Here is a 57,671-nt window from a genome sequence, read left to right as displayed (position 1 = left end):
GTTGGCAGGGTTGCCGACGACGTTGGACGGGTCGCCGTCGCCGCCCTCGACCGCCGGGAAGTTCAGGAAGCCGAGCTTCCCGTCGGCCACGAAGTCGGGCGCGTCCTGCTTGAAGGTCCCGTAGACCCAGCTGCCCTGCAGGAGCATCGCGGCCTGGCCGGTGTGCACCAGGGCCGCATCGGCGCCCGCATCCGCGGCGACCGATCCGAAGCTCGAGCCGAAGGCGCCGGCGTCCACCAGCTCCACGATCGACTCCAGCGCGGAGGTGATGGCCGGGTCGGACCAGGCATCGGCCTCGCCGCTCAGAACCTTCTCGAAGACCCCTTCGCCGCCGATGCGGTCGGTGAGGTACTGGATGTACATGAGCTCGGGCCACACGCTCTGCCCGGCCAGGGCGATCGGGATGATGTCCGCCTCGACGAAGGTCTCCACCGCGGTCATGAGCTCTGCCCAGGTGGTGGGCGGGGTGACGCCGTGCTCCTCGAAGAGCTCGGTGCTGTAGTAGAGGACCACCGGCTGGGTGTCGTTGTTCGGGACGCCGTACTGCTTCCCGTCGACCTCGCCGACCTTGGCGATCGACTCGATCGTGCGCGAGAGGACGTCGTCCACCTTGCCGGAGAGGCCCACGACCGACTCGTTGGAGACGTAGTCCTCCAGCGTGCCGCCGGCCCAGTTGAACACCAGGGTCGGAGCGTTGCCGGAGCCGATTGAGGTGCGGATCTTCTCCTTGTAGGAGTCATTGGCGAAGAACTCGACGGCGAAGGGGGAGTCCGGGTTCGCGTCGTCCCAGGCATCGAAGGACTGCTGGTAGGTGTCCTCCTTGGCCCCGGTCAGCGCCCAGACGGACAGGCTCGACGACGAGCCGGCGCCGCCGGCGGGCTGCTTGCCTCCGCCGCAGGCGCTGAGGGTGACGAGGGCGGGCACGGAGATCCCGAGGCCGGCGAGAGTCGCACGGCGAGTGACAGGCTTCATTGCTGCTCCAGTTCGCAAGTTCGGCGTCCATGCCGAAAAGATTTCGGAAACTTCTGTCGATATCGACACGGTATGCCCAGGCCTACCCTCAGGTCAAGCGGTGGCCAGAGGTGGATTAACGTCCGAAATACAGCAGAAAACACGTCGGGATGTCGGTCATGGGACTGGGGTGCGATGGCGTCCCAGGTCACGCCCCTCCACGTGGGCGCGCGATGGGCGCGCGGTGGCGGTGGAGGAGGCGCTGGGGCGAGGGGCAGAGCGGGTCGGGACGGTGGGGAGGGCCTCACGACGCCGACGGCCGCCGTCCCCGAGGGGACAGCGGCCGTTGCAGGAGAGGCGTGCGTCCCGCGGGGCGCGGAGGGTCAGGCGCCCGGAGCCTGCAGCACCCGCGCCTGCTCCTGGGCCTTCAGCGCCAGCTCCACGGCCTTGAAGGCGTGGGCCTGCGTCATGGCGTTCTCGGTGCGGTGCAGGACGTCGAGGATGAGGTCCCCGAAGAACGGGTAGCCCACCTTGCCGGTGGCGTCGATGCGATGCTCGCCCTCGCCGTCGACCAGGATCACCTGGCCGCCGCCGTTGTCGGTGGTGACGTCGACGTACTTGCGCAGCTCCATGTAGCCCTCGGTGCCGACGATGAACGTGCGCCCGTCGCCCCAGGTGCGCAGACCGTCGGGCGTGAACCAGTCCACGCGCACCGAGCCGGAGGCGCCGGAGGAGAGGGCGATGTGCGCCTCGCCGAAGTCGTCGAGCTCAGGGTGGTCGGGGTGGGCGAAGTTGCCGATCGCGCTCGAGAGGATCTCGGCGTCGTCGGAGCCGGTGAAGGTGAGCATCTGCTCGAAGTTGTGGCTGCCGATGTCTGTGAGGATGCCGCCGTAGCGGGCGCGCTCGTAGAACCAGTCAGGGCGGGTGGCCGGATCGCCCAGGCGGTGCGGGCCCATGCCCTGGACCTGGATGACCTGACCGATCGCGCCGCGCTCGATGTACTGGCCGGCGAGCACCGCGGCCTCGACATGCAGGCGCTCGGAGTAGTAGACCATGTACTTCCGGCCGGTGCGCTCCACGGCGGCCTTCGCCTCGGCGAGCTGGTCGAGGGTGGTCAGCGGGGTCTTGTCGGTGAAGTAGTCCTTGCCGGCCTCCATCACCCGGATGCCCAGCGCGGCGCGGTCGGAGGGGATGGCCGCGGCGGCGACCAGCAGCACGTCGTCGTCCGCGAGGATCTCCTCCTCGCTGCTGGCGATCTTCACCTCCGGGAACTTCTCCTGGAAGGCGGCGGCGCGCTCGGCGTCGGTGTCGTAGACCCACTTCGGGGTGCCGCCGGCACCGATCAGGCCCTGGGTCATGCCGAAGATGTGGCCATGATCGAGGTGCATGACGGCGAAGACGAACTCGCCGGGCTCGACGACCGGCTTCGGCATCGCGGCGGGGGCGTAGTTGGCTCCTTCGGAGACTGCCATGGGGATCCTTTCAACGGGGTGGTCAGGGCGGGAGGGAGAAGGCCGGGGAGGGGAGGTGAGGCGGGGGCGTCATGGACCGCGGGACGGGGCCCTTCGACCGCTAGGAGTCTCCGCCGACGGTGATGTCGCCGTCCAGCGCGCCCACCGAGGCCGTCTTCTCGAAGAAATGCGGCGCCCGCTCCACCAGCGTGCCGGAGCGGTAGTAGGGGTTCTCCGGCGCGAGCGGCAGGTCGACCGTGCGGCGCTCGATGGCCGAGGCGTAGATCGCGGTGACCAGCTCGACCGCTCGTCGGCCGTCCTCGCCGTCGATGAACGGCGCACGGCCCTCGCCGATCGCGCCGATCACGTCGCGCAGCTGGGCGGCGTGCCCGGTGTGCGGCAGCGGGGGCAGATCGGCCACCAGGCTCTCGAGCTCGTCGGTCAGCGAGGGGTTGCCGTCCGGGGTGGGGAAGCCGTTGGGCATCGCCGTCTCGGCGATCGCCTCCCACGGCTGGGAGATGCGCGCCTGCTCGCCCTGGATCACGATCTCCTGCCGCTCCCCGTGGTGCACGACGGAACTGGTCAGCTCGGCCAGGCCCCGCTCGTACTGCAGGATCGCGACGGAGAGGTCCTCCACCTCGGCGTTGTCGTGCGCGGCGTTGGTCATCATCGCGACCACGGCCTGCGGGGACCCCAGCAGCCACAGCGCGAGGTCGATGTGGTGGATGGCGTGGTTCAGGGTGCAGCCGCCGCCCTCGGACGCCCACGTGCCGCGCCACCACAGGTCGTAGTACGAGGTGCCGCGCCACCACTCCGAGGAGATCCGGGCATGCGCGACGGGTCCGATCTTCCCGCTGTCCAGCACGGCCTTCAGGCGCATCATCTCCGGGCGGAACCGGTTCTGCGCGATCACCGAGAGCAGCTTCCCGCTGCGGCGCTGCGCCTGGAGCATCGCGTCGCAGTCCTCGAGCGAGGGCGCCATCGGCTTCTCGACGATCACATGCGCCCCGGCGTCGAGCGCCTGCACGCTCACACTGCGATGGGCCGACGGGGGCGTGGTCACGGAGACCAGGTCGAGATCCTCGGCCGCCAGCAGCTCGCCGGCATCGCCATAGGTGCGGGCGTCCTCCAGCCCGAATGCCTGGCGCTTCTCCTCGGCCTTCTCGACGGTCAGATCGCCCAGGGCGACGATGCGCACCAGGTCAGGGGCGGCCAGGTAGGCGCGCAGGTGTGCATCGGAGATGGAACCGGTGCCGATGATCGCGACGTTGAGCATGGGGCGCCTTTCCGGCGAGGCTGACGGAGTGCGGGACTGCCCGGGCGGACCGATGCTGCACGGCGACGTCGACGGACCGCGTCGTCGCGGACAGGCGCACCTGGTCCGGTGGGCACTGCCCTGAAGTGTCCTGCACCACGCCGCAGGCGGCAGGCAGGTGCCGGATGTTGCCATGGGCTGGGCTGGCGCGCTCTGGCCTGAGCTGAGCTGGGGGCGCCCTGGGGCGAGCTGAGCTGGCGCGCCCTGGGGTGGGTGGGCCCGCTCTGGACTGCGCTGGGCCGGCTCGGACCGCACTGGACCGGCGTGGATCGCGCCGGGTCGCTGTGGGGCTGCTTGCTAGCGTGCCCCCGTGGACCTCTTCTCGCTGACCTGGTCGGCCCTGCGCTCGGCGGTGGCCGCCCTTCCGGACGACGCCTTCGCGGAACCGTCCGGCTGCCGGGGCTGGCTCGTGCGGGATCTGGTCACCCATCTGGTGATCGACGCCCAGGACGTGCTGATCACGCTCGCCACTCCCGCAGAGACCGCCCCCACCCACGACCTGCTCAGCTACTGGACCCCGTCGCCGGATATGCCGGACGGCCAGGACCCCCACGACGCGCTCGTCGTGCGCCTGGCCCACGCCTACGAGGATCCTGGCCTGCTGCGGCATCATCTCGAGGACCTCGGTGCAGCGGCCGGTCGCGCCGCGCTGATCGCCCACCCCGACCTCCCGGTGAGCACCCAGGGCAAGACCCTCACGGTGCGGGACTACCTCGGCGCCCACGTGCTCGAGTGGACGCTGCATCATCTGGACCTGGTCGCGCATCTTCCGACGGCCGACGGACCGGCCGCCGAGAGACCGGCCGCCGAGAGTCGTCTGGCCTCCCACGCACCCGCCGCCGGACCGCCCGCAGACGGGCTGGCTGCCGCCCGGGACATGGTCGAACGCCGCCTGCGGCTGCGGCTCCCCGAGACCTGGACCGACCCCGATGCCCTGCGCGTCGCCACCGGCCGGCGCCCCGCGACCGAGGCGGAACAGGTCGAACTCGACGCTCTGGGCGAGCGCGGTCAGATGCTGCCGCTCGCCTTCGGCTGAGCAGCCCCGGCCGTCGGCCGAGCAGCCGCAGATCGCTGCAGCAGAGCATCCACGGGACCCTGCGCCCAGGCGTCCGCGTCACCTGCCGTCACGGACGTCGTGACCTCGGACAACTCCCCTCCCGGTGCGCGTCGGCCGCGACTATCGTGGAAGGCCACTCCACACCGCGGTGCCCGCGCTCGATGCGCACCTGCCGGTGCGCGGTCGCGGGCTCTGGAAAGGTTCCACGTGATCGACGTCCTCGAGGGGAGCCCGCTCCTCACGCTGTTCCTGGTCGTCGCGACGGGGGCCGTGCTGGGAGCCATCCCGTTCGGCCGCGTGCGCTTCGGTGCGGCGGGGGCCTTGTTCACCGGCCTCGCCCTCTCCGCGGCAGCTCCCCATCTCGGCGCAGGCATGGACTTCGTGCAGTCCCTGGGCCTCGCCCTGTTCGTCTACACGGTGGGCATCTCCGCCGGTGCCGCCTTCTTCAGCACGCTGAACCGTCAGCTGCCGCTGCTGCTCGCCGCCACCGCCAGCACCGTGATCGCGGCGATCGCCACGATCGTGCTCGGCCACACGCTGGGCCTGGCCCGCGACCTCTCGCTGGGACTGTTCACCGGTGCGCTCACCGCTGCCCCTGCCTTGGACGCCGCCGACCGTCTGACCTCGACGTCCGCGCCGTCGGTGGGCTATGCCTTCGGCTATCCGATCGGCGTGATCGTCGGGATCGTGCTGGTCTCGACCGTCGTCACCCGCAACTGGCCCGGCCGCAAGGACACCCCCGCGCTCGCCGGCACCAGCCTCGACTCGGCCACCGTGCACGTGCTGCGCCCGGCGAACCTGCGGGACATCCCCCAGTGGCAGGAGCAGCAGGTGCGCTTCTCCTACCTGCGCCGCGCAGGCACGGTGCGGGTGATCGTGCCCGGGGAGGACCTGCTGGTCGGGGACGAAGTCGTCGCCGTCGGGATGCCGGACGCGGTCGAGGCGGTGACCGAGGAGCTCGGGGAGCGCAGCGCCCGGCACATCGCCCATGACCGCTCGCTGGTCGAGTTCACCCGCCTCACCGTCTCCAACCCGGACCTCGCCTCGCGGTCCATCGCCGAGCTGAACCTCCCGGTGCGCTTCGGGGCGGTGCCCACCCGGGTGCGCCGCGGCGACCTCGAGCTCCTGGCTCGCGATGACCTCGTGCTCGAACCGGGCGACCGCATGGCCGTGGCCGTGGACCGCTCGAAGCTGGAAGCCGTCCACGCCCTGCTCGGCGACTCGGACCGCAAGGCCAGCGAGCTCGACGTGCTCTCGCTCGGGCTGGGCCTCGTGCTCGGCTTCGCGCTGGGCCTGGTCACCGTGCCGATGCCCGGCGGTGGCAGCTTCTCGCTCGGCCCGGCGGCCGGCCCTCTGCTGGTGGGCATGGTACTGGGCGCCCTGCGCCGCACCGGACCGGTGGTCTGGGCCCTCCCGGGCAGCGCCAACATCACGCTGCGCCAGCTGGGCCTGCTGCTCTTCCTCGCGGGGCTCGGCCTCACCGCGGGGCCCGACGTCGCCTCCGTGCTCTCCTCGCCCACGGCCTGGCGGGCGGCGGTGCTCTCCGTGGTCGTCGCGGCGCTCAGCTGCGTGGCGCTGCTGCTCGCGGGTCGCTGGGTTCTCGACCTCTCCGCCCCGCGCGTCGCCGGAGCCATGGCCGGTTTCCTCGGCCAGCCCGCCGTGCTCGACGCCGCGAACTCCAAGCGGGCCGACGAGCGCATCGAGACCGCCTACGCCACGCTCTTCGCCTTCTCCATCGTGGTGAAGATCGTGCTGGTCCCGGTCATCTGGAACCTCTGAGTCCGGCGGTCGGCACCAGGAAACTCGGCGGTCGGCGGCAGGCGGTCGGCACCAGCAACTGCTGACGACGGCGGTTGGCGGTCGGCACTGGGCACCTCTGAGTCCGGCAGTCGACAGCTGGCGCGGTCGGCGCAGTCGGCGCAGTCGGCGCAGTCGGCGGACGAGCGGGACCCGTCGAGGTCTAGTTCGTAAGTATGGAGTAGCGTACTATCGCGCCATGGATGAGAGCGATGACGAGATGAGGCGGGCTCTGGAGGCGCTGACCGAGCGGGTCAGCCGCTTGGAGAGCGCCACGGAATGCCGCGTCCGGGAGGAGCAGCCCGGGCACCAGGGCGGCCAGCACCGATCAGCGCACCCGGAGCGGTCCGAGGCGTCGGCGGTGGACGAGGAGCAGTACTGGGCGCTGACGGGCCTGCGCTCGCGCCTGGGCGATCATCCTGCGACGGCCGAGGGTGCGGTGATGCTGATCGGGTCGATGACCCTGCCCGGCGGTGCCCCGGTCGCGTGGCAGCAGAGCGCCGGCACCACGGGGATGCTGGAGACGGACTGGTCCGACCGGGCTGCGGAGTTCGCTGCGCTCGGCCATCCCGTTCGGCTGGAGCTGCTGCGTCATCTGCTCTCGGGCGTGCACGCGACCGCCGAGCTGGCAGAGGTCGCGGCGCTCGGCACCACCGGGCAGCTGCACCACCATCTGCGCCAGCTCGTCGCGGCGGGATGGGTCCGTCAGAGCGGACGGGGGAGCTACGAGGTGCCCGCGGCGCGCGTCGTGCCCCTGTTGGCCAGCCTGGCCGGAGCGCAACGATGACGGGCATGGTGCTGTCGCTCTACCGGGTGCGCGGCCCGTTCTTCTACGCCGCCATGCTGGTCATCTTCGCGGCGATCCTCAGCGATCTGCTCGGCGATGTCGTCACGATGGGCCGGGCCCTGCAGGACGGGATCCGGGAGGTCCAGGCGACCCTCGTGCCCCTCGCCTTCGCCGTCGCACTGGCGTGCGTGGTGCTGACCTTCGTGGCACCGCGGTGGCTGCCGGTCCCCGAAGCGCGAGTGGTCGGGTCGCCGGTGCGAGGTCGCTGGATGGGTATCAACAGTCCGGCCTCGGTCGTGCCGAGCCACGGCGTGCGCGCCTATGGCCAGGCCTACGCGATCGACCTCGTGCACGATCCGCTGGATGTGCCGCGGCCGGAGTTCGGCGGCCCCGCGATGCGGGCTGCGGAGGAGTACCCCGCCTTCGGCCGGCCCGTGCACGCGATGCTCGACGGAACGGTGGTGCGCGTCTCGGACCGGCATCGGGACCACCGCGCCCGCTCGAACCGGTGGGGCGTGGCCTGGATGATGCTCGAGAGCGTGATCCGCGAGATCGGAGGGCCGGGTTTCGTCGTCGGGAATCACGTCACGATCCGTGGCGACGACGGCGTCTGCGCGATGGTCGCTCACCTCCAACGCGGTTCGGTCCTCGTGCAGGTCGGCGAGCGCGTGAGAGCAGGCGAGCAGATCGGCAGCTGCGGGAACACCGGGAACTCCAGCGAACCCCACGTGCACGCGCAGCTGATGGATCGCGCCTCCTGCTGGACCGGGCAGGGGCTGCCCATGGCGTTCGCCGACGTCGAGCTCGGTGCCCCGCCCGAGCTCGACATGGCCCCCGGGTCCGACGACGCCTCCGAGGTCGGCGATGCCTCTGGGTCCGACGTCGCGTCCGGGTCCGGCGTCGTCCCCAGGGAGGGCGTTGGGGCCGAGTGCGTCGACGGGCTGCCCGAGAACGGCCAGCACATGACGGTCCCGATCGAGAACGCGGCGGAGCCGAGGTGAGATCGGCAGCGGGCGGGAGGGGTGCCCCTTCCGTCCACTGCCGCGCTCCCGACCGAGCCGCTGCTCGGGGTGACGCCCGACGGCAGCCGCGAGCCCCCGTGTCCGGCCGTCAGGCGGTGACGCGGGCGTCCTGCTGCTCGACGGCCTCGGGCCGGGCCACCGTGCTGGCCACCCCCACGCGCGCACCGCTGGTGGCCGACTCGAGCACCGCGTTCATCACCTCGAGCACGTGCTGGCCGAGGTCGCCGCTGGCCCGGAGGTCCGCACCGCGCACGGCCATGTCCTGCAGGCCGATGCCGCGCGAGGCGTCGGCGTAGCCGCCGGCCACGGGCACGGTCTCCCAGCCCTCGCCGCCCAGACGCTTGATCTCCACGTCCCCGTCGAAGCGATTGGGGTCCGGCACGGCGAGCGTGCCGCCGGTGCCGTGGACCTCGATCGGATGAGCCGACGTGCCCACCGCGTCGAAGCTCATCACGAGAGTGGAGAGCACCCCGGATTCATGGATCAGCACGCCGGTGACATGGGTGTCCGTGGAGACCGGGATGACCTCTCCCTCGCGGGGGCCGGAGCCGATCGTGCGCTCGGTGCGCAGGCGGCTGCCGGCGCCGATCACCTCGGCCACCGGTCCCAGCAGCGTGACCAGCGAGTGGATGTAATACGGGCCCATGTCCAGCAGAGGACCGCCGCCGGGCACGTAGTAGAAGTCCGGCTGCGGATGCCAGCGCTCATGGCCGGGGGTGACCATGGTGGCCACCGCGGCGATCGGGGTGCCGATCTCGCCGTCGTCGATCGCGACCCGCGCCGTCTGGGTGCCGGTGCCCAGCACGGTGTCCGGGGCGCTGCCCACGAGCACGCCCGCCTCCCGCGCCGCCTCGAGCACCTGCGCGCCCTCCTGCGTGGTGACCGCGAAGGGCTTCTCGGAGTACACGTTCTTGCCCGCGGCGATCGCGCGCAGATCCACGTCGGCGTGCGCCGCGGGGATGGTCAGGTTCAGCACCGTGTCCACCTCGGGGTCCGCGATGAGCTCGTCCACGCTCAGCACCCGCACCCCGTCACGGCCCTCGACGGCGGCCTCGGCGCGGGCGCGGTCGAGGTCCGCCACGGCCACGAGCTGCACGTCCGGCAGCTGGTCGAAGCTGGCCAAGTACTGCTTGGAGATGACGCCGCAGCCGATCATGCCGATGCGCATCGGGGAGCGTTCCGTCGTGGCGGGGATGCCCTGCGCGTTCATCGGGTGGCCTCCTTCGCGCTGCGCCCGCCGTGCTCGCCGTAGGGCTGCTCGCTGCCGCGCGCCGCCCACAGCATGCCCCGCTCGATCACGGTGCGGACGTTCGGGTCCTCGAGCACCTCGACGCGGTGGCCGGGGGTGGAGACGAAGATCCGGCCCTCGCCCCACTGGCGGGTCCAGATCGCCGGCGAGGTGATGGGACGGTGCCACGGATCCCATGCGCGCACCTTCTGCGTGGTCGTCGCGAGCACGTCGATGTAGTCGTCCGAGAGCACCCAGTACTGCTCGGTGACCAGGTCGAAGTCGCCGATGCCGCGGGTGATCGGGTGCTCCGCGGCCGCCGGCAGCATGTCCACGGTGTAGGGCACGTAGTTGTCGGACTGCTCGCCCGTGCGCTCGTCGGGGTGCTTGCCGGGATGGCAGCCGAACTGACCGCCGATCAGCGTGAGGTAGTCGGAGTTGTTGCGGTAGCTGTCGGCGATGCCGCCGTGCCAGCCGGCCAGACCGGTGCCCGCCTCGACGGCGTCGCGCAGCCCCTCGAACTCCTCCTTCTCGATCGTGGACATGGTGTTGCACTGGACGATGAGATCCACCGTGGCCATGTACTCGGCATCGGCGTAGACCGCGGGGGACTCCTCGATCCGCACCGAGAAGCCGTTCTCCTCGAGGAACGGGATGAAGAGGTCGGTCGCCTCGATCGGCTGGTGCCCGTCCCAGCCGCCCCGCACGACGAGCGCCGTGCGGGTGGTCGGGGAGCCCTGGTCGGAGGCACCTGCCTGCGGGGCGGCCTGCGGGGTGGTCTGGGGGTCGGTCATCGGGTGCGCTCCTGCGAGGTGGAGGTGGAGGTGGAGGTGGAGGTGGAGATGGAGTTCTTGGCGGCGGCCGACGGCGCGACGCCCTGCCAGCTGGAGCCGTCGGCCGAGCTGGCCTCGACGGCGGCGAGGACGCGCTGCACCTGCAGGGCCTCCTCGAAGGAGGGGGAGGGGTCGGTGCCCTCCCCGATGGCACGCACCAGGTCGGCGATCTGATGCGTGAAGGTGTGCTCGTAGCCCAGGCCGTGGCCGGTGGGCCACCAGGCGGCGGCGTAGGGGTGCTCGGGCTCGGTGGTCAGCACCCTGGTGAATCCCTGTCGGCCGGCGGGCGCCGTGGCGTCGTAGACCTCCAGCTCGTTCATCCGCTCGAAGTCGAAGGCGATCGAGCCCTTCGAGCCGTTGATCTCCACGCGCATCGCGTTCTTGCGGCCCTGCGCCATGCGCGTGGCCTCGAAGGAGCCCAGCACGCCATCGGCGAAGCGCGCGGTGAACAGGGCGAGGTCATCGACCGTGACCTGCTGGCGCTCGCCGGAGAGATCGCCGGTCCCGCCGAGTCCCTGCATGTCCCCGGCCGCGGGGCGCGTGGGCACGACGGTCTCGAGGGTGCCCGAGACGGCGGAGATGTCCTGCCCGGTGATCCACTGGGCGAGGTCGATGATGTGCGCACCGATGTCCCCGAGCGCGCCGGATCCGGCCTTGTCCTTGTCCAGGCGCCAGGTCATCGGGGCGTCGGTGTCGGAGAGCCAGTCCTGCAGGTACTGCGCACGCACCTGACGGATCTCGCCCACGGCGCCCTCGGCCACCAGCTGGCGCGCATAGGCGAGCGCGGGCGTGCGGCGGTAGGAGAAGCCGCAGAGGCTGCGCACGCCCTGGGCGCGCGCGTCCGCCGCGGCCGCGGTCATCCGCTCGGACTCCTCCACGGAGTTCGCGAGCGGCTTCTCGCACAGCACGTGCTTGCCCGACGCGAGAGCGGCCAGCGCGATCTCGACGTGGGTGTCACCGGGCGTGCAGATGTCGATGACGTCGATCTCGGGATCCTCGAGGAGGTCCTGCCACCGGGTGGTGGTGCGCGCGAAGCCGTACCGCTCGGCGGCCGCGACCAGCGAGCTCTCGGTGCGCCCGGCGAGTGTGTGCAGCACGGGCGTCGCCGGCAGGTCGAAGAAGCGGTGGGCGGTGCGCCAGGCATGGGAATGGGCGGCTCCCATGAAGCCGTAGCCGACCATGCCGATGTTCAGCGGGCGGGCGGTGGGGGATGGGGTGGTCACTGCGGGTGTCACGACTCCTCGGTGAGTGGATGGTGCGGTGATGCGGTGATGCGGTGATGCGGTGATGCGGTCGGGCGGTGATGCGGTGATGGGGTCGGGCGGTGTTGCGGTCGTGCGGTCGTTCGGCCCTGCGGTCGGGGGATTGGGGATCGGGGGTCGTGGATCGGCCGACGGGCGTGGGCCGGGAGGGTGCACCGTCGCTCGCCGATCACGTACCGGGGTGCTCGTCCTCGCATGCTGTGCCCGGCGACGGTCCTGACAGTTCTGACGGTGCAGACGATGCTGCGGAGCGGTCGGTCGGACCCGGAGAAGCGGACGGTCGGGCCCGGACGCCCAGGAGAGAGGGGCCGCAGACGTGCCGGGCGGAACCAGGGGCGGAACCTGCCTTTAGTGTCTTCAACTTACGAAGTGGGAGCGGGCGGGTCAAGCACGGACCGACCGCGCGATCCAGTCGCCGGGGTGGTCCAGGAGCGGTGAGATCGCCGCGCGCGCCGCGCCCCACAGGGCCGGAGCCGCGAGGTCGTCCGAGCGCTCGATGACGATCTCGTCGACCTCGGCGGCCAGGGCGTGGCGGTCCACCGTCTCGCGGATGAAGGGCGCGATCTCTTCGGCGATCGGCCCCAGGTATCCCGAGAGCACCACGGTGGACAGGTCCAGGATGTTCAGCGCGTTGGCGATCGCCAGGCCCAGCGAGCGGCCGATCGTGCCGATCACCTCCGCCCGATCGCTGCTGCGGGAGAGCTCCTCGACCAGCTCGTCGATGAGCACGTCCCGCCGCAGGCCGGCCCGCTCCCGCAGCGCGTGGTACGACACGTAGGCCTCGAGGCAGCCGCGTCGGCCGCAGCGACAGAGCGCGCCGTCCGGCTCGACCACGGTGTGCCCGAACTCGCCGGCCCAGCCGTGAACCCCCTCGAGCACCTTGCCCTCGAGCACGATCGCCCCACCGACGCCGGTGCTGCCCCGCACGTACATGAACGATTCGTCCGGCCGACGGGCGATCTCCGTGAGCACCGACAGCCGGATGTCGTTCTGCACCAGGACCGGGACGGCGGCCAGAGCGGGGATCCTCTGGAGCTCACGCATGAGGGGGACGTCGGCCCAGTCGAGGTTGGGGGCCGACAGCACGCTCTCGCCGTCGGGCGAGATGCGCCCGGGGACGGCGACGCAGACCCCCACCAGCGTCGCGGGCCCCGCCTCGGCGCGGACCTGATCCAGCAGTCGGGCGCACGCCTGGACCGCCTCGGGGACGTTGTCCGCCGTGACCTCGAGGTACTCGGTGCGGGTGCTGAGCATGCCACCGGCCAAGTCGATGCCGAGGCACGAGATGTGCTCGGCGGCGATCTCGAGGCCGATGCCGAGCACTGTGTGCTGAGCAGGATGCAGGGGCACCATCGGTCGGCCGCTGCCCTGGGAGACCGGGGCGTGCTCCTCCACCAGCCCGGCGGTGATCAGCTCCTCGACGAGCTTGGAGACGGTGGGCTTGGTGAGCTGGGTGGAGCGGGCGAGCGTGGCCCGTGAGACCGGGACGGTCGCGTTCACGACGGCGCGCATGACGAGCGAGAGGTTGTGCTCGCGCAGGTGCGTCGATTGCATGGGACTGACCCTTCCGTCGTGCGATTTCGTGGTGCCGTCTTGTGGTCGGGCGACCATTCGTCGTATGTTAGTAACTCAAACATACTAAGCGGCCCGGCGATGCCCGTCCTGGGAACTGGTCCTGGGAACTGCTGGATCGGTTCCAGGAGCGTCGTCTGGATCGGTTCAGAGCATCGTAGTGCGACGCTTCGGGCCGCGAGGGACCAGAGACTGCTGTTCGTACAGAGGAGTTCGACCATGACTGCACCCACCCCCACCCGTGACGACAAGTTCTCCTTCGGCCTGTGGACCACCGGCTGGGAGGCGCGCGACCAGTTCGGTCTCGCCACCCGCCCGCCGCTCGAGCTGAGCGCCCACATCCGCAAGCTCTCCGAGCTCGGCGCCTGGGGCTTCACGTTCCACGACAACGACGTGGTGCCCTTCGATGCGACCCCGGCCGAGCGTCAGAAGATCATCGACCAGCTCAAGTCCGTCACCGACGAGACCGGCCTCGTGATCGAGATGGTCACCACCGACACCTTCGCCCACCCGGTCTTCAAGGACGGCGCGTTCACCTCCAACGACCGCGACGTGCGCCGCTTCGGCCTGCGCAAGGTGCTCGCGAACGTGGATCTCGCCGCCGAGCTCGGCGCGACCACCTTCGTCATGTGGGGCGGCCGCGAGGGCTCGGAGTACGACGGCTCCAAGGACCTCTTCGCCGCGCTCGAGCGCTACCGCGAGGGTCTGGACACGGTGGCCGGCTACATCAAGGACAAGGGCTACGACATGCGCATCGGCCTCGAGCCGAAGCCCAACGAGCCGCGCGGCAACATCTTCCTGCCCACGGTCGGCCATGCCCTGGCCTTCATCGAGCAGCTCGAGCACGGCGACATCGTGGGCATCAACCCCGAGACCGGCCACGAGCAGATGGCGACCCTGAACTACACGCACGGCCTCGCCCAGGCGCTGTGGTCCGAGAAGCTGTTCCACATCGACCTCAACGGCCAGCACGGCCCGATGTACGACCAGGACCTCGTGTTCGGTCACGGCGACCTCATCAGCGCGTTCTTCACCGTGGACCTGCTCGAGAACGGCTTCCCGTCCAAGCCCGGCGCTTACGAGGGTGCCCGTCACTTCGACTTCAAGCCCTCGCGCACCGAGCACGAGCAGGGCCAGTACGAGTCCGCCGCGGCCAACATGGAGATGTACCTGATGCTCAAGGAGCGCGCCCTCGCGTTCCGCCAGGACTCCGAGGTCCAGGAGGCGCTGTCCTACTCCGGCATCGACGAGCTCGCCCAGCCGACCCTCGCCGAGGGCGAGTCCCTCGCTGACCTGCTCGCGGATCGCTCCACCTTCGAGGAGTTCGACGCGGACAAGGCCGGCGAGCGCAACTTCGGCTTCGTGCGCCTGCAGCAGCTGGCCATGCAGCACCTGCTCGGCTTCCGCGCCTGATCCGACGCTGACCAGCCCGGCGCTGACCCGCCCGGCGCCGGGTCGGGCGGTGTCGGGCCGGGCGGTGTCGGACCGGGCCAGGGTCGTCGGGCTCGCCAGGATTGTCGAGCTCGCCAGCGTCGTCGGCCTCGTCGAGCTCGCCAGGCCTCGTCGGCCTCGTCGGGTTTGCCAACAAATGTGAGCTGGGGACCCATGTGAAGCATCCACATAGGTCCCCAGCTCACAATTGCGTGGCCTGGCCTGGCCTGGCCTGGCCTGGCCTGGCCCGGCCATGCCGTGCTCGACCACTTCCAGCTCGGTGCCGACGCCGATACTGCCCCGTACTCTGGGGACTTGCGGCAACCTCCGCGCCCCGTTCCTCGGAAAGGACCTCCTGATGGCCCCCACGGTTCTCGGAATCGACTCGTCCACCCAGGCCACGAAGGCTCTCCTCGTCGACGCCGAGACCGGTGCCGTGCTCGAGGAGCGTCGAGCGGCGAATCCCGAGGGCACCGAGGTGGACCCTCGTGCCTGGCTCGACGCGGTCGACGAGGCCGCCGGCCCCCTGCTCGAGCGGGCCGAGGCGATCTCCGTGGGCGGTCAGCAGCACGGCATGGTGCTGCTGGACGAGCAGGGCGAGGTGGTGCGCGATGCGCTGCTGTGGAACGACACCCGCTCAGCCCCGCAGGCCGAGGCGCTCATCGAGGAGATGGGCGGCGCCGAGGCGTCCGTCGAGGAGATCGGCAGTCTGATGGTCGCCTCCTTCACCGCGTCCAAGCTGCGCTGGGTGCGCGACGAGGAGCCGGACAGCGCGCGCCGCGCGGCGAGCGTGCTGCTGCCCCACGACTACGTCTCCCGCCACCTGGCCGGCGGGGGAGAGGCGTTCACGGATCGCGGGGACGCCTCGGGCACCGCCTACTACTCCACCCGCACCGAGGAGTGGAAGCCCGAGCTGGTCGAGCTGGCGCTGGGCAAGGGCCTCGAGCTGCCCCGTCTGCCCGGATCGCCGCAGGAGATCATGGCCCGCACCTCCTCCGGCGCCGCGATCGCCGCCGGCACCGGGGACAACATGGGTGCGGCCCTCGGCCTGTCCCAGGGCGAAGGCGACGTGTCCGTCTCGATCGGCACGTCCGGGGTGTGTGCGATGGTCAGCCCCACCCGACCGAACGACGCCTCCGGCGCGGTCACCGGCTTCGCCGACGCCACCGGCCGCTTCCTGCCCATGGCCACCACGATCAACGCCGCCCGGATCCTCGAGGCCGGTCGCGCCCTGCTGAGCGTCTCCCATGAGGAGATGGCCCAGCTGGCCCTGGCCAGCGTGCCCGGCGCGCGCGGCGTCACCCTGCTGCCGTACTTCGACGGGGAGCGCACCCCGAACCGGCCTGATGCCCGCGCCACCCTCACGGGGATGAGCACCGCGACCACCCGGGAGGACATCGCTCGGGCTTATGTCGAGGGCCTGCTGTGCTCCCTGGCCGACGGCATCACGGCGCTCGAGGACCGCACGGGCACGTCGGCCGCCACCATCACGCTGATCGGCGGCGCCGCGCGCAGCGAGGCCGTGCAGCAGCTGGCACCCGCCATCTTCGGGCGCGCGGTGACCATCGCCCCGGCCGCCGAGTACGTCGCGCTCGGAGCTGCTCGCCAGGCGGCCTGGGCCCTCTCGGGCGATCAGGAGCCGCCGGCCTGGACGCTCACCGACAGCCGGACCGTCGAGGCCGAGGCCACCCCCGAGGTGCTCGGTGCCTATCGCGAGCTCAAGGACCGCACTGCGGAGTGGGCCTCGAAGGGCTGACCCTGACTCCGCAGCACCGCAGCACCGCAGCACCGCAGCACCGCAGCACCGCAGCACCGCAGCACCGCAGCACGGCAGCACGGCAGCACGGCAGAAGGGCAGCACGGCAGCGCCGCAGCAGGGCGCTGCCCCGTGATGCCCTGCGATGCCGCGCGTCATCTCCCGATGCCCCGTGACGTCCGTGGTGCCGCACGTTCGCCGCACGACGTCCGTGGTGCCGCACGATCGCCGCACGACGCCCGTGGTGCCCCATGATCGCCCCACGACTCCCCGATGCAGCCCCCTCAGACGGAGCGCCTCCCCAGAAAGTTTCAGGGGAGGCGCTCCGTCTTGCGTCCAGGCGTCGCTGGTGACCCGGCATTGACCACGGCCCGTCGACTGCTCTAGCCTGACCACGACCGAAAGTCGACAGAAAGCTTTCAAAAAGCGCCTGAAACAGTCGGGGTGTGCGGCGCCGCCGCCACCTCGAGGGCCGTGCGAAGGAGCACCTCATGACCGTTGCCCCGTGGAGAGACCCCTCTGTGAGCGTCGAGCAGCGCGTGGAGTCGCTGTTGGCGGATCTCAGCCCTGAGGAGAAGATCGCCCAGCTCGGCAGCTACTGGAAGCGGCCCGAGATCGGGGACGCCGAGGGCTTCGCGCCCATGCAGTCCACCTTCGACGAGGGGCGCGATCCCTTCGAGGAGGCGGTCCGCAACGGCCTGGGGCACATCACCCGCGCCTACGGCAGCGCGCCGCTGACCTCCGAGGAGGGGGTGGAGAATCTGCGTCGCCTGCAGAGTGCCGTCGTCGCCGGCTCCCCGCACGGCATCCCGGCCATTGCGCACGAGGAGTGCCTGACGGGGATCATGGCTCACGAGGCCACCACCTACCCGGCCGCGATCGCCTGGGGGGCGTCTTTCGCTCCCGAGCTGATCGGCGAGATGGCCGGCCGGATCGGGGCGGACATGCGCGCGCTGGGCACCCACGTCGGCCTCTCGCCCGTGCTCGACATCGTACGCGACTACCGGTGGGGGCGCATCGAGGAGACCATGGGCGAGGATCCGTACCTCACGGGCATCCTGGCCACCGAGTACGTGAAGGGCCTGCAGGGGGCCGGGGTCATCGCGACCCTCAAGCACTTCGCCGGCCACGCCGCCTCGCGGGCGGGCCGCAACCACGCCCCCGTCTCCATCGGCCTCCGCGAGCTGCACGAGATCGACCTGGTCCCCTTCGAGATGGTCGTGCGGCACGGGAAGGTCGACGCGGTGATGAACTCCTACGCCGACATCGACGGCATCGCCCCGGCGGCCAGCCGCTGGCTGATGACCGAGCTCCTGCGCGACACCTGGGGCTTCGAGGGGACCGTGGTCTCCGACTACTGGGCCGTGAACTTCCTGCAGTCCATGCATCGCGTCGTGGAGACCACTCGCGACGCCGCCGTGACGACGCTGCGCGCGGGCATGGACGTCGAGCTGCCCGAGACCAACACCTTCCCCGAGCTGCTGGACGCCATCGACGCCGGTGAGCTCGAGGTCGAGGTGCTCGACACCGCGGTGCGGCGCGTGCTGCGCCAGAAGGTCGAGCTGGGCCTGCTGGATCCCGAGTTCGATGCCGCCACCACCGGCGACGCGATCGATCTGGACCCGGTGGAGAACCGTGAGCTCGCCCGGCGCCTGGCCGAGGAGTCGATCGTGCTGCTGCGCAACGAGGCCGAGGTCCTCCCGTTGGCCGCTCCCGGCCGCATCGCCCTCGTCGGCCCCAGCGCCGTCGAGCCGCGCAGCTTCCTGGGCTGCTACAGCTTCACCAACCACGTGCTCTCCCGCCTGGAGGACAACGGCACGTCGGTCGCCGTGCCCTCGCTCCGCGAGAGCCTGACCGCCGAGTTCCCGGACTCGATGGTCACGACCGTCGCGGGGACCGATTTCACCGGCACCTCGACCGACGGCATCGCTGAGGCCGTCACCGCCGCAGAGGCGGCGGACGTCGCCGTGCTCGCCGTCGGCGACATCGCCGGCCTGTTCGGGGCGGGCACCTCCGGGGAGGGCTGCGATGTGGCCGACCTGCAGCTGCCCGGCGCTCAGCACGAGCTCGTCGAGGCGGTGCTCGCCACCGGCACCCCGGTGGTGCTGGTGCTGGTCACCGGACGCCCCTACGCGCTCGGCGCGTACGTCGACCGCTGCGCCGCCATCGTGCAGGCGTTCATGCCCGGCGAGGAGGGCGGCAGCGCGATCGCCGGAGTGCTCTCGGGCCGCGTGAACCCCTCCGGGCGCCTGCCGATCGGCATCCCCGGCGGCATGGGCGGCCAGCCCGGCACCTACCTCGCTCCCGTGCTCGCCTGGGTCAGCGACGGGATCTCGAACATCGACCCCAAGCCGCTGTTCCCCTTCGGATTCGGGATCGGCTACACCCGCTTCGAGTACTCCGACCTGCAGTTCTCGGCCGACGAGATCCCTGCCGACGGCACCGTCGAGATCGCGGCGACCGTCACCAACGTCGGCGATCGCGACGGCAAGGAGGTCGCCCAGCTCTATCTCAGCGACCCCGTCGCCTCCGTGGTGCGCCCGCTCAAGCGGCTGGTCGGCTTCACGAAGATCGTGCTGGAGGCGGGGGAGAGCAAGCGAGTGACCTTCCGCCTGCACGCCGACCGCACCTCCTTCCTGGGCGAGGACCATCAGCGGATCGTCGAGCCGGGCGAGTTCCGCGTGCGTGTGGGCTCCTCGAGCGAGGACATGCGGCTCGAGGGCTCGTTCCGGGTCTCCGGTGCGGTGCGCGTGGTCGGCGATGGCGACAGGGTGCTCGACACCCCCATCGAGGTGGCGCCGGTGCTGGATGGTCCGGTGCCGGAAGCGGTCGGCGCCGCAGCGGGCGACGTCACGGCGAGCGTCCCCGAGGGGAACTGATGGCGGCGGCATCCTCGGCGGCACGGAGGGCTTCGGCCCCTGCAGGCCGGCTCGAACCCCTCGAGCTGCACGTCGTGGACGCCGCCGGGGCCCCGCGCCCGGGTGCACTCGTCACGGTGGAGCAGACGCGGCACGCCTTCGGCTTCGGCTGCACGGCCTTCACGCTGGCGCAGTCCGGCGACCCCGAGGCCGCCGAACTCGAGAGGCTGTGGCTGGGCCTCTTCGACACGGCCACCCTGCCCTTCTATTGGCGCTGGTACGAGCAGACCCCCGGGACGACCGACGCGGACCGGCTGCGAGCCCTCGCGCTGCACCTCCGCGACCGAGGCGTGAGGATCAAGGGGCACCCGCTCCTGTGGCACACCCTGGCCCCGACCTGGTTGCTGGAGAAGGACGACCAGGGCGTCGAGGAGGCGATCCGGGCGCGCATCACCCGTGAGGCGAGAGAGTTCGCCGGACTCGTCGATCAGTGGGACGCGCTCAACGAGACGGTCATCCTGCCGGTCTTCGCAGCCGAGGAGAACGCGGTGACGCGCCTGGCGCAGGCCCGCGGCCGGATGCACGTCATCCGCCTCGCCGTCGAGACAGCGCGCGCGGCGGACCCGACGGCGCAACTCGTGCTCAACGACTTCGACCTCACCCCGGCGTACGAGCACGTCCTGGAGGAATGCCTCGAGGCGGGTGTGCGGATCGATGCGATCGGTCTGCAGACCCACATGCACCAGGGGTACCGGGGTGAGGAGCAGATCGCCGAGGTGCTCGAGCGCTTCTCCCGCTTCGGGCTCCCGCTGCAGATGACCGAGACGACGCTCGTCTCCGGCGATCTCATGCCCTCGCACATCGACGACCTCAACGACTACGTCGTCGCCTCCTGGCCCTCGACGCCGGACGGCGAGGAGCGCCAGGCGGACGAACTGGTGCGCCACTACCGCACCGTGCTCGCCCACCCCGCCGTGGAATCGCTGACCTACTGGGGGCTGGACGACGCCTCCGCCTGGCTCGGCGCCCCGGCGGGTCTGGTGCGACGTGACGGCACCCCGAAGCCGAGCTATCACGCCCTGCAGGAGCTCGTGCGCGAGCAGTGGTGGGTCCATCGCGATGAGCACCGGGCCGACGAGCACGGCGTGGTGCGCCTGGAGGGCTTCGCCGGTGACTACAGGGTGCAGCTCGACGGGCAGAGCCAGGAGATCACCGTGCCGCGCGGCGGGCTCGTCAGCCGGCTGGTGCCGTCGTCGGCTCCTCGTCGGGACTGACGAAGCGCTCTCGGAGGAGCCGGGCGACCGGCTTCTCCGAGTGCCACAGCGCCGCCGTGAGCAGAGAGCCGGTCAGCAGCAAGGCGAAGCCGCCGACGACCTGCACGAGTCCGAGCGTGAGCACCCCGAGCGAGACCAGGGCGAGTGTCGAGAGCGGCTTGGCGAACAGGGTGAACACCGAGAGTCGCAGCGTGTCCACGAGGCGGAAGCTGAAGTTCGACACGATCGTCAGCGCGCGCACCAGGAGCAGCAGCACCAGCGCGCCGAGGATCAGGAACGCGACGTTGAAGCCCGCGGTGCCGAGCTGGGCGCCGAAGGTGACGTTCGCCGTGAGGATCCCGAGCACGATCACCGCCGGCATCCCGACCTTGAGGCTGTCCAGGAGGTTCACCCGGTAGCCGTGCAGGAAGCGGGACGCGGGGACCAGGTCGGGGTCCTCGGACCATCGACGCCAGGCATAGAGCGCGGCCGAGACCGCCGGGACCAGCGGCGCACCGGCCAGCACCAGGACCAGCACATTGCTCGGTCCCGCGGGCAGCAGGGTCCAGGCGAGGATCGTCGGGGAGCACGCGAGCACCAGGAGCGCGTCGATCGTGACGAGCCAGTAGATGCCCTCCGTGACACTGGTGAGGACGCTGCGATTCTGCGATGGGGACGTCATCGCCCTCCTTCGGGTGCTTGCCGGGAGCCGGAGAGCTCCGGTGGGCTGGGTGCTCACCAAATATCGCACCAAACCTAAAAGTTTCGCTTAATAATGGGCAGGTGATGCGGAAATGTGACCTGCCATCCTGCTGATCGAGGAGCGCACTTCGGCCGCTGTGTGCGCAATCGGGCTGGTGAGGAGCATTTCCGCGCGGCCGTGGACACGATTCTCAGGTGATGCTCAACCTCTTGACCCGCGCGATCGCGCCCGCTAGGTTGTAGATCACGTCGAAACTTAAGCGAAAGTATTGACTAGCTTTGCCGTCCCGCGATGACGCGTGGCGGTCAGGCCTGGGGAGCAGGGCGCGGTCGATCATCGCCGCCCGGCTTCCTGACGGTCCGATCCGGACTCCGCCCAGGACGGGCGCAGCATCGCTCCATCGGATTCAGCAGTGTCTGCAGTTCATGCACCACCCGCAGTTCATGCATCACCCGTTCAGCCGGCCGCTCTCCGCGGCACGGCCATGATCTCGACGAGGAGACGGCCATGACGACGTCACACCCCTTCCATCTCTCGCAGACCCGGCGCAGCTTCGTGGGTCTCTCCGCGGCGGCCTTCGGGGCCCTGGCCCTGTCCTCCTGCGGATCCGGTGCCGGAGAAGAGATCGACGCCGAGGCCCAGAGCGTCGGCGCGATGGAGGACTACGCCGCGGACACGCAGTTCACAGCCGCAGAGCCGTTCGAGGTCAGCATGCTGTGGACCGATTGGCCGGAGGTCCCCGTCGAGGACTCGTGGCGGATCTTCGACCTCATCAAGGAGCTCACGAACGTCGACATCACGCTCACGCACATCCCGTTCAGCGACGCCACCGAGAAGCGCAGCCTGCTCATCAGCGCCGGCGACGCCCCGACGCTGATCCCGCTGGTCTACACCGGCGAGGATTCCCCGTTCGTCTCCTCCGGGGCGGTGGTGCCGCTGAGCGACTATGCCGACAAGATGCCCAACTTCCAGAAGTACGTGGAGGAGTGGGAGCTCGGCGAGATGATCAACAATCTCAAGCAGGCCGACGGCAAGTACTACATGATGCCGGGCCTGCAGGAGGTCTCCGTCCCGGTGTTCAGCCTGGTCATCCGCAAGGACGTCTTCGAGGAGGTCACCGGCGCGGTGCCGAACACCTGGGAGGAGGTGCACGAGGGGCTCACGCTCATCAAGGAGAAGTACCCCGATTCCGTCCCGCTGGCGGACGGCTTCGAGGCCCAGTCGATGCTCAACTACGCCGCCCACGGCTTCGGCACCAAGGCCGGCTGGGGCTTCGGCGACGGTGCGGTCGAGGGCGCCGACGGCACGCTCGTCTACGCCGCCACCACCGACGAGTACAAGCAGCTGGTGGAGTTCTTCCGCGGTCTGGTCGAGGACGGTCTGCTGGACAAGGAGTCGCTCACGGACTCGAACGACGGCAGCGGTGCCGCGGGCGTCGACGAGAAGTTCGCCAAGGAGACGTGCTTCGCGGCGTCCGGCTCCTCCGGCACGGCGATCGAGTTCGCCACGGCGCTGGAGGAGACGGTGGGTGAGGGGAACTTCTCGGTGGCCCTCATCCCACCGCCCGCCGGGCCGGCCGGCGACATGGTCGAGCCGCGCAACTTCTGGCACGGCTTCATGCTCAGCTCCGAGATCACGAAGTCCGAGAACTTCCTGGCCACACTGCAGTTCGTCGACTGGCTCTACTTCAACCCGGACGCGCGCGACATGCTGCGCTGGGGCGAGAAGGACGTGACCTACACGAAGTCGGACGACGGCACGATCGAGCTCGACGACGAATACTCGCTGGACGACTACGCGCTGAACGCCGACGGCGAGACCGACATCAAGACCGACCTCGGCTTCTCGACCTTCCCGGCCGAGTCCACCGAGTCCCGCGCGCTGAAGGAGTCCTACAGCACGCCCGAGTTCGTGCAGTACATCGACGACGTCCTGGCCACGCGCACTCCGCGCGATCCGTTCCCGCCCACGCCGATGGACGAGACCGAGCTCGAGCAGGCTTCGCTCCTGGCGACGCCGATCAAGGATGCCGTGGATACCGCCACCCTCCAGTTCATCATGGGCGAGCGGGACATGAGCGAGTGGGACGCCTTCGTCGCCGAGCTCGAGGCCGCCGGCGTGGACCGGTACCTCGAGCTGCTCAACACGGCGCGCGAGCGCTTCGTCGAGGCCAACGGCTGAGCCGGCCCGGTCAGCAGACGGAGCAGGTGATCATATGACTCTGGCAGAGGCACGGGAGGTCGCGGCGCAGGAGCCTGCGCCGCGACCCTCGGTCCCGACCCGCAGGCCGGGAGGGTGGAAGCGGGCGCTGCGGCGCGACTGGCCGCTCTACACCTTCGCGATCGCGCCCCTGATCTTCCTGGCGATCTTCCGGTACCTGCCGATGCTCGGCAACGTGATCGCCTTCCGGCGGTTCCGGCCGGGCGGGAACATCTTCGGCGACGAGTGGGTGGGGACGCTCTACGTGGACATGTTCATCCACGATCCCGCCTTCTGGAACGTCTTCACGAACACCGTGATCATCGGCGGCATGACCCTCGTGGTCTGCTTCCCGCTGCCGATCATCCTGGCGCTCATGCTCAACGAGGTGCGACGCACGCACTTCAAGAAGATCGTGCAGTCCATCAGCTATCTTCCGCACTTCCTCTCGGTCGTGATCGTGGTGGGCATGGTCTACCAGCTGCTGTCCCTGCAGGGCACGGTCAATCAGATCACCGAGGCCCTCGGCGGCGACGCGGTCTCCTTCCTCCAGAAGCCCGAGTGGTTCCGCTTCATCTACGTGGCCTCCGAGGCCTGGCAGACCGTCGGCTGGGGCACGATCCTGTACCTCGCCGCGCTCACCGCCGTGGACGACGGCCTCTACGAGGCGTCGCGCATCGACGGTGCCAACCGCTGGCAGCAGACCTGGCACGTCACCCTCCCGGGCATCCGGCCGACGATGGTCACCCTGCTGATCCTCAACATCGGCAACTTCCTCAACGTCGGGTTCGAGAAGGTCCTGCTGCTCTACAACCCCATGACCTATTCCACCGGCGATGTCATCTCGACATACCTGTACCGCGTCGGTCTGGTGTCGAACAATCTCAGCTATGCGGCGGCCATCGGCCTGTTCCAGGCGATCATCGGATTCGCCATGGTCATGTCCGCGAACTTCATCTCCAGACGATTGGTGGGGACGAGCCTGTGGTGATCGAAGCAATGGCCCCTGACGCGCCCCGCAAGGCGCCCGTCCAGGCCCGGACGTCCCGTATCAAGGACTCCACCTCGTACAAGGTCTTCACCGTCGTCAACACGACGGCCCTCCTGCTCATGTGCGCGATGATGCTGTATCCGTTCGTGATGCTGCTGGCGCAGTCGTTCAGCTCGGCGGGGGCGATCAATGCGGGCAAGGTGAGCATCTTCCCGGTCGACTTCAACCTGGACACCTACAAAGCGGTCGCGGACAACGGCGCCTTCTGGCGCAGCTACGGCAACACCGTGGTCTACACCGTGATCGGGACGACCATCGCGATGGTGCTGACCACGACGTACGCCTTCGTGCTCTCGAAGAAGCATCTCAGGGGCCGCGGGCTGCTCATCGGGATCGCCGTGTTCACGATGTTCTTCAACGGCGGCATCGTCCCGAACTACGTCCTCATCTCCTCGCTGGGGATGAAGAACACGATGTGGGCGGTGATCCTTCCGCCCGCGCTGTCCGTCTTCAACCTCCTGGTCATGAAGGCGTTCTTCGAGAACCTGCCCAGCGAGCTCGAGGAGGCCGCGCACATCGACGGCCTCACCTGGTTCGGGATCTTCTTCCGCATCGTGCTGCCGCTGTCCAAGGCGGTCATCGCCACGATGGTGCTTTTCTACTCGGTGCAGTACTGGAACGACTGGTTCGCCGCGTTCCTGTACCTGGACAGGACTGATCTGTTCCCGGTGACCCTGTTCCTGCGGAACCTGATCGCGGGGGCCTCCACGGCGGCCTCCGAGGGGGCGGCGGCCTCCGGGGCGAGCGTCAGCGACCTCAACGCCAACATCCAGTCGGTGACGATGATCCTGATCCTCATCCCGATCCTGTGCGTGTACCCGTTCGTGCAGCGGTACTTCGTCTCCGGCATCATGCTCGGCTCCGTGAAGGGCTGACGGCGGGCCGCGGCGCGCAGGGAGGGCCGGCGGTCGCGGAGCGGGCGATCGGCCGTGGGCCGACCGTCCGCTCCGGTGTGCGGGGCGGCGAGGATCACCCATCGTCGAGAACGCGGAAACCCTCCGAAAAGGAAGCCGAAACTTCTACCGGTGTTTAGACTGGGGTGGTGTGCCCTGCGGTCGAGGGGCTGGGCGCGACTATCCTCCTGGGAGTCGGCGCTGACGCAGGTGCCGTGTCGAGAGGTGAGGGTGTGGACATGCCAGAGGACGTTGCGCGGCAGGGCCGGGTCACCCTGAAGGACGTCGCCGAGAAGGCGGGGGTCTCGCTGGCCACCGCATCGAAGGTGATGAACGGTCGCGCAGATGTGCGGGACTCGACGCGCCAGGAGGTCGCCGAGGTGGCCCGCGGGCTCGGGTACCAGCCCAAGCGGCGCGATACCGAGCGCCGCCGTTCGGTCATGATCCACTTCGACACCCTCACCAGCCCGTACGCGCTGCAGGTGCTCGAAGGCGCGGAACGCGCCGCTCGCCGGGCCGATGTGGACCTCCTGGTCATCAGCGTCGACGAGCGCGGCGAGGGCTACGCCGGGCCCACGCGGGCCCAGATGGCCGACATCGCCGGGCGCGGTATCGAGGGGCTGATCGCGGTCACCTCGCCGATCGGGAGCCAGCATGCGCGATGGAGCAAGGATCTCAAGCTGCCGCTCATCGCCGTGGACCCCGTGACCATCGGCCAGGACACCAAGGGCGTCGTCACGATCTCGGCGACCAACTGGGAGGGCGGCTCCCTGGCCGTCCAGCACCTCCTGGACCTCGGGCATCGGAGGATCGGCATCATCGGCGGCCCCGAGGACTCCGTCCCGGCCAGGCAGCGCGTCCAGGGCTATCACAGCGCCCTCGCCCAGGCGGGCCTCCCCGTGGACCCCGACCTCATCGAGCACGGCACCTTCGGGTACGAGGACGGTCAGCGCAGCGCGGAGAAGCTGCTGCGCCTGCCCGAGCCGCCCACGGCGATCTTCGCCGTCGCGGACACCCTCGGCGTCGGGGCACTGCGAGCGGCCCGACAGCTCGGGGTGAGCGTCCCCGAGGAGCTCAGCGTGGTCAGCTTCGACGACACGATGATCGCCAGCTGGACCCACCCCCAGCTCACCGCCGTGCGCCAGCCCCTGTTCTCGATGGGGCAGGTGGCCGTCGAGAGGCTGCTCGCCCTCTCGTCGGATCCGGGGCTCTTCGCCCATCCGTTCAAGCTCGAGACGCACCTCGTCCAGCGGGAGTCGACGGCGTCGGCGCCGGCCCAGGGTTCCTGAGCCCTGCCACCGGCATCCGCTCGCGCAGCCACGCCAGCTGCACCATGTTCTGGGTGGCCGCGCCGCCCTCGTGGTTGTTGAACGGGTAGATCTCGATGTCCTTGCGCGGCGTTGCTCCGCTGAGGCCGGCCCAGTGGTTGAACGCGGCGAACACCGTCGAGGGCGGGCAGGTCATGTCGCGCAGGGCTGCCGAGAAGAGGGCATCGGCCCGGGCACGGCGCGCGAGGTGCACGGCGTCGACGTACCGCAGGGTGTTCTCCACCGCCGCCTCCCGCCCACGGTTCACGGCGAGATAGCGGACGATCTCCTGGTACGGATCGGCGTCGGTGAGGTCGATCGCGCGACGGATCTGGCACAGGAACGGCACGTTGGCCATCACCGCGTCGACGTCGGGCACCAGGCCACCAGCGGCGATCGCGAGACCGCCGCCCTGGCTGTTGCCGGTCACCGCGACCCGCCCGTCGGCCCCCGGAAGGGCGCGGGCGGCATCGACGGCGCGGGCGGCGTCGGTCATGAGGCGGGTGAGGTACGAGGTCTCGGGGGAGTCGATGCCGCGGGTCATCGAACCGGGCGCGGCCGGGCCGGAGCCGACGGGGTCCGGGGTGTCGCCGCGTGATCCCCAGCGTCCGCCTTGGCCACGGGTGTCCATCACGAGGTGGCCGTAGCCGGCCGTCGGCCACAGCAGATGCTCGATCGCCTCGGAGCGCCCGCCGCCGTAGCCGATGAACTCCACGACCACCGGGAGGTCGCCCTCGATGCCGGCTGGCCGCAGGTACCACGCACGGATCGGCGCCCCGTCGTGGCCGGCGAAGGTGACGTCCCAGGTCTCCACCAGGGACAGCCCGGTCTCCACCGGCAAGACCTCGACGAGCACCTCCGCGGTGCGCGCGCGATCCAGTGTGCCGGCCCAGAACTTGTCGAGATCCGCCGGCTCGTCGAGCGTGGGGAGGTACTCGCGCAGAGCGGCGAGCGGGAGGTCGAACAGTGGCATCTGGACGCCTTTCAGGAGGGGACGCGGAGGAGCTCGAGCGGTCCATCAGCGGCCACTGCCAGCACGCCGACCCCGCCGGGTTCGATTCTCACCCCGGCGGACCCGTCCTGTCCGGAGATCAGCTCACGCCCCTCCCCGCGCACGGTCACCGGCTCGCTCCCGTGGTGCAGCAGGAACACGTGATCAGCGCCGTCGCCCCGGCGGCGCACGACCTCGAGCCCGGCCTGCGCAGCGCCCTCGAGCGTGGGACGGACTCCCAGGCGCTCGGCAACCGCCGCGAAGAACACGTCGCGGGAGTCCTGGCGCAGGCGGGCGGAGAGATAGACCGCGTGGCCCTCCCCGCGCCGGACGCGCGTGATCGCCGGCAGCCCGCGCAGGTCCCCGTCCGCGTAGCGGGCGGTCGGTTCGGCATCCGTGGCCTCCAGCAGCTCCGTCCACTCCTCGACGATCCCGCCGTCGTCCAGCACGACCTGCGCACCGTTCTCGAGCGGGAGCAGCTCCTGGACCCGCACCCCCAGCAGCTCGCGCAGGCGGCCCGGATAGCCGCCCGGCGCGATGCGCAGCGACGGATCCGAGATGCCGGAGAGATAGGTGACGACGAGCTCACCGCCGGCCTCGACGTACCGGGTCAGCCAGCTGACCTGCTCGTCCGAGAGCGGGTACAGGCACGGCACCACCAGCAGCCGGTACCGGCTCGCGTCGGCCCCCGGGCGCACGAAGTCCACCGGGATGCCGGCGCGCCAGAACGAGCGATGGGTCGCACGGACCTCGTCCGAGTACCGCAGGGCATCGCTGGGCAGGTGCGGGGTCTCCAGCGCCCACCACCCGTCGGCGTGCCACAGGATCCCGACCTCCGCGGCGACCAGGGGCCCGTCGGCCGGGAGCTGCACCGCCGGGGCGATCCGCTCGAGGATCCCGCCCAGCTCGCAGACGGCCTTGAAGCGCCGTGTGGACCCACCGGCGTGGGGGACCAGCCCGCTGTGCCACTGCTCGGAGCCGCCGAGGGATGCGCGCCATTGGAAGAACAGCGAGGACTGGGAGCCGCGCGCGATGTAGCCGAGCGAATGACGGATCATGCGCTGCGGGCTCTTGGCGACCGTGCGATCCCCCAGGGAGATCCCGGCCGCGTTCTGCTCCATCAGCACCCAGGGCCCGCCCGACCAGGAGCGGGAGAGGTCCGAGCCGTAGGCGATGTGCGTCTCCGCGTCCGGCCCGGTGGTGTCGAGGTAGTGATCCAGGGAGACCACGTCGAGCTGGTCGGCCCAGCTCCACTGCTCCAGATGGTTCCAGGTGGGCAGCATGAAGTTCGTGGTCATCGGGGCGCGCGAGCCCGTGGCGCGGATCTCGTCGCGCTGCTCGCCCATCGCCGCGAGCATCTCGTCGGAGCTGTAGCGGCGGAAGTCGATCAGCTGCGCGGGATTGTGCAGGTACTGGGTGGTGCGCGGCGGGGTGATCTCCTCCCAGGCGCCGTAGCGCTGGGACCAGAACGCGGCGGACCACTCCCGGTTCAGCGCCTCGAGGGAGCCGTAGCGGCGCTGCAGCCAGACGCGGAAGGAGCGTGCGGCCTCCGGTCCGTGATCGAGGGTCCCGTACTCGTTGTGCAAGTGCCAGCCCCGCAGGCCCGGGTGGGCGCCGTAGCGCTCGGCGAGCATCCGCGCGATGCGCCGCGACGCCTCCCGATAGGCGGGGGCGCTGATCGCGTAGGTGTCGCGCGAGCCGTGCGTCAGGCGCACCCCGTCCTCCCGCACCGGCATCGCCTCGGGATGGGCGAGAGTGAACCACGGCGGCGGGGACGCCGTGGGTGTGGCCAGGAAGAACCCGATCCCGGCCTCGGTGATCAGCTCGATCACCTCGTCCAGCCAGTCCGTCTGGAACACGCCCTCGGCGGGCTCGAGCATCGCCCACGAGAAGATGCCCAGCGAGACAGTGTTCACCTTCGCGCGACGCATCAGCTCGATGTCCTCGCGCCAGGTCTCACGGTCCCACTGCTCCGGGCTCCAATCGCCCCCGAACAGGAAGGCCGACGGGGCGAACGGGGCCGACGGGGCGGCCGGTGTGCCGACGCCAGGAGTGGGTGTGTGGGGCATCGTGGCCATCGTGTGAGTGTCTCCGTCTCGCTGCCGCGGTTGGCACGTTGCGTGGGGTGTCCGTGATCGGCTGCCGGATTTCCGGGCAGCGCTTCATTCTCGCGTGCCCGGAACGGAACCGACAGGTTTCTGCACGACGAAGAGCCGGCGTGGCTCGAGACCCTGGTCGCGGAGGGGAAGGGGCGGCAGCCCGAGGCTCCTGGATGCTCCGGCGCCTCCCGTCAGGCCGACGCCGCTGGCAGCTCCACGTGGCAGCGCACCGGCAGGTGATCGCTCGGGAAGATGCCGTCGAGGCGGAAATCGTCGATCCGTGCATCGACCACGCGCACGCCCTGGCTGAGCAGGATCCAGTCGATGCGGACGTTGGACTCCTCGACCTCGTGGAAATGAGGGAACGTGCCCCAGCCAGGGCTGAGTCGGTCCTCGGCGGCGAGCCAGGAATCCTGCAGGCCGAAATCCTCCACGAGCACCGTGTAGGCCGGGGACATCCGTGCGACGGAGTTGAAGTCGCCGGTGGTGATCGTGGGGAGCTTCAGAAGGCGGAACTGCTCGAGGTGATCGGAGATCAGCTGCGCGCCCTTCACCTTGGCTTGGGTGATGACGTGGTCGAGATGGGTGTTGACATGCGCGAACTCCTGCCCGGTGTCTCGGTCCCGGAACCGAGCCCACACGGCCGTGCGCGGGCGGGCGTTGCCCCAGGTCGCAGAGCCGACCTCGCGAGGACGGTCCGAGAGCCAGAACTGGTTCCAGGCCAGCAGCTCGAGGCGCGCGGCATCGTAGAAGATGGGGTTGATCAGCCCGTCACTTCCGCCGGATTCGGCCACGCCGACGGAGCGGTATGTCGACCCCAGACCCTTCTCGATCGGCGCGTAGGTCCAGGCCTGCATCTCCTGCAGGCCCAGCAGATGCGGACGGTCCGCGGAGAGCAGGGCCTCGATCGCCGGGGTGCGGTCCGCCCAGTGCCCGGGGTCGCCGGGGGCCGACGCATCGGTCTGGAAGAGAGCGTTGAAGCTCATCACGTGCAGGTCGGAGGCCGGAGCAGTTCCGGCGTCGGCGGGAGCGAAAGAGATGGCGTACTCCTGGGTCAGCGGGTCAGCGGGTCAGCGGGTCAGCGGGTCAGCGGGTCAGCGGGTCAGCGGGTCAGACGGCCGGTGCGTCGGTGGGTGGGGCAGAGGGGGTGGGGGAGGGTCCAGCGCGTCGGATCTCACCAGTACCGTTCGAGCGCTTCCTCGACGGAGCTGAGCGCCTCGATCGAGCGCTCGTGGTGGCTCACGACGATTCCGGAGGCGAGGCAGTCGGCGAGGAACATTTCGGAGATCCTGCTGGTCAGCGTGCCGGTGCGCAGAGGGGTGGAGTCTTGGACCGCGAGCAGCACATGGTCGGCGACGTCCGCGCCGGGAGATCTCGCGAGGCGCGTGATCAGCACCGTGAGGCAGCCGCGAGTCTTCGCCTCGCTGAGGGGCGCGACGCACTCGCCGGCCGTGCCGGTCTCCGAGATCACGACGAGGACGTCGCCCCGGCGGGCGGCAGCCAGGCCGATCACCGCCGAGGGCGGATCGTGGAAGCTGGTCGCCGGGATCGCCAGGCTGCGCAGCTTGTGCTCGAGCGACACGGCGATCACGTGCGCGGAGCCGGCACCGATCGCATAGACATGGCTCGCGTCGCCGAGCGCGCGGGTCACCGTCGTGAAGGATTCCTGGTCCAGCAAGCGTGCGGTCTCCTCCATGGAGCGCGCTCCGATGGCGGCGAGGCTCGCGACGAGATCGGGGAGCGGGGTCTGCGCGGTGATGTCCCCCGAGATGCGCGGGGCGGGCCCCGGTTCCGAGCGTTGTGCGGCGAGGGCGAGTTCCATGCGCAGCCGGGAGAATCCGGAGATGTCGAGGGTCCGACAGAGCCTGGTCACGGAGGCGGCCGAGGAGCCCGCCTTCGAGGCGAACTCGGTGATCGTCATCCGGCCGACGTCCGCCGGGGACTCGAGCGCGACCCGCGCCAGCTGCTGGAGCTGCGGCGGCAGGGTGGGCAACGCGGCCCGCAGGACAGCGAGGATTGGCAACGACCCGTCCTCCGTGCCGTGCGCTCCGGGGGCGTCGTGAGGATCGAGGTCATCTGGGGTGGAGCGCGGCAGAGGCGTCTTATCAGGGTCGACGGGTGGCATCAGAGTCGGGGCCTTCCTGTGCCGAGAGCCGGCACGCGCCGATGATCTCCGTGGCCGGGATCTCGGCTGATGGGTGGTGCGTGCATCATTTCAGGGCGCCGGCAGTCAGTCCCGCCTGCACCTGCCGCTGGAAGAGGATGTACACGAGCAGTACCGGGACCATGGAGATGAGGAGACCGGCGAAGAGCTGCGCCATCGATGTCGGCGATGTCTCGTAGTTCTCTCCCAGGGCGAGGGCCGCGAGCCCCTGGCTGAGCACGTAGTTGGAGCGTTCCTCGTCCTGCTGCGGGTTCAGCACCACTGGGATCAGGTACTGGTTCCATTGCCCGAGGAAGTTGAACACGGCGATCGAGATCAGTCCCGGCCGGGCCAGCGGAAGCATGATTCGGAAGAACACGCCGAAGTGCCCGGCGCCGTCGATGAACGCGGCCTCCGAGAGCTCCTCGGGCAGCGCCCGGAAGAACGCGGTGAGGAAGAAGACCGAGAACGGGAGCGAGAACGCCGCGTAGACGAGGATCAGCCCCACCGGGGTGGCGAACAGCCCGAGCGCCTGGACGATCTTCACCAGGGGCACGATGGCAAGGAACACGGGGAAGGTCATGCCCGCCAGGTACAGGTAGTACAGGACACGGCTCCCGCGGAAGGGGTACTTCGCCATCACGTACGCCGTCATCACCGCCAGCAGCATCGTCAGGCTCACGCCACCGGCCACCACGACCACCGTGTTCAGGAAGAAAGCGCCGACGTTCGACTCGTTCCAGGCGTCGGCATAGATGTCGAGGCGCAGCGCGCCGGGTGGGCCGAACGGGCTGTTGTAGATCTCGACGTTGGTCTTCAGCGAGGACATCAGCATCCACACCAGGGGCACGGCGACGACGAGCGCCCAGGGCAGCAGGAAGAGCTGAGGGATCAGCGCGGACAGACGGGAGGCCCACGAACGCGCGACGACGGGCCGTCGAGTCGGCTCCGGGGGAGGGATAGGAGCGGTCCGAGTTGTCGTGACGGAAGAGGTGCTCATCAGTACTCGTACTCCTCGCGCTTGGTCAGTCGGAAGGTCACCAGGGCGAGGGCCACCGAGCCGATCATCATCACGGTGCCCATGGTGGCGGCGTAGCCGAACTGCGAGTTCAGGGAGAACGCCGTGCGGTAGAGGTACGTCGACATGACGTCGGCCCCGAAGTCGGCCGCCGCGCCGGTCTGGGACATCACCGCGACCAGCGCGAAGGAATCGATCGTGCCGATGGCCAGGTAGATGAAGGCAGTCTGCACGTGGGCCCAGATCAGCGGCATGGTGACGTGGACGAAGCTGCCCAGCCGGCCGGCCCCGTCGAGCGCCGCGGCCTCGTACAGCTCATCGGGGACGCGGCCCATGGCAGACAGGAACAGCACCATGTAGAAGCCGACCGAGGACCACACCGCGGCGACCGCGATGGCCAGCAGGATCGTCCGCGGATTGCCGAGCGGTCCGTTCGGGACGATCGAGAGCATGTCGAGCCCCACCACGTCCAGCACGCCCTGCAGCAGCCCACCTCGCGAGGCGTAGAGGTAGCTGAACAGGATGCCGATGATCACGACCGGCACCACCTGGGGGAAGAAGAACAGGATCCGGTAGAGGTCCCCGCCAGGGGTGGCACGGAGGTTCCCCGCGCCGCCCCGGGTGATCAGGGAGGCGAACAGCATCGCCAGCCCGAGGGTGAGCACCGGGATGACCACTAGCAGGATCCCGTTGTGCAGGACCGATCGCCACCAGGACCCGTCGTGCACGAGCCGAAGGTAGTTGTCGAACCCGATGTAGTTCAGGTCCGGGGTGAACCCGGTCCAGTCGGTGAAGGAGATCTGCACTCCTTGCGCGAAGCTCGACAGCACGAACACCGTGTAGAGCACGAGGCCGGGAACGGTGAAGGTGACGATCAGCCGCCACTGCCCGCGCTTGTGCATCAGCGCGTCTGCTTCGCGATCGCGTCGTCGGTCTTCGTCTCGTCGGCCTTCTTCTGACATCGGCTGAGGAAACCCTCGACGTCGAGATCGCCCAGCACCAGCTTGATGAGCGCCGCGCGGGTCTCCTCGACCATCGAGGGGTACCAGGAGTCGTATTTGACCGGGGCCCAGGCCTCGACCGCATTGGACTTCTCGATCATCGTGGTGATCGTCGAGAACGCCGGGGAGAGCTCCTGATCGTCATGAGCGCCCTTGACCATCGTGACGGCGTTGGTGAGCTCCGCGGAGTTCTGTGCGGACTCCCTGCTGAGCAGGGCGCGGAGGAACTCGAAGGCCGCGGGCCGGTTGCTGGCATCGGCCGGCACGTACCATCCGCCGCCCGGATTGTTCGGCGTGAGATCCGCGAGCGACTCCTCGGGGGCGGGCAGCGCGGTCGCGGTCAGCTCGAAGCCCTCCGGGATCGCGGACTTCATCTCGTTCTCGAGCCATGCGCCCACCGGGATGAACGCGGCCTCGTGGTTCAACCAGGAGGTCTGCGACTGGATGTGGGTCATCTGCGCGACGCCGGGGAGGATCAGCTCGTCGGTGCGGAGCTGGAGCACGGCCTCGGCGGCCTCGCGGATCGCGTCCTGCTGCCAGGCGCCGTCCTCGAGATTGTCGACGTTGCGCCAGACCTCTTGGCCGCCGATCTTGGCCACCAACGGCTGGAACACGCCCTGCTCGAAGTAGTTGGCGTGCATGCCGGTGAAGGCCCAGGGATAGATGCCGTCGGCTTTGATGGTGGCCGAGAGTGCCATCAGCTCGTCCCAGGTGCGGGGCATCTCCCAGCCCTTGTCGGCGAACAGGGCGGCGTCGTGCCAGATCGCCCAGGCGTATTGCGTGGTGTTGAGGCCGACGAGCTGGTCGCCGACGGTGCCCGCCTCGCGCACGCCAGGATTGAGGCTCTCCTCGACCGTGATCGAGGGATCGTCCCAACTGGGTGCGGCCATCAGATCATCGAGACTCGCGAGCTGCTGATTCGTGGCCAGCGAGTTTACGTCCAGGGAGCCGGCGCCGGAGTTCTGGAACAGGTCTGGGGGCGTCTGGTTCACGAACTGCGGCTGCAGGGTGCTGAGATCCTCGGCACGCACAATTTTCGTGGTCACCTCGGGCCGCTTTTCCTCGAAGAGCTCCTGGGTGAAGTCCAGGTGCTTCACCCCGTCACCTCCGTCGAAGACGAAAGCGGAGAACTCTCCGCCGTCAACCCCGAACGGATTGTCCTGGCTGGTGGGGGCGCCGGACGACTCGGAGTCGGCGCCTCCGTGCGCGCCGCCGGTGGCACAGGCGGAGAGGCCGGCAGTGCCCAGGGCCGCAGCGAGGCCGAGGAAGGACCGCCGCGAGGAGGGGTGAGGTGCGGAACGAGCGGGTCGGACGTCAGTGCGGAGAGTGGACATGAGGGCCTTTCGCGACGTTCATGAACGGTGACGGCTCCACGATGAGCGGCCGCCATGGACGGCTGGTGTCACGTGAATGAAAATCTAGCCCTTTACTGAGGAGTAGCGCGTAAACTTTTTTCATTTCGTGATGTGTGGGCGCTGTGCGCCATCGCCGACGCGCAGTGATCGTGCTGGTGAAGAGCGATTTGCTGCTGTTCTCGGGATTCTGCCGGTCGCGGATCGGCGTGCGGCGACTGGCCGAGGCTGGTTCCGAATGCCCGGTCAGACCCTCGCGAGGATCGCGTCCGCGAAGAGCCCCGTGACGTCCGGGGCGAGGTGCAGGTTGAACAGCGGCTCGAACAGCTCGGCCTCCAGCAGCACCAGCCCGTGCTCGGCGGAGTCGACGGTGTCGATGCGGCCGTACAGCGGCGTGGGCAGGCCCGTGACCCGCGCGATCGTGGAGAGGGCCTGCTCGGCGAACGCCTTCTCCTGGGCAGTCGCCTCGACCAGGACGGGCCGTTCCTGATAGACGCCGCCGCGCAGCCCGCCGCCCCGGGCGAGCAGTGCGCCCTTCGAGATCGCATGACTGAGATGCCCGTCGAGCGCATAGAGCGCCTTCTCCCGCCCGTCGGACAGCTCCGGCACCTCCGGTTGGAGCATCGCGACCCCGCCCGCGTCCAGGATCTGCTCCGCGAGGGCGAGAGCCGCCGGGTCCTCGGGCGCGAAGAGGCCGACGAGCTGCGAGCCGGCCCCGACGGTGGGCTTGATGACGACGTGCGCCGAGGAGTCCTGGAATTCCTGCAGGGCCTGCGCGAACGAGCCGACCTCCCGGTGGTACGACGTCGGGACGACCCGCACCCCCGCCTCCTCGAGCTGCGCGAGGTAGCGCTTGTCCATGTTCCAGCGCACGAGGTCCGGCTCGTTGAGCACGCGGGTGCACGCGTCGACGCGGTCCAGCCAGTCCTCGAACTCGGCCGCGTGCAGGGCGTAGTCCCACGGGCTGCGGATCACCAGCAGGTCGTACGCGGCCCAGTCGACGTCGGCCCCGCGCCACGGGGTCATCTCGGCATGGACTCCCCGTCGGGCCAGTGCCTCGACGAGAGGGGCGGCGTCGAGCGTCGTGTCGGCCTCGATGGCGGCGGGCTGGGGGAGGGCGACGACGATGCCGATGCGAGTCATGAGCGCGACGATAACAGCGGCCGTGCGCAGCGACCGCACTGCACGTACGAGTGCATCGTGCCTGGCCGGAGTGCTGCGCGGTGCGTCCGGGGGCCGGCGGACCCGTCGTGCTCCGGTGCGCTGCCACGCTGCTCTCGGGATGCTCTCGCGATGCTCTCGGGGTGCGCTGGCGATGCTCTGGCGACGCCGTGGGGCGGCGGCCCGTCGGGTGCGCAGTGCGGTGCCACTGAAGACCGCTGCATCTTCATGCGCCACCGAGGTGACACGTCGCCGTTTCTGTTTGTCTGACAATCATTATTAGCGCTCTGACCTGCACGGGTTATCTGATAGTTATCCACGAACTGGCCAGGGGGTCCCTACTGTGCGAGTATCTATGCGGCCCCAAGCGAGGTGAATCGTGCGGTGTCGGTCTCCGGGAGGAGCCGTACCCACTGCTGCCGCCGCGGCCCCATCCCCGGAGCAGATGCGTCGCATCGCCCGGGTCGATGCCGGGCGGCACTCGCTCAGGGGGTCGATTGCCGGTCGGCCCCTGGGACCACTGCGAGCCCGGGACGCTTGGAGAGTGCCGCGGACGACCGGGCGAACGAGGGACCGATCTGTCTGCGACGAAAGGAAGTAACGTGCCACCAGCGCCTACGGGAGAAATCCACCAGCTCGGCATTATCGGCGTGATCCTGCTCCTGCTGCTGTTCTACGGCGGCACGATGTGGATGTCCGTCGCGATCTCCCGCAAGAAGGAGAACGCCGACGACTACATGACCGCGGGCAACCACATCGGCTTCGGCGTCTCCGCCGCCTCGATGACCGCCACCTGGATCTGGGCGTCCTCGATGTACGCCTCGGTGACCGCCGGCTACACCTACGGCGTCTCCGGCCCGATCCACTACGGGCTGTGGGGGGCACTGATGATCCTGTTCATCTACCCCTTCGGCAAGCGGATCCGGAAGGTCGCACCCAAGGCCCACACGCTCGCCGAGGTCATGTACGCCCGTCACGGACGCTCCTCGCAGCTGATGCTGGCCGGCTCCAACGTGCTCGGCTCCGTCATCTCGCTGACCTCGAACTTCATCGCCGGCGGCGCGATCATCGCGATGCTCTCCCCGCTGAGCTTCGGCTCCGGGATCGTCATCATCGCCGGCGGCGTGCTGCTCTACACCCTGTGGTCCGGCTTCCGTGCGTCCGTGCTGACGGACTTCGCACAGGTCATCGCGATGCTCGGGGCGGCCGTCGTCATCATCCCGGCGGTCTTCTTCGTCGTCGGCGGCCCGCAGATGTTCGCCGACGGAGTCGCCGCCGGCCACGTCACCCCGCAGCAGGAGAGCTTCTTCTCCTCGGAAGCGTTCATGAACCAGGGCGCCCCGTACATCGCAGCAGTCCTCGCCTACGCGATCGGCAACCAGACCATCGCGCAGCGGCTCTTCGCCGTGCGCGAGGACCTCATCAAGCCCACCTTCATCACCGCCACCGTCGGCTACGGCGCAACGGTGATCGGCATCGGCATGATCGGCGTGATGGCGCTCTACCTGGGCATCGAGCCCGCCGGTGGGGACGTCAACAACCTGCTGCCCCAGATGGTCGGGACCTACCTGCCGGTGGCCCTGGTCGCCCTCGCGTTCATCATGATCATCGGCTCGCTGTCCTCCACCGCGGACTCCGACCTGTCGGCGCTCAGCTCGATCGTCATGACGGACATCTACGGCCAGTCCGTGGGCCGCAAGAACGTGAACCCGAAGTTCATGCTGCTGATCGGGCGCATCACCATGATCGTGGCGACCGCCGCGGCGCTGTTCTTCGCCACCGCACGGTTCAACATCCTGGACCTGCTGGTGTTCGTCGGCGCCCTGTGGGGTTGCCTGGTGTTCCCGGTGATCGCGTCCTTCTACTGGAAGAAGGTCACCAACAAGGCCTTCACCGTGTCGGTGATCGTCGCGCTCGCGGTGTTCCTGCCGGTGCGCTTCACCTTGATCCCGCTCACCGGTGCCTGGGCCTTCTTCGTCGAGGCGCTCGCGATCCTCGGCGTCGGCGTGGTGCTGGGCATCATGGCGTTCGGCTTCTTCGGCCTGCGCCCGGCCCTGATCATCGGTGCCGTGGCCACGATCGCAGTGCTCCCGTTCGGCTTCGGGTACCTGCGTGACTACGAGACGCTGACCGGCTCGCTGGTCGCCTACTCGGTGTCGTTCCTGGTCTGCTACCTGATGAGCGTCAAGTCGTCCCAGAACTTCGACTTCTCGGTGATCAAGCGGATCACCGGTGACTTCGACGAGGAGGACGCCCCCGCCGTCGAGGACACCGCTGCGGGGGAGAACCCACCGCGCGGCGATGTTCCCGCCGCCCCCGGCCACTGATCGATCATCTGCGCGACGGGGCCGATCGCCCCGCGCACCCCTGAGGAAGGAGACAGCCCCATGACTGCCATGCTCACTGCCTACGTGCTGGTCTGGCCCGTGCTCGTGCTCGGAATCCTGATCACCATCGCCCGCGGCTTCGCCAAGGACGTCAAGGAGGCCCGCAAGGAGGGCCGTCAGGTCATCTGACCCGCGACTGCGCGACTGCGCAACCGAGCGACAGTGCCCGCCCACCCCGAACGGGGAGGGCGGGCACTGTGCTGTCCGGCGGGTGGCCCAGATGCTGGCGCCGAGGAAGCCGGGGAAGCCGGGGAAGCCGGGGAGGCTGGGGAAGCCGGGAGACCGGGGGTCGGATGCCGCGGATCCCGGGGAAGCCGGTGGCGCCTAAGTCGTCGGCGGTGAGGCGGCAGTAGGCGCCCCGGCCGACGCGCCTGTTCAGTTCCCGACGGCGCTGTTGGCGTAGGCGTCCTTGAGGATCCGCAGCGAGCCCATCGCCTCCGCCGGGCCGATCCAGAACGGCTCGGGGGCATCGAGGCGCGCGTAGAAGTCGCGGATCAGCTCCTCGTGGGAGACACCCCAGTAGGCGCGCCCACCGGCCGTGGCGACCCGGTCGGAGAAGGTGTCGACCCGGCCGTCCTTCCACCGCACGGTGAGACCGCCCCCGCGCCCCGAGCGCACCTCGAGATAGGCGTGCTCGGTCTCGACCTCGAGCTCCACGGGGCGTGCGACGGGCGCGGTGAGGGTCGCGTAGAACGTGGTGGTGGCGCCGGAGGCATGGTGCAGCAGGAGATCAGCGGTGTCCTCCACCTCGACGACGCCGGCGAACTTCTTCTGCGAGACCAGGCCCTCGGTGCGCTCGACGGGTCCCAGCAGCCACTGCACGAGGTCCAGGGTGTGGATCGCCTGGTTGATCAGCAGGCCGCCGCCCGCGTTCTCCCAGCGCCCGCGCCAGGGCTTGGCGGCGTAGTACTCCGCCGATCGTGACCAGACGACCGATGCCCAGGCGCCCCGCACCTCACCGAGCTCGCCGCCCTCGAGCAGTCGGAACAGCTCCTGGCTGGCGCGGTTGTAGCGGTTCTGGAAGCAGATCGCGATCTTCGGGGCGCCGCTGCCGCCGTCGGCCCGCGGCGCGGACGCGGAGCCGAGGGACTCCACCAGGCGCGTCGCCTCCTCGAGGGTATGGGCGAGCGGCTTCTCCTGCAGCACGTGCACACCCCGCTCCAGCGCGGCGAGCGACGGGCCGACGTGCTGGTCGTGCGGAGTGGTGACGTGCACGGCGTCGGGGCCGAGGGCATCGATCAGCTCCTCGGCGGAGGCGAACGTCGGCAGGCCGGTCGCGGCCTCGGCGCGCGCACGGCCGGCAGGATCGGTATCGGCGATGCCGATCAGCTCGAGGCCGTCGATCGCCTCGATCGCTCCGACATGGACGACGGACACGTCGCCGTATCCGATCAGTCCGATACGTCGCTGGGCCATGTGCTGTGCCTCCTCGCCGCTTCGCTGCGGCTGATCTGTGAAAACGTCGGCCCCATCGTGCCCGGCTCCGCCGGCTCCCGGGGAGTGTTGCCACGCGGTGCCTGCTGATGCCGGCTGCGCTGACGTGCCCCGGTCGGGCCCGGCAGTCCCGCCGAGCCGGTCAGGGTCCTGGTGCGGATCAGGTCACGGAATGCGGTGCGGATCAGGGCACGATCCACCCGGCCGCACGGAAGAGCTCGTACCACTCGGGGCGGGTCAGGGGGATCTCGGAGCCAGCGGCCGCATCGCTCACCCGCTGCGGGGTGGTCGTGCCGAGGACGACCTGCATCTGCGCCGGATGACGGGTGATCCAGGCGGTCGCGATCGCCTCGGGCGCGACCTCGTACTTCGCGGCGAGACGGTCGATGACCTGGTTGAGCTCCGCGTAGTCCGGATGGCCGAGGAACACGCCGTCGAAGAACTTCGCCTGGAAGGGCGACCAGGCCTGCACGGTGATGTCGTGCAGACGGCAGTAGTCCAGGATGCCGCCGCCGTCGCGCACGATCGCCTGGTCGGTGCCCTGCATGTTCGCCGCGATGCCCTGGGCGATGAACGTCGAGTGGGTGATCGACAGCTGCAGCTGATTGGCGACGATCGGCTGGTTCAGATGCTTCGCCAGCAGGTCGATCTGCCGCGGAGTGTGGTTGGAGACGCCGAAATGGCGCACCTTGCCGCTCGCGTGGAGCTCGTCGAAGGCACGGGCCACCTCTTCGGGCTCCACGAGGGCGTCCGGGCGGTGCAGCAGGAGGATGTCGATGTGGTCGGTCTGCAGCGCCTTCAAGGAGCCCTCGACCGACTCGATGAGGTGCTCGTAGGAGTAGTCGAAGTACGGGCCGTCGGGCACGATCCCGGCCTTGGTCTGGATCGTGACCTGCTCGCGCTCGGAGGGGCTGAGCTGCAACGCCTGCGCGAAGCGCTCCTCGCACCGGTGCAGCTCATCGCCGTAGATGTCGGCGTGGTCGAGGAAATCGATGCCAGCCTCGCGCGCGGTGCGCACCAGGGTGCGGATCTCGTCGTCGGACTTCTCGGCGATGCGCATCAGCCCGAGCACCACGTTGGGTGCGGAGATGTCGGTGTGCGGCATGGCGACGTGCTTCATGGAGTGACCTCTGGTCGCAGGGGTGTGGGGCGGCCGCGTCATCGGGGCGACGGTGCCAGGGCGAGCCTATGCCCGTCACGTGCTGCCGCGCACGTGCGCCGCATGCGGCGGGAGGCGGCGACAGAGGGGCGCGAGCGCTTTCCATGCGGTGGGACGAGGAGGCGGCGGCACCCCGATCCTGCTTAGGATCGACCTGGTGACCACGCCCTTCCCCACCTCTCACGTCCCACCCGTACCTCCGCGTCGCCGGAAGGCGGGCGCCCGGATCACGCTGACCCTCGCATCGCTGGCGATGATCGGTCCGTTCACGATCGATACCGTCTTCCCGGCCTTCACCCGTATCGGCGAGGAGTTCGGCAGCGACGCTGTCGCGCTCCAGCAGCTGGTCGCCGCGTACCTCGCCGCCTTCGCGCTCATGTCGATCTTCCACGGGCCGCTGTCCGACGCGCTGGGGCGCAAGAAGGTCATGATCGGTGGGCTGACCATCTACCTGATCGGCATGTTCGGCTGCGTTCTGGCCCCGAGCATGGGCACGCTGATCCTGCTGCGGGTGCTGCAGGGCATGAGCGCGGGCGCGGCCACGATCGTCTCGCGCGTGGTCATCCGCGACATGTTCTCCGGCTCCGAGGCGCAGCGGCTGATGGCGCAGGTGATGATGATCTTCTCGGTGGCCCCGGCGATCGCACCGATCCTCGGCGGCTGGCTGCTGCTGCTCGGGGACTGGCGCTGGGTGTTCGGCGGCGTGGGCCTGTATGCGCTGGTGGTGCTGATCGCGACCACCCGCCTGCCGGAGACGCTGCCGCGCGAGGGCCGCACCCCGCTGCGCGTCGGGGCGCTGCTGGGATCGCTGTGGCACGTGGGCCGCTCCCCGGTGATGCTGCGGATCGCGGCGGCCAGCGCCTTCGGCTTCGCCTCGCAGTTCCTGTTCATCGCCAGCGCCTCCCTGTTCGTGGTGAACCTGCTGGGGCTCGGCGAGCAGGACTTCTGGGTGCTGTTCGTGCCGCTGATCATCGGCATGATCTCCGGATCGTTCATCGTGGGGCGCGTCGCCGACCTCATGGACCGCAGCCGGCTGATCACCCTCGGATTCCTCGGCACCCTGGCCTCGACCGTCGTGAACCTCGTGCTGGTCTCCATCGCGCCGGACTTCACAGGCGGGCTGAGCTGGTCCCTGCTGCTCGCCGCGATCGGGCCGATGCTGATCGCCTTCACCGTGGCGCTGCTGTTCGCGCCCATCCAGCTCGAGGTGCTCGACCTGTTCCCGCACGAGCGCGGCGCCGCCGCCTCACTGGGCACCTTCTTCGGCCTGGTGCTCAACGCGCTGCTCGCCGGGCTGATCGCACCGCTGATCGCCGTCAGCCTGACAGCGCTGGCGGTCACCTCGATCGCCTTCGCCGTGCTCGGAGCCACCCTGTGGATCTGGCACCTGCTGGCGGTCCGGGCTCCGAGGACCTGAGCACCGCGACGGGCCTGAGACGCGGGCCACCTCGACGCTCAATCTTTCGGTTGATCCCCAGGTCACGGCCGATTCCTAGAGTCGAAGACATGAACAAGCTCCTCAACACCGCCTTCGCGTACATCATCCTCGGCCTCGGCTCCGGACTCTTCTACCGCGAGTTCACCAAGGCCACCGACAACCTCGGCACCCACTCCCAGCTCAACACCCTGCACACCCACCTGCTCGTCCTGGGCATGGTCGTGTTCCTCGTGGTCCTCGCCCTGGACGCGATCTTCTCCCTCAGCGGCCGACGCTCCTTCTCGGTCTTCTACTGGACCTACAACGTGGGCCTCGTGGTGACCGTGGCGATGCAGGCCGTGCGCGGCTTCCTCACGCTGGACGGCCAGGATCCCGCCACCACCAGCGCTGCGATCCCCGGCATCGCGGGCCTGGGACACATGCTCCTCACCGTCGGCCTCGTGGCCCTGTTCGTCGCCCTGCGCGCCGGCATCAAGGACCGCACCGCGCGCACCGAGCAGGCCGCCCTCGCGGTCTGAGAGCGATCCTCGCGGTCGCACATCGGAGGCCCGGCCGCCCATCCCGCACGGGGTGGGCGGCTTCGTCGTGCCCGAGTGCATCTTGACCTGCAGGGTAGAGTCCGAACTGCGCGTCCGGCCCTGCTGAGCCCGTCGAGTCCTGAAGCGTCAGCAGGCGATGCGTGATGGCTTCGACAACGACGACGGAGGACACCCATGACCACTCCCACGAGTTCCACGCCTGCCGACACCTCGACCGCCCCGGACCGCAACCTCGCACTCGAACTGGTGCGCGTCACCGAGGCTGCGGCCATCGCCGGCGCCCGCTGGGTGGGCGCGGGCGACAAGAACACCGCCGACGGCGCCGCGGTCGACGCGATGCGCTCCTTCATGGACACCGTACGGATGAACGGCACCGTGGTGATCGGCGAGGGGGAGAAGGACGAGGCCCCGATGCTGTTCAACGGCGAGAGCGTGGGCGACGGCTCCGGTCCCGACGTGGACGTCGCGGTGGATCCGATCGACGGCACCCGCCTCACCGCGCTCGGCTACAACAACGCCCTGTCCGTGTTCGCGGTCGCCGAGAAGGGGAGTATGTACGACCCCTCGGCCGTGTTCTACATGGAGAAGATGGTCGTGGGCCCCGAGGCCGCCGACTTCGTGGACCTGCGCCTGCCGGTGAAGCAGAACATCGCCCTGGTGGCGAAGGCGCTCGGCAAGCCGGTGAGCCAGGTGACCGTCTGCGTCCTGGAGCGCGCCCGGCACGAGCCGCTGGTGCGGGAGATCCGTGAGGCCGGAGCACGGGTCAAGTTCATCATGGACGGCGACGTGGCCGGGGCGATCGCCGCCGCCCGTGGCGCCGGCGTGGACATGCTGCTGGGCACCGGTGGCACTCCCGAGGGGATCATCGCCGCCTGCGCCGTGAAGGCCACCGGCGGCATGCTGCAGGGCCGCCTCGCCCCGATCGACGACGCCGAGAGGCAGAAGGCGCTCGACGCCGGACACGATCTCGAGCGCGTGCTGACCACGGATGACCTGGTCACCTCGGACAACTGCTACTTCGCGGCCACCGGCATCACCGACGGCGACCTGCTGCGGGGTGTGCGCTACGCGGGGGAGCGGATCGTCACCGAGTCGATCGTCATGCGTTCCGCGTCCGGCACCGTGCGCCTCGTCGAGGCCGAGCATCGCGCCGAGAAGTGGGATCGCTGGACGTCGGCCTGACGGCTGGCGCCCGGCCCCTGACCGGGGTGCCCACCCGTTGCCGAGCGGTCGCTCGCCAGTCCACGGGTGGGGCGCCATGTCAGTCTTCGGGCTCGTCGATGAACGCAGACGTCGTGGATCCCGACCCGGCGCTCGATCCCGCGTCTGGCGGGCCGTGTGCGTGATGTGCCTGGTGGGGCGGGGACCAGCGGCGTGCCCGGTGATGCCTGCTGAGGCGACGCGTGTCCAGAACATGTGAGCCGCACTGCAGTAGCAGTCGAAGTGACCAGAACGGGGCCTAGGGTGACCCCATGGTCTCCCCAGCCGAAGACATCCGCGTCGCCGTCGACCTCATCGTCCTGACCCTCCGCGAGGATGCCCTGAGCGTGCTGCTCGTGCAGCGCGACGATGAGCCCCACCGTGGCGCCTGGGCGCTCCCCGGCGGATTCGTGGAGCTCCAGGAAGACCTCGACGAGGCCGCCTACCGCGTCCTCGCCGACGAGGCGTCGCTCGGGAGCGGAGCCGTCCATCTCGAGCAGGTGCGCACCTTCGGCGCCCCGCACCGCGACCCGCGCGGCCGCGTGATCTCGGTGGCCTTCATGGCCCTCGGTGCGGACCTCCCGGACCCTCGACGAGGGGACGATGTCGCCGACGCCCGCTGGTGGGCCATCGACGAGCTGGCCGCCATCGATCTGGCCTTCGACCACGCCGACGTGCTCGCCTGCTCCATCGAGCGCGCCCGCGCCAAGCTCGAGTACACGACGCTCGCGGTCACCTTCCTGCCCCAGGAGTTCACGATCTCCCAGCTCCGCGGTGTCTACGAGAGCGTCTGGGGCACGACCCTGGACGCCGGGAACTTCCACCGCAAGGCCACCCGCACCGAGGGCTTCCTGCTCGACCTGGAGAAGCACGCCGCACCCACCGGCGGTCGCCCGGCCCGCCTGTACGCCGCGGGGCCCGGGACCTCGCTGGTGCCGCCGCTGCTGCGCTCCGGGGACTGACGGGGCCGACCGGCCGATCGACCGGCCCGGTTTCAGGACAGACGGGACCGGCGGGGGCGACGGGGCCGGCCGACGGGCAAGTCTCGGGCGCGGCCGACGGGGTCGACGGGGCCGGCCGACGGGACTGGCTTCGGGGCCGACCGACGATGCGTGCCGTGGCAGGATCGCCCCGTGAACTCCGTCGCCCCTGCCCCGATCCCCGATCCGCGCCGAGACTCGATCTCCGCTGCCTTCGCCGCCGGCCGGGAGGCCGTCCATGCCGTCGCCCGCGCGATCCACGCCGAGCCGGAGATCGCCTTCGAGGAGCATCGGGCCCACGACCGCTGCGCTGACCTGCTGGAGAGGTCCGGCTTCGCCGTCGAACGCGGCCTCGCCGAGCTCCCCACGGCCTTCCGAGCACGGATCGGGACCGGCTCGCTGGTGGCGGCGCTGTGCGTGGAGTACGACGCGCTGCCCGAGATCGGTCACGGCTGCGGGCACAACCTCATCGCCGGGGCCTCGCTCGGCGCCGCTCTGGCCCTCGCCGATCTGGTCGACGAGCTGGACCTGACGCTGCTGGTCATCGGCACGCCGGCCGAGGAGCACGGCAGCGGCAAGCAGCTGCTCCTGGATCGCGGGGTATTCGACGGCGTGCACCTCTCGCTCATGGCTCACCCCACCCCGCATACCGACACCTACGACGTGCTGGGCTCGACCAGCCAGGCCGTCGGCCGTTGGCGCGCGACATACACCGGGCGCGGCGCCCACGCTGCCGCGAACCCGACCGACGGGATCAACGCCAACGACGCCGCCGTGATCGCCCAGGTCGCGGCCGGACTGCTGCGCCAGCGGATGCGGGACGGTCAGCGCCTTGCGCTCGTGCCCCAGCAGACCGGCGTCACCAACATCGTCCCCGAGACCGTTGTCGTGGACTTCGAGTGCCGGGCTCTGACGATGCCCGAGTTCGAGCAGCTGCGCGCCCAGCTCGTCGCCTGCTTCGAGGCCGGGGCCGTCGCCACCGGCTGCACCCTGGAGATCGCGACCTCCGAGCCCGTCTACGAGCCGCTGCTGCAGGACGAGGTGCTCGGCGCGGCCTGGAACGAGGCGATGGCGACGCTGGGGCGTCCGCTCGCTGGGTCCCTCGGTGTGATGGCCGCGTCCACCGACATGGGCAACGTGTCCCGGCGGGTCCCAGGCCTGCACCCGTTCGTGGGGATCACGGGCGCCGGCGGCGCGCTGCACACGCGCGAGTTCGCCGAGCATGCCGCGAGCGACGAGGGCTACCGGCTCATGGACGACTGCGCGCTCGCGCTGGCGTGGGTGGTCCGGGACGTTGCCGCCGACCCCGCTCGGCGGGCCCTCGTGCTCGAGCAGTCGGCCCAGCTCGCGAACGAGCCCCGAGAGCGCTCGGCGGCGTCGGCCTGATCCCCGTCCCGGCTGCCCTCACGTCGTGACGGCGTGCCGCTCGAGGAACTCCAGCTGACGGCGCCGATGCTGCCACTGCCCGTGCTCATGACCGTCGAACCGGTAGGTGCACAGGGTCTTCTCGGGGCCGCCGTAGGCCTCATGGGCGGCCAGGACGCCGGCCGGTGGGCAGACGGGATCCCGCATACCGACTGCGAACAGGGCGGGAGCCCGTGCGCGGGAGGCGAAGTGCACCCCGTCGAAGTACGACAGCGTTCTGAGCACGGCGGCCTCGTCCCCGCGCCGGGTCCGCAGGTAATCGCGGACCTGAGTGAACGGTCCGTCGGCGGCCGTCTCGACCGAGCGGGGGATGTCGCACAGCAACGGCACCTCCACGAGGGCTCCCTTCACGCCATTGCACAGGGCCGCGGCGGCCAGCGCGGTCGCGCCGCCCTGGCTCCCTCCCGACACCACCAGAGGCGCGGTCCCTGACTCTCCGCGGGCGGCGACGGCGTCGACCGCGCACACGGCATCGGTGAACAGTCGCCGGTAGTAGTACGTCTCCGGATGCTGGATGCCCGAGGTCATGCGGCCGACGATCTGCGGGCCGCTGCCCACGGGATCCGCGGTGTCTCCCACCGAAGCGGGACCGGACTGCCCGCGGTTGTCCATCACGAACGTCGACCAGCCGGCGCTCGGCAGCAACGTCCACTGCTCGGGCAGACCGCGGCCGGTGTTGTTGCCGAGGAACTGCACCACGGTCCCGCGCGATCCGCCGTGCGCGGGGTCCAGCATCCATCCCCGCACGGGATGTCCGCCGAATCCGGGGAAGCGCACGTCCTGGACGACGATGCTGCGCAGCGGGGAGCGCACCTCCTCGTAGGCGGCGGAGCCGCGGCCGGCGTGCTCGGCGAGCGTCGCGCGCCAGAACTCGTCGAAGTCGTCAGGGCCGGTCTGGCCCGCACCGGTGTCGTGGCGACCGGGGCCTGGGTGGCGCTCCGGAGGTTCCGGGTCGTCCTGCGTCTGCTCGATCGGTGTCGCCATCCGGCGTCCTCCAGCGTCTGAGGGTCCGGCCTGCCCGGGCCGGGGTCTGCGGGACGCGGCCTTCACGGGCCGGGAACGCCGCGGTCTCCCCACGATAGGCGGGCACACAATGTGCATCAAGGGTTGACGCGTTTGGTTCAGAGTGCAAAAGTTGTGCACCGTTCCGGGGCTCTGGCCCGCACCTCACCTACGTATCACCCACGCACCGTCGCGTTGGAAGGTTGTCGCATGCTCCGTGCATCTGGACGCTCCCTGAGCCGTCGGCAGTTCGGCACGCTGGGCGCCGCAGCGGGCGCCACCGCCCTCGCCGGGTGCTCCGCCTCCTCGCCGAAGGACATGGACACTCTGCAGGTCTGGGGCGGCGTCCCCGCCGAGAACGGCCCGCAGGCCGTGATCGACCGCTTCCAGGAAGAGCACCCGGGAACCGACGTCACCTACACCCCGTACGTCAACGACGATCGGGGGAATCTCAAGGTGAACACGGCCCTGCAGGGAGGAGTCGACATCGACGTCTTCTTCACCTACGGCGTCCCGAACCTCGCGATGCGCGTGGACTCCGGCCTGGCGGCGGACGTCGGCGACCTCGTACGGGCTGCTCCCGAGCTGGAGATGTTCCTGGACACCGAGGATCCCAAGGCCATGATCGACGGCGACGAGATCACGGCGCTCGCGACGACGCGCATTCCGCAGATGGTGCTGTTCAACGAGGACCTCCGGGAGCGCGCGGGGATCGAGCTCCCCACGCAGTGGGCACTCGAGGAGTACCTCGAGGCCATTCGCGCGCTCGCCGACGACGGGAAGTACGGCACCTATGTGCTCCCCGATCTCGCCCGCATCGAGCTCGGACCGAACTACCGGCTCACCGCGCAGGGCGACTCGAACTTCTCCCACCCGGCGTTCCTGCAGCACTTCGACCTGGCGGCGCAGCTGATCCGTGACGGAGTGCTGTACCCCTGGTCGCAGGCCCTGGCGCGCCAGCTGGAGGCATATCAGCAGAACAACTTCATCGCCGAGGACTTCGGGCTGTGGACCACGGCCCCGTACTCCCTGAGATTCCTCACCGATCAGGAGGAGTACCCCCACGACTTCAGGGTTTCCGCCGCCCCGGTGCCGACCGTCGACGGCAACGACTGGAACACCGGCGAGTACGGCGCGTTCATCCAGATCAATTCCAAGAGCCCCAAGCAGGAGCTGGCCTGGGAGTTCTGCAGGTTCTGGCTGCTGGAGAGCGCCCAGGACATGGCCCGAGCCGGCTACATCTCCCTGCTGGGCGACGTGGATGACGATGAGCTGCTGGACGGTGTCCTCGGCGAGGACGCGGAGCAGTTCTTCGACGTCGACTCGTTCCGTCGGACTCTGTTCGAGGACCAACCGCGCATGCACCTGGACACCGAGCTGACCGCCTACACCGAGATCACGCAGAAGTACGAGCAGCAGCGCGACGTGTGCTGGCTGCTGGAGCGCTCGCCGGAGAAGGCGATCGACACGGTCGACAAGAACGCCCAGGCACTCATCGACCGGTTCGAGGAGGACTGAGATGGCGATCGTGGACACGAGGGACGAGCCGGCTGGCGCGTCGGCCGGAGCCGGCACCCGCGCCAGGCGGCCGCACCGGACGGGGCGGGCGCCGTCGGAGCCGAGACCGTACGTGGGATGGCTCTTCGTCGCGCCGAACCTCCTCGGGGTGCTGGCCTTCACCTTCATCCCGCTGATCTCGGTGGTGCTGCTCTCGTTCACCCAATGGAACCTGGTCTCGGGCTTCGCGGGCATCGAATTCGTCGCCCTGGACAACTTCCTCGCCGTGTTCCAGGACCCCACCTTCTGGCGCAGCCTCGTGATCACGATCGTGTACGCGGGGGTCGCCGTGCCGCTCACCCTGGTGGTGGGACTGGCGCTGGCCCTGGCGCTGAACCGGGACATCCCGGCCCGCGGCCTGCTGCGCGCCGCCTTCTTCGTCCCCTACATCGTGAACATCGTGGCCATCGGCATGACCTGGCAGATGCTGCTGGACCCGGAGGCCGGACTGGTGAACCAGGCCCTCGGAGCCTTCGGGGCGGAGGACCTGCCGCAGTGGTTCGCTTCCTCGAACTGGGCGCTGCCCGCGCTGATCCTGGTGACGATCTGGTCCCAGGCCGGCTACGCGAACCTCATCTACCTCTCCGCGCTGCAGGACGCTCCCACGCAGCTGTACGAGGCGGCCCGCATCGACGGAGCCGGGCGCTGGGCATCGTTCCGCGCCATCACCTGGCCGTCCCTGCTGCCCACCACCGTGTTCCTGCTGGTCACGCTGTTCGTCGGGATCTCGCAGACCTTCGGCATGATCGCCCTGATCACCAACGGCGGCCCCGGGGACTCCACGACCACGCTGTCGTTCTACATGTATCAGACCAGCTTCCAGTTCTATCGGTTCGGGTATGCCTCCGCCGTGGGCCTGGTGACCTTCATCGGCATCTTCGTCATCATGCTCCTGATGTGGCGAGCCCAGCGAGGAAGGGCGCTCCATGACTGACACGACCACCGCCGATCCGGGCGGACAGGCAGCGCGCGGGGGCGCGCATCCCGGCACGAGGGCGGGCGCGCAGGCCGGCGCGGGACCGGGCCCCGGCACCGGCATGGCCGCGCGGCAGGCGCTGCGCAGGCGCCGCGACCGCGTGCGCCGATGGTCCTGGGGCATCCCGATGTGGCTCCTCGCGCTGCTGTTCCTGCTGCCCTTCGCCTGGATGATCTCCACCTCCCTCAAACCGGATGTGGAGGCCTTCCGGATCCCCATGCAGTGGATCCCGGACGAGCCCCGCTGGGAGAACTACACGGAGGTGCTGTTCGGGGAGAGCTCGATCCTCATCCCCTTCGGGAGCTCGGTGTTCGTCGCCACGCTCCGCGTGCTCGGCGAGCTCACCACCGCGACCCTGGCCGGATACGCCTTCGCCAAGCTCCGCTTCCCGGGCCGCGGCAAGGTGTTCATCGCCTATCTCGCCACCTCCCTGATCCCGGCCCAGCTGCTGCTGGTCCCTCGCTTCGTGTACTTCGAGAAGCTCAGCCTGTACGACACCCTGTGGGCACTGATCCTGCCGGGCATGTTCACCGTGCTGGGGACCTTCCTCATGCGGCAGTACTTCGTCTCCCAGCCGGACGAGTTCGCGGAGGCCGCACGGCTCGACGGCGCCAACGAGCTCCAGATCTTCTTCCGGATCTATCTGCCGAACGCTCTGTCGATGATCAGCGCGCTGGCGATCCTCACGTTCGTCTGGTCCTGGAACGATTACGAGACCCCGCTGGTCTTCCTCTCCACTCCGGAGAACTACACGCTCCCCATGGGGCTGACCAGCTTCACCGACGAGAACGGGGCGATGGCGGCAGGACTGTCGATGGCCGCATCGGTCATCTCGATCGTCCCGATCCTGCTGGTGTTCCTGATCTTCCAACGCCGATTCGTGCGGGCGATGACCGAGAGCGCTCTGAAGTAGGCGCGTATCCGTGCTCTCCGAGCACACTGGTCGCGGTCGCTCGCAGCGGCCTCCACGGCCCACGACCGACTTCCCCCGCCCACGCGAACGCACAAGGACGAACATCCATGAGCACCACTCCCGACCCCGCCGCCTCCCCGTCGGCCCTGGGACGGCTCCACGAGGAGCTGCCCCGGCTGAACCCGGGGCACCGCCGGATCGCCGAGGCGATCCTCGCCGACCCCCTGGCTGCCGGGGACTCCTCGATCACCGCGCTCGCGGCGTCGGCGGAGACCTTCCCCGGCGCGGTCTCCCGTTTCGCGCGCAAGCTCGGATACGCCGGGTTCCCGGCCCTGCGCGCGGCGATCGCCCTCGACAACGGCAGGGCGGCGCAGTCCGGATGGGAGCGCGACATCGGAACGGCCATCACGCCCGCCGACGCCCCCGGGGAGGTCCTCGACATCCTCGCCGGCACCGCGGCCCGCGCCCTGCGTGACGCCGCCGCGCTGATCGACCAGGCGCAGGTCGAGCGCGCGGCCGAGGCGATCACCGCGGCCGAGCGCGTGCACCTGCACGGGGAGTGGGGCGATTCCATCGCCGTGCGCGAGCTCTACCTGCGGCTCCAGCGGATCGGCGTCGCCGTCTGGTGCCACGAGGCGGGGTCACGCACCCTCGAGCTCGTCTCCCGCACCTTCACCGAGCGGGATGTGGTCCTGGTGCTCAACCGCTCCGGGAAGGACGAGACCGCCCTGCAGCTGCTGCGGAGCGCAGCACGGACCGGCGCCACCACGATCGCCGTGCACGGAGCGCCCGGTGCCGAGCTCGATCGGGCGGCCGACATCCCGCTGTTCACCGGCATCCGGAACGGTGCGGTGTGGACCCAGCATTTCGCCGGCCGCGCGAGCGACACCCTGCTCACCAGCATGCTCTGGCTGCTCGTCGCCCAGCGCCGCTCCGCCGACCCCACCATGCGCTTCGTGGACGACGGGACTCTGGAGACGAACTCGCCCGCCTCGCGGCACGACACCGACCTCTGACCTCACGCATCACCACCCCCGCAGGAAGGATCCCCATGCTCACCGAATCCGTCACCACCGACATCGTCGTGGTGGGAGGAGGCCTCGCCGGCGTCTGCGCAGCGATCGGAGCCGCCCGTCAGGGCAGCCGTGTCGCCCTCGTCCAGAACCGGCCCGTCCTCGGCGGGAACTCGTCGAGCGAGGTGCGGGTCTGGGTCTGCGGCGCCACCGCGCACGGGATCCACCTGTTTGCCCGCGAGACCGGCATCATGGGCGAGCTGTATGTCGAGAACCAGTTCCGCAACCCCGACGGGAATCCGTACTACTGGGACCTGCTGCTGCTGGAGAAGGTGCGTGCCGAGCCGAACATCGAGCTCTTCCTCAACACCGATGTGACCGAGGTCGAGGCCGACGGGCCCGACGATGCCCGGGCGATCCGCTCCGTCACCGGGTGGATGAGCGGCTCCGAGCGTCGGATCAGGTTCAGCGGTGAGTCCTTCATCGACTGCAGCGGCGACGGCCTGGTCGGCCACCTGGCCGGCGCGGAGACCATGCGGGGGAGCGAGCCGCGCGAGAGGTTCGGGGAGTCCTGGGCGCCCGAGCACGCGGGGGAGGACATGCTCGGCTCCACGATCCTCTTCTACACCAAGGACGTCGGGCATCCGCAGAAGTTCGTCGCCCCGCCGTTCGCGGTCGACATCGCAGCGACCGCCATCCCGCAGAACCGCGTGATCCGGCAGACGATGAACGGCTGCGACTTCTGGTGGATCGAATGGGGCGGCCACCTCGACGTCGTCCGCGACAACGAGCGGATCCGTGATGAGCTGCAGGCCGTCTGCTACGGACTCTGGGACCACATCAAGAATTCCGGGCGATTCGATGCGGACACCCTCAGCCTCGAATGGGTGGGCGCCGTGCCCGGCAAGCGCGAGTACCGACGGTTCGTCGGCGATCACGTCCTCACCCAGCACGACGTGCTCGGCCAGACCGAGTTCGACGACCGGATCGGCTTCGGCGGCTGGTCGATCGACCTCCACCCTGTAGGCGGTGTGTACGCGAGCGAGAAGGGGTCGCGGCACTGGCACCCCGACGGGAACTATCACATCCCGGTGCGTGCGCTGTACTCGCGCAACGTCTCGAACCTCTGGATGGCCGGCCGCGACATCAGTGCCAGCCACGTCGCCTTCGGGAGCACACGTGTGATGGCCACCTGCGGCATCCTCGGCGAGGCCGCCGGCATCGGCGCCGCGGTCGCCGGCCGGCTCGGGGTGAGCCCCCGTTCTCTCGCTGCCGACCACGTCCCCGAACTGCACCGGGCGATGATGCGCGCGGACGCCTCGCTGCTCGGCGTCCTCGACGACGATCCGGCGAACCTGGCGCTCGGAGCCGAGGTGACGGCGTCCTCCCACCAGGAGATGCTCGCCTCGACGCGGAGCACCGGGCGGGTCGTGCTCGATCACGACCTCGCCCTCGTGCTGCCGGTCGACCCGATGCTGGGGTCGGTCGAGATCCTGGTCGACGCGATCGAGGACACCGAGCTCGTCGTCGAGCTGCACAGCGTGGGCCGGCCGCAGAACTACCTGCCCGCGACCCGTGTGCGCAGCGTCGAGGCACCGGTCCGTCAGGGGCGTTCCTGGGTGCGGGCCGATCTGGACTGGGAGCCTGAGATGGCGCAGAACGCCGTCGTCGTGCTGCGCAGGAACCCGCTGCTCGAGGTCCATCAGGGCGATCGGGTGGAGCCCGGCACGGTCACGATGAGGCACCGTGACCTGCCACCGGACGAGGCGAGTCCCGAGCAGTGGCGGTACTGGAAGGAGACGCTGCATGGTCAGGGCATCTGCTTCCGTGCGGGGTCGCCCACTCGTGCTTTCCTCCCCGAGCAGGCGGTCGGCGGGTACGCACGGCCCTACGGCGGTCCGGCGATGTGGGTCTCCGCCGACACCTCCGAGGATCCGCAGCCCTGGTTGCAGCTCCGCTGGCCGGCGCCGCAGGAGATCACGGCCGTCGACGTCGTCCTCGACGACGACCTCAACGAGGACCTCATCAACCTCCACCACCACCGCACCTCCGACGACACGATGACCACGCTGGTGCGCACCGCGCGTCTCGAGGCTCGCGTCGGCACGCACTGGCAGGAGATCGCTCGGATCCGGGAGAACCGCGAACGCCACCGGTCCTTCCCGCTCGAGCATCCGCTGCGCGCCGATGCCCTGCGCGTCGTGGTCGAGGACACGAACGGCGCGACAACGGCACGCATCGTGGCACTGAGGGCCTACGGGGACTGAGCGCGAACGGAGCTCTGGAGGGCCGCCGAGAAAGCGCGGCGGGGTGCGTCACCTATTCGTTGAAGATTCAGCTAAATTGGGTCATGATGGTGGCGACGACATCGATCGGAAGGATCGCCCATGAACTCCTCGCCCCTGACCATGCCCACTGCCGCGACCGGAGCAGCGGACGAACGCCACCTCTCCGCCGATCTCGCCATGGATGCCGTGACCCTGCGCGTCGGTGACCTCGAGCTGATGAGTTCCTACTACGAGAACGCCCTCGCGCTCACCTCGCTCGAGGAGAAGGCGCGCGTGAACGGCGAGGTCCACCGCGTCCTCGGCCGCGGCGGTATCCCCTTCGTGCGCCTCGTCGCCACCCCTGGCCTGCCCCCCGTCGATCCCCGACAGGCCGGCCTCTTCCACACCGCCTTCCTCTTCGAGGATCAAGCGGCGCTCGCCGGGACCGTGCTGCGCGCCGCCCAGGATCCCCGTTCGCGCTTCGTCGGCTCGAGCGACCACCTCGTCTCCGAGGCGTTCTACTTCACCGATCCCGAGGGCAACGGCATCGAGCTGTACTGGGACCGCCCCCGCGACCAGTGGACCTGGAGCAACGGCCAGGTCGCGATGGACTCCCTGTACCTCGATCCCAACGCCTACCTGAGCGAGCACCTCACCGACGACGTCGCCGCTTCCCCCGGGCTCCGCCCTGGGATCGTGGGCCACGTGCACCTGCAGGTCGGCGACGTCGATGCCGCCCGCGCGTTCTACGTCGACGCGCTCGGCTTCGAGACCACTGTGGGCTCCCATCCCGGCGCCCTGTTCGCGGCCGCCGGCGGCTACCACCACCACGTCGCCATGAACACGTGGAACAGCCGTGGTGCCGGACCGCGCGCCACCTCGCTGGGCCTGGCCGACGTCGCCATCACGGTTCCCGGCCGAGATGATCTCGACGCCCTGACCGGTCGGCTGAAGGCCGCTGGCCTCTCCTTCGCCGACGACGGCCGCGCGGTGAAGGTCCTCGACCCGTGGGCCACCCCGGTGGCGATCAGCCTTCCCGGAACCGACACCGAGGAGCTGCTGGCTCGCTGATCGTGCCGCGGGGCCGGCCGGCTGGTCTGTCGGGCGGCGCCCCCTGTCGCCGCTGTGGCCGCTGACCTGGGGGATGGCGCCCTTGTGGCCGGCTGCGCGGCCGAGCGTTGGGGTAGAGCGGAAACGCGGGACTCCATGGATCCGCCGAACCCATATACGGGTTGGCCGGTCCGTAGAGTCCCGCGTTCTGCATGCGCGGCGGGTGAGCGGTGGGCGAACGGAGCTGGCGGCCCGCTTCCGTCCGTCTGCCTGTCTGCCTATTTTTGCCGCCCGCGCGGCCGACTCGGCGGCCCCTCAGTCGCAGGTGCCGTCAGCCGCGCAGGACGCGCCGCCCTCGACGTCGCCACCGAGCAGCGACGTGAGCGAGACCAGGGGAGGGGAGGTCTGCGGCTCCGTGCTGTCCGCGGCGACGGCTCGCTCACCTGCGCCGAGCGGACTCGCGTCGCGCCCGCTCGCGCCTGGGCCGGCCATGTCGGTCATGAGTGTGCCCGCTCGGCCCGAGCTTCGTCGATGATCTGCCGCAGAGCCTGGCGGAAGGCGTCCAGCGGCAGCGCCCCAGGGGCCGTGTACTTGTCGTTGAACAGGAAGAACGGGACGCCGCGTGCACCCATCTGCACCGCCTCGCGCACGTCGGCCTCGACCTGAGCGTCATGCGTCTCCCCGGCATGGGCAGCCCGCGCCGCAGCCTCGGGAAGACCAGCCTCGACCGCGCGCGCCACCACCGCGTCGGCGTCGAACGGGTCCGAGCTCCCGGTGAAGTAGCCGCGCTGCAGGTCCATGAAGAAGTCGGTCGCGGCATCGACGCCGTGCGCTTCGCCGATCGCCTGCATCACGCGATGCACGCCGCGGGTGTTGGCCATCGGGCGGTCGGTCACATACGCGCGATCGAGCTCCTGCGCCATCGCTTGGATCTGGCCCTCCATCTCGCGCACCTTCTCCTCAGGCATGCCCTTGGCTGCGACGAGATGGGCGACGTTGTCCCGCACGGTGTCGGTCGGCGCCGTGGGGTCCAGCTCGAAGGAGTGGGCGCGCACGTGCACCTGGTCCTCGAGGCCCTCGGCGGCGATCGCGTCGTGCAGGCGGGACTCTCCGATGTAGCACCAGGGGCAGACCACGTCGGTCCACACGTCCACGGTGATCAGCGGCTCGGCGGGGGCCGGGATGCTCGAGGTCTTGTCGTCGTCGGTCATGCCGGCCTCCATCGTGGTGCAGGTGCAGATGCCGCGGGTGTCGCAGAACCTGCGTTTGCTTGAAAATGGTACTACGCGGAGTGTGCAGGCACGAGAGGCCTGCGTGCACGTTCGCTCGTGGCGCAGTGGGCCCCCAACGGGCGCCGGTCTCGCTCTCGGTGTCAGAGCGCGCTCATCGGAGGTGGTCGCGCTGGGAGGAAACGCCCTGATGGTGACACACTGAGCGGTGCCTGTCCTCGCCCAGACAGGTCGCCTTCCGATGACGATCAGGAGTGCCATGTCTTCGCTGTTCCTCGCCTGTGCACCCGCCGCGGCCGATGCCGTGACGGCGGAGTCGGCTGCACGCTGCCCGGAGGTGTCTGCCGCATGAGCTCGCGCAGGAACCGCAACCGCGGCAGGAACACCAAGAACGCCCGGGTCGCGTCGAGCGCTCAGGGCTCCGCCGGGTCGCCGGATGCTTCGTCGGCCGACGCCGTGAGCCCGGCAGTCGACGAGGATCTGGAGACGGCGCTGGAGGGCGCCGACGGCGACGAGTCCGCCGACACCCCCGGGGACGTCACCGACGACCCGGATGCCACCGGCGCCCCGGACTCCGCCGCGGTGCTCCACAGCGTCGACGCTCCCGACGC

At 69.8% G+C, this 57,671-nt stretch carries 46 protein-coding genes (2 of these 46 only partly in view); 26 read left to right on the top strand and 20 right to left on the bottom strand.

From position 1 onward, the window contains the following. From CIK71_RS03115 to CIK71_RS03105, 3 genes are all read right to left on the bottom strand, one after another. Positions 1–972, bottom strand: the 5' portion of a protein-coding gene (locus CIK71_RS03115; protein WP_096163701.1) for an extracellular solute-binding protein. The gene continues 345 nt to the left of window position 1, outside the view; 972 of the gene's 1,317 nt are visible here — the first part of the coding sequence; the start codon lies at positions 970–972; the stop codon falls past the left edge of the window. A 362-nt stretch (positions 973–1,334) separates the two neighbouring features. After that, positions 1,335–2,423: a Gfo/Idh/MocA family protein gene (locus CIK71_RS03110; RefSeq protein WP_096163700.1), complete on the bottom strand. Its 1,089-nt coding sequence runs from the start codon at positions 2,421–2,423 to the stop codon at positions 1,335–1,337. A 100-nt stretch (positions 2,424–2,523) separates the two neighbouring features. Beyond that, positions 2,524–3,678 carry a Gfo/Idh/MocA family protein gene (locus CIK71_RS03105; protein WP_096163699.1) on the bottom strand — a complete coding sequence of 385 codons (1,155 nt, stop codon included), beginning with the start codon at positions 3,676–3,678 and terminating at the stop codon, positions 2,524–2,526. Between the two features lie 349 nt (positions 3,679–4,027). Here CIK71_RS03105 and CIK71_RS03100 point away from each other — a divergent pair, with 349 nt between their 5' ends. The 4 genes from CIK71_RS03100 (at position 4,028) to CIK71_RS03085 (ending at position 8,359) form a co-directional block, all read left to right on the top strand. Then, positions 4,028–4,753: a maleylpyruvate isomerase N-terminal domain-containing protein gene (locus CIK71_RS03100; protein ID WP_096163698.1), complete on the top strand. Its 726-nt coding sequence runs from the start codon at positions 4,028–4,030 to the stop codon at positions 4,751–4,753. 228 nt (positions 4,754–4,981) lie between these two features. Continuing rightward, on the top strand, positions 4,982–6,553 hold the full coding sequence (locus CIK71_RS03095) for an aspartate:alanine exchanger family transporter (RefSeq protein ID WP_096163697.1): 1,572 nt from the start codon (positions 4,982–4,984) through the stop codon (positions 6,551–6,553). A gap of 217 nt (positions 6,554–6,770) precedes the next feature. Beyond that, positions 6,771–7,358 carry an ArsR/SmtB family transcription factor gene (locus CIK71_RS03090; RefSeq protein ID WP_096163696.1) on the top strand — a complete coding sequence of 196 codons (588 nt, stop codon included), beginning with the start codon at positions 6,771–6,773 and terminating at the stop codon, positions 7,356–7,358. A 5-nt stretch (positions 7,359–7,363) separates the two neighbouring features. After that, complete coding sequence (locus CIK71_RS03085; RefSeq protein WP_241964159.1) at positions 7,364–8,359, top strand: M23 family metallopeptidase; 996 nt, start codon at positions 7,364–7,366, stop codon at positions 8,357–8,359. 109 nt (positions 8,360–8,468) lie between these two features. Here the strand turns inward: CIK71_RS03085 and CIK71_RS03080 are convergent, their stop codons facing one another. From CIK71_RS03080 to CIK71_RS03060, 4 genes are all read right to left on the bottom strand, one after another. After that, positions 8,469–9,548, bottom strand: a complete 1,080-nt coding sequence (locus CIK71_RS03080; protein WP_096163765.1) for a Gfo/Idh/MocA family protein — start codon at positions 9,546–9,548, stop codon at positions 8,469–8,471. A 38-nt stretch (positions 9,549–9,586) separates the two neighbouring features. Then, positions 9,587–10,402 carry a ThuA domain-containing protein gene (locus tag CIK71_RS03075; protein WP_241964158.1) on the bottom strand — a complete coding sequence of 272 codons (816 nt, stop codon included), beginning with the start codon at positions 10,400–10,402 and terminating at the stop codon, positions 9,587–9,589. After that, positions 10,399–11,622, bottom strand: coding sequence for a Gfo/Idh/MocA family protein (locus tag CIK71_RS03070; RefSeq protein WP_096163763.1), 1,224 nt, complete (start codon positions 11,620–11,622; stop codon positions 10,399–10,401). Before CIK71_RS03070 ends, CIK71_RS03075 begins: the two co-directional genes overlap by 4 nt. Positions 11,623–12,087: 465 nt before the next feature. Further along, positions 12,088–13,257, bottom strand: a complete 1,170-nt coding sequence (locus CIK71_RS03060; RefSeq protein WP_096163693.1) for an ROK family transcriptional regulator — start codon at positions 13,255–13,257, stop codon at positions 12,088–12,090. 237 nt (positions 13,258–13,494) lie between these two features. On the opposite strand from CIK71_RS03060, the gene xylA reads away from it, so the two are divergent. From xylA to CIK71_RS03040, 4 genes are all read left to right on the top strand, one after another. Beyond that, positions 13,495–14,688: a xylose isomerase gene (gene xylA, locus CIK71_RS03055; protein ID WP_096163692.1), complete on the top strand. Its 1,194-nt coding sequence runs from the start codon at positions 13,495–13,497 to the stop codon at positions 14,686–14,688. A 376-nt stretch (positions 14,689–15,064) separates the two neighbouring features. Beyond that, entirely contained in the window at positions 15,065–16,462 is a 1,398-nt protein-coding gene (gene xylB / locus CIK71_RS03050) for a xylulokinase (RefSeq protein WP_096163691.1), read from the top strand. A gap of 491 nt (positions 16,463–16,953) precedes the next feature. Next, complete coding sequence (locus tag CIK71_RS03045; protein WP_096163690.1) at positions 16,954–19,341, top strand: beta-glucosidase family protein; 2,388 nt, start codon at positions 16,954–16,956, stop codon at positions 19,339–19,341. Continuing rightward, complete coding sequence (locus tag CIK71_RS03040; RefSeq protein WP_096163689.1) at positions 19,341–20,594, top strand: endo-1,4-beta-xylanase; 1,254 nt, start codon at positions 19,341–19,343, stop codon at positions 20,592–20,594. Before CIK71_RS03045 ends, CIK71_RS03040 begins: the two co-directional genes overlap by 1 nt. Here CIK71_RS03040 and CIK71_RS03035 read toward each other — a convergent pair. Continuing rightward, positions 20,554–21,255: a DUF624 domain-containing protein gene (locus CIK71_RS03035; RefSeq protein WP_096163688.1), complete on the bottom strand. Its 702-nt coding sequence runs from the start codon at positions 21,253–21,255 to the stop codon at positions 20,554–20,556. The two genes, CIK71_RS03040 and CIK71_RS03035, sit on opposite strands and share 41 nt — an antisense overlap. Before the next feature lie 528 nt (positions 21,256–21,783). Between CIK71_RS03035 and CIK71_RS03030 the strand changes: the two genes are divergently transcribed. The 4 genes from CIK71_RS03030 (at position 21,784) to CIK71_RS03015 (ending at position 26,708) form a co-directional block, all read left to right on the top strand. Beyond that, positions 21,784–23,457 carry an ABC transporter substrate-binding protein gene (locus CIK71_RS03030; RefSeq protein ID WP_096163687.1) on the top strand — a complete coding sequence of 558 codons (1,674 nt, stop codon included), beginning with the start codon at positions 21,784–21,786 and terminating at the stop codon, positions 23,455–23,457. Positions 23,458–23,491: 34 nt separating this feature from the next. After that, entirely contained in the window at positions 23,492–24,466 is a 975-nt protein-coding gene (locus tag CIK71_RS03025) for an ABC transporter permease (RefSeq protein ID WP_096163686.1), read from the top strand. Positions 24,467–24,474: 8 nt separating this feature from the next. Beyond that, on the top strand, positions 24,475–25,401 hold the full coding sequence (locus CIK71_RS03020) for a carbohydrate ABC transporter permease (protein ID WP_096163685.1): 927 nt from the start codon (positions 24,475–24,477) through the stop codon (positions 25,399–25,401). A gap of 257 nt (positions 25,402–25,658) precedes the next feature. Beyond that, positions 25,659–26,708, top strand: a complete 1,050-nt coding sequence (locus CIK71_RS03015) for a LacI family DNA-binding transcriptional regulator (RefSeq protein ID WP_096163762.1) — start codon at positions 25,659–25,661, stop codon at positions 26,706–26,708. Here CIK71_RS03015 and CIK71_RS03010 read toward each other — a convergent pair. From CIK71_RS03010 to CIK71_RS02975, 8 genes are all read right to left on the bottom strand, one after another. Further along, positions 26,644–27,699, bottom strand: coding sequence for an acetylxylan esterase (locus tag CIK71_RS03010; protein WP_096163684.1), 1,056 nt, complete (start codon positions 27,697–27,699; stop codon positions 26,644–26,646). The two genes, CIK71_RS03015 and CIK71_RS03010, sit on opposite strands and share 65 nt — an antisense overlap. An 11-nt stretch (positions 27,700–27,710) precedes the next feature. Beyond that, positions 27,711–29,795: a beta-galactosidase gene (locus CIK71_RS03005; protein WP_245857273.1), complete on the bottom strand. Its 2,085-nt coding sequence runs from the start codon at positions 29,793–29,795 to the stop codon at positions 27,711–27,713. A 212-nt stretch (positions 29,796–30,007) separates the two neighbouring features. Continuing rightward, positions 30,008–30,802, bottom strand: coding sequence for an endonuclease/exonuclease/phosphatase family protein (locus CIK71_RS03000; protein WP_096163683.1), 795 nt, complete (start codon positions 30,800–30,802; stop codon positions 30,008–30,010). A 188-nt stretch (positions 30,803–30,990) separates the two neighbouring features. Then, a complete protein-coding gene (locus CIK71_RS02995; RefSeq protein ID WP_176485511.1) occupies positions 30,991–31,839 on the bottom strand; it encodes a MurR/RpiR family transcriptional regulator in 849 nt (282 codons plus the stop codon). A gap of 187 nt (positions 31,840–32,026) precedes the next feature. Next, positions 32,027–32,959: a carbohydrate ABC transporter permease gene (locus tag CIK71_RS02990; protein ID WP_096163681.1), complete on the bottom strand. Its 933-nt coding sequence runs from the start codon at positions 32,957–32,959 to the stop codon at positions 32,027–32,029. Beyond that, positions 32,959–33,879, bottom strand: a complete 921-nt coding sequence (locus tag CIK71_RS02985) for a carbohydrate ABC transporter permease (protein WP_096163680.1) — start codon at positions 33,877–33,879, stop codon at positions 32,959–32,961. The genes CIK71_RS02990 and CIK71_RS02985 overlap by 1 nt, the downstream gene beginning before the upstream one ends. Continuing rightward, the gene (ngcE, locus tag CIK71_RS02980) at positions 33,879–35,312 is read right to left on the bottom strand and encodes an N-acetylglucosamine/diacetylchitobiose ABC transporter substrate-binding protein (RefSeq protein ID WP_096163679.1); all 1,434 of its coding nucleotides are present in this window, start codon (positions 35,310–35,312) and stop codon (positions 33,879–33,881) included. The genes CIK71_RS02985 and ngcE overlap by 1 nt, the downstream gene beginning before the upstream one ends. A 264-nt stretch (positions 35,313–35,576) precedes the next feature. Then, positions 35,577–36,473 carry an ATP-grasp domain-containing protein gene (locus CIK71_RS02975; RefSeq protein WP_096163760.1) on the bottom strand — a complete coding sequence of 299 codons (897 nt, stop codon included), beginning with the start codon at positions 36,471–36,473 and terminating at the stop codon, positions 35,577–35,579. A 704-nt stretch (positions 36,474–37,177) separates the two neighbouring features. Between CIK71_RS02975 and CIK71_RS02970 the strand changes: the two genes are divergently transcribed. Continuing rightward, on the top strand, positions 37,178–38,818 hold the full coding sequence (locus CIK71_RS02970) for a sodium:solute symporter family protein (RefSeq protein WP_420807327.1): 1,641 nt from the start codon (positions 37,178–37,180) through the stop codon (positions 38,816–38,818). Between the two features lie 60 nt (positions 38,819–38,878). Then, positions 38,879–39,007: a putative transporter small subunit gene (locus tag CIK71_RS17850; protein ID WP_096163678.1), complete on the top strand. Its 129-nt coding sequence runs from the start codon at positions 38,879–38,881 to the stop codon at positions 39,005–39,007. A 246-nt stretch (positions 39,008–39,253) separates the two neighbouring features. Here the strand turns inward: CIK71_RS17850 and CIK71_RS02960 are convergent, their stop codons facing one another. Continuing rightward, the gene (locus CIK71_RS02960; protein ID WP_096163677.1) at positions 39,254–40,294 is read right to left on the bottom strand and encodes a Gfo/Idh/MocA family protein; all 1,041 of its coding nucleotides are present in this window, start codon (positions 40,292–40,294) and stop codon (positions 39,254–39,256) included. A gap of 202 nt (positions 40,295–40,496) precedes the next feature. Continuing rightward, positions 40,497–41,432, bottom strand: coding sequence for an aldo/keto reductase (locus CIK71_RS02955; RefSeq protein ID WP_096163676.1), 936 nt, complete (start codon positions 41,430–41,432; stop codon positions 40,497–40,499). 196 nt (positions 41,433–41,628) lie between these two features. Between CIK71_RS02955 and CIK71_RS02950 the strand changes: the two genes are divergently transcribed. The 5 genes from CIK71_RS02950 (at position 41,629) to CIK71_RS02930 (ending at position 47,014) form a co-directional block, all read left to right on the top strand. Then, the gene (locus tag CIK71_RS02950; protein WP_245857272.1) at positions 41,629–42,888 is read left to right on the top strand and encodes an MFS transporter; all 1,260 of its coding nucleotides are present in this window, start codon (positions 41,629–41,631) and stop codon (positions 42,886–42,888) included. An 89-nt stretch (positions 42,889–42,977) separates the two neighbouring features. Continuing rightward, the gene (locus CIK71_RS02945) at positions 42,978–43,427 is read left to right on the top strand and encodes a DUF2871 domain-containing protein (protein WP_096163675.1); all 450 of its coding nucleotides are present in this window, start codon (positions 42,978–42,980) and stop codon (positions 43,425–43,427) included. A gap of 195 nt (positions 43,428–43,622) precedes the next feature. Next, complete coding sequence (glpX, locus tag CIK71_RS02940) at positions 43,623–44,630, top strand: class II fructose-bisphosphatase (protein WP_096163674.1); 1,008 nt, start codon at positions 43,623–43,625, stop codon at positions 44,628–44,630. 290 nt (positions 44,631–44,920) lie between these two features. Continuing rightward, entirely contained in the window at positions 44,921–45,610 is a 690-nt protein-coding gene (locus CIK71_RS02935; RefSeq protein ID WP_096163673.1) for an NUDIX hydrolase, read from the top strand. 171 nt (positions 45,611–45,781) lie between these two features. Continuing rightward, positions 45,782–47,014 (top strand): M20 family metallopeptidase, encoded by a 1,233-nt coding sequence (locus tag CIK71_RS02930; RefSeq protein ID WP_245857271.1) that lies wholly within the window; start codon positions 45,782–45,784, stop codon positions 47,012–47,014. 18 nt (positions 47,015–47,032) lie between these two features. On the opposite strand, the gene CIK71_RS02925 is transcribed toward CIK71_RS02930, so the two are convergent. Next, on the bottom strand, positions 47,033–48,037 hold the full coding sequence (locus tag CIK71_RS02925) for an acetylxylan esterase (protein ID WP_096163672.1): 1,005 nt from the start codon (positions 48,035–48,037) through the stop codon (positions 47,033–47,035). Between the two features lie 228 nt (positions 48,038–48,265). Between CIK71_RS02925 and CIK71_RS02920 the strand changes: the two genes are divergently transcribed. The 6 genes from CIK71_RS02920 to CIK71_RS02895 all read left to right on the top strand — a co-directional run bounded on the left by CIK71_RS02920 (position 48,266) and on the right by CIK71_RS02895 (position 55,852). Then, positions 48,266–49,573 carry an ABC transporter substrate-binding protein gene (locus CIK71_RS02920; protein WP_096163671.1) on the top strand — a complete coding sequence of 436 codons (1,308 nt, stop codon included), beginning with the start codon at positions 48,266–48,268 and terminating at the stop codon, positions 49,571–49,573. A 112-nt stretch (positions 49,574–49,685) separates the two neighbouring features. Then, positions 49,686–50,546 (top strand): carbohydrate ABC transporter permease, encoded by an 861-nt coding sequence (locus CIK71_RS02915; RefSeq protein WP_245857270.1) that lies wholly within the window; start codon positions 49,686–49,688, stop codon positions 50,544–50,546. Further along, positions 50,539–51,501, top strand: coding sequence for a carbohydrate ABC transporter permease (locus CIK71_RS02910; protein WP_245857269.1), 963 nt, complete (start codon positions 50,539–50,541; stop codon positions 51,499–51,501). The genes CIK71_RS02915 and CIK71_RS02910 overlap by 8 nt, the downstream gene beginning before the upstream one ends. Before the next feature lie 107 nt (positions 51,502–51,608). Further along, complete coding sequence (locus CIK71_RS02905; RefSeq protein ID WP_096163669.1) at positions 51,609–52,517, top strand: MurR/RpiR family transcriptional regulator; 909 nt, start codon at positions 51,609–51,611, stop codon at positions 52,515–52,517. 35 nt (positions 52,518–52,552) lie between these two features. Beyond that, the gene (locus tag CIK71_RS02900; protein WP_096163668.1) at positions 52,553–54,781 is read left to right on the top strand and encodes an FAD-dependent oxidoreductase; all 2,229 of its coding nucleotides are present in this window, start codon (positions 52,553–52,555) and stop codon (positions 54,779–54,781) included. Between the two features lie 120 nt (positions 54,782–54,901). Further along, positions 54,902–55,852 carry a VOC family protein gene (locus CIK71_RS02895; RefSeq protein WP_096163667.1) on the top strand — a complete coding sequence of 317 codons (951 nt, stop codon included), beginning with the start codon at positions 54,902–54,904 and terminating at the stop codon, positions 55,850–55,852. 476 nt (positions 55,853–56,328) lie between these two features. On the opposite strand, the gene CIK71_RS02885 is transcribed toward CIK71_RS02895, so the two are convergent. Further along, positions 56,329–57,042: a DsbA family oxidoreductase gene (locus CIK71_RS02885; protein WP_096163665.1), complete on the bottom strand. Its 714-nt coding sequence runs from the start codon at positions 57,040–57,042 to the stop codon at positions 56,329–56,331. 366 nt (positions 57,043–57,408) lie between these two features. On the opposite strand from CIK71_RS02885, the gene CIK71_RS02880 reads away from it, so the two are divergent. Next, positions 57,409–57,671, top strand: the beginning of a protein-coding gene (locus CIK71_RS02880; protein WP_096163664.1) for an ABC transporter ATP-binding protein. Its footprint extends 3,142 nt past the window's final position; 263 of the gene's 3,405 nt are visible here — the first part of the coding sequence; its start codon is at positions 57,409–57,411; its stop codon lies beyond the right edge, outside the window.

This window comes from Brachybacterium alimentarium, from assembly GCF_002332425.1.
GTDB lineage: Bacteria > Actinomycetota > Actinomycetes > Actinomycetales > Dermabacteraceae > Brachybacterium > Brachybacterium alimentarium.
This window is presented reverse-complemented; position numbering and strand designations above follow the sequence as displayed.

What these genes read in the sequence shown, in the direction of transcription:
- CIK71_RS03110 (WP_096163700.1), bottom strand. Translation starts at nt 2,423, where the DNA reads ATGGCAGTCTCCGAAGGAGCCAACTACGCCCCCGCCGCGATGCCGAAG.
- CIK71_RS03105 (WP_096163699.1), bottom strand. Translation starts at nt 3,678, where the DNA reads ATGCTCAACGTCGCGATCATCGGCACCGGTTCCATCTCCGATGCACAC.
- CIK71_RS03090 (WP_096163696.1), top strand. Translation starts at nt 6,771, where the DNA reads ATGGATGAGAGCGATGACGAGATGAGGCGGGCTCTGGAGGCGCTGACC.
- CIK71_RS03085 (WP_241964159.1), top strand. Translation starts at nt 7,364, where the DNA reads ATGGTGCTGTCGCTCTACCGGGTGCGCGGCCCGTTCTTCTACGCCGCC.
- CIK71_RS03080 (WP_096163765.1), bottom strand. Translation starts at nt 9,548, where the DNA reads ATGCGCATCGGCATGATCGGCTGCGGCGTCATCTCCAAGCAGTACTTG.
- CIK71_RS03075 (WP_241964158.1), bottom strand. Translation starts at nt 10,402, where the DNA reads ATGACCGACCCCCAGACCACCCCGCAGGCCGCCCCGCAGGCAGGTGCC.
- CIK71_RS03070 (WP_096163763.1), bottom strand. Translation starts at nt 11,622, where the DNA reads ATGGTCGGCTACGGCTTCATGGGAGCCGCCCATTCCCATGCCTGGCGC.
- CIK71_RS03060 (WP_096163693.1), bottom strand. Translation starts at nt 13,257, where the DNA reads ATGCAATCGACGCACCTGCGCGAGCACAACCTCTCGCTCGTCATGCGC.
- xylA (WP_096163692.1), top strand. Translation starts at nt 13,495, where the DNA reads ATGACTGCACCCACCCCCACCCGTGACGACAAGTTCTCCTTCGGCCTG.
- xylB (WP_096163691.1), top strand. Translation starts at nt 15,065, where the DNA reads ATGGCCCCCACGGTTCTCGGAATCGACTCGTCCACCCAGGCCACGAAG.
- CIK71_RS03045 (WP_096163690.1), top strand. Translation starts at nt 16,954, where the DNA reads ATGACCGTTGCCCCGTGGAGAGACCCCTCTGTGAGCGTCGAGCAGCGC.
- CIK71_RS03040 (WP_096163689.1), top strand. Translation starts at nt 19,341, where the DNA reads ATGGCGGCGGCATCCTCGGCGGCACGGAGGGCTTCGGCCCCTGCAGGC.
- CIK71_RS03035 (WP_096163688.1), bottom strand. Translation starts at nt 21,255, where the DNA reads ATGACGTCCCCATCGCAGAATCGCAGCGTCCTCACCAGTGTCACGGAG.
- CIK71_RS03030 (WP_096163687.1), top strand. Translation starts at nt 21,784, where the DNA reads ATGACGACGTCACACCCCTTCCATCTCTCGCAGACCCGGCGCAGCTTC.
- CIK71_RS03025 (WP_096163686.1), top strand. Translation starts at nt 23,492, where the DNA reads ATGACTCTGGCAGAGGCACGGGAGGTCGCGGCGCAGGAGCCTGCGCCG.
- CIK71_RS03020 (WP_096163685.1), top strand. Translation starts at nt 24,475, where the DNA reads ATGGCCCCTGACGCGCCCCGCAAGGCGCCCGTCCAGGCCCGGACGTCC.
- CIK71_RS03015 (WP_096163762.1), top strand. Translation starts at nt 25,659, where the DNA reads ATGCCAGAGGACGTTGCGCGGCAGGGCCGGGTCACCCTGAAGGACGTC.
- CIK71_RS03010 (WP_096163684.1), bottom strand. Translation starts at nt 27,699, where the DNA reads ATGCCACTGTTCGACCTCCCGCTCGCCGCTCTGCGCGAGTACCTCCCC.
- CIK71_RS03005 (WP_245857273.1), bottom strand. Translation starts at nt 29,795, where the DNA reads ATGGCCACGATGCCCCACACACCCACTCCTGGCGTCGGCACACCGGCC.
- CIK71_RS03000 (WP_096163683.1), bottom strand. Translation starts at nt 30,802, where the DNA reads ATGAGCTTCAACGCTCTCTTCCAGACCGATGCGTCGGCCCCCGGCGAC.
- CIK71_RS02990 (WP_096163681.1), bottom strand. Translation starts at nt 32,959, where the DNA reads ATGAGCACCTCTTCCGTCACGACAACTCGGACCGCTCCTATCCCTCCC.
- CIK71_RS02985 (WP_096163680.1), bottom strand. Translation starts at nt 33,879, where the DNA reads ATGCACAAGCGCGGGCAGTGGCGGCTGATCGTCACCTTCACCGTTCCC.
- ngcE (WP_096163679.1), bottom strand. Translation starts at nt 35,312, where the DNA reads ATGTCCACTCTCCGCACTGACGTCCGACCCGCTCGTTCCGCACCTCAC.
- CIK71_RS02975 (WP_096163760.1), bottom strand. Translation starts at nt 36,473, where the DNA reads ATGACTCGCATCGGCATCGTCGTCGCCCTCCCCCAGCCCGCCGCCATC.
- CIK71_RS02970 (WP_420807327.1), top strand. Translation starts at nt 37,178, where the DNA reads ATGTGGATGTCCGTCGCGATCTCCCGCAAGAAGGAGAACGCCGACGAC.
- CIK71_RS17850 (WP_096163678.1), top strand. Translation starts at nt 38,879, where the DNA reads ATGACTGCCATGCTCACTGCCTACGTGCTGGTCTGGCCCGTGCTCGTG.
- CIK71_RS02960 (WP_096163677.1), bottom strand. Translation starts at nt 40,294, where the DNA reads ATGGCCCAGCGACGTATCGGACTGATCGGATACGGCGACGTGTCCGTC.
- CIK71_RS02955 (WP_096163676.1), bottom strand. Translation starts at nt 41,432, where the DNA reads ATGAAGCACGTCGCCATGCCGCACACCGACATCTCCGCACCCAACGTG.
- CIK71_RS02945 (WP_096163675.1), top strand. Translation starts at nt 42,978, where the DNA reads ATGAACAAGCTCCTCAACACCGCCTTCGCGTACATCATCCTCGGCCTC.
- glpX (WP_096163674.1), top strand. Translation starts at nt 43,623, where the DNA reads ATGACCACTCCCACGAGTTCCACGCCTGCCGACACCTCGACCGCCCCG.
- CIK71_RS02935 (WP_096163673.1), top strand. Translation starts at nt 44,921, where the DNA reads ATGGTCTCCCCAGCCGAAGACATCCGCGTCGCCGTCGACCTCATCGTC.
- CIK71_RS02925 (WP_096163672.1), bottom strand. Translation starts at nt 48,037, where the DNA reads ATGGCGACACCGATCGAGCAGACGCAGGACGACCCGGAACCTCCGGAG.
- CIK71_RS02920 (WP_096163671.1), top strand. Translation starts at nt 48,266, where the DNA reads ATGCTCCGTGCATCTGGACGCTCCCTGAGCCGTCGGCAGTTCGGCACG.
- CIK71_RS02910 (WP_245857269.1), top strand. Translation starts at nt 50,539, where the DNA reads ATGACTGACACGACCACCGCCGATCCGGGCGGACAGGCAGCGCGCGGG.
- CIK71_RS02905 (WP_096163669.1), top strand. Translation starts at nt 51,609, where the DNA reads ATGAGCACCACTCCCGACCCCGCCGCCTCCCCGTCGGCCCTGGGACGG.
- CIK71_RS02900 (WP_096163668.1), top strand. Translation starts at nt 52,553, where the DNA reads ATGCTCACCGAATCCGTCACCACCGACATCGTCGTGGTGGGAGGAGGC.
- CIK71_RS02895 (WP_096163667.1), top strand. Translation starts at nt 54,902, where the DNA reads ATGAACTCCTCGCCCCTGACCATGCCCACTGCCGCGACCGGAGCAGCG.
- CIK71_RS02885 (WP_096163665.1), bottom strand. Translation starts at nt 57,042, where the DNA reads ATGACCGACGACGACAAGACCTCGAGCATCCCGGCCCCCGCCGAGCCG.